Origin of the sequence: Streptosporangium sp. NPDC004379 (assembly GCF_042873875.1) — a bacterium.
Lineage (GTDB): Bacteria > Actinomycetota > Actinomycetes > Streptosporangiales > Streptosporangiaceae > Streptosporangium.
On record NZ_JBIAMC010000005.1, the window covers coordinates 287,586 to 345,256 of the forward strand.

Annotated in this window: 44 protein-coding genes and 2 pseudogenes (2 of these 46 cut by a window edge); 23 read left to right on the top strand and 23 right to left on the bottom strand. The window is 74.4% G+C overall.

Going from position 1 to position 57,671, the window contains the following annotated elements; genetic code table 11:
- Both ACFYSC_RS13535 and ACFYSC_RS13540 read left to right on the top strand, forming a co-directional pair.
- On the top strand, positions 1-372 hold the 3' portion of the coding sequence (locus tag ACFYSC_RS13535; protein WP_389960775.1) for a WbqC family protein. The gene continues 351 nt to the left of window position 1, outside the view; only the last 372 of its 723 coding nucleotides appear in the window; its start codon lies beyond the left edge, outside the window; its stop codon occupies positions 370-372.
- Positions 373-382: 10 nt separating this feature from the next.
- Complete coding sequence (locus ACFYSC_RS13540) at positions 383-895, top strand: GNAT family N-acetyltransferase (RefSeq protein WP_389960777.1); 513 nt, start codon at positions 383-385, stop codon at positions 893-895.
- 72 nt (positions 896-967) lie between these two features.
- On the opposite strand, the gene ACFYSC_RS13545 is transcribed toward ACFYSC_RS13540, so the two are convergent.
- The 6 genes from ACFYSC_RS13545 to ACFYSC_RS13570 form a co-directional block, all read right to left on the bottom strand.
- Entirely contained in the window at positions 968-1,690 is a 723-nt protein-coding gene (locus ACFYSC_RS13545; RefSeq protein WP_389960782.1) for a class I SAM-dependent methyltransferase, read from the bottom strand.
- A 134-nt stretch (positions 1,691-1,824) separates the two neighbouring features.
- Positions 1,825-2,799 carry a dTDP-glucose 4,6-dehydratase gene (gene rfbB / locus ACFYSC_RS13550; protein WP_389960784.1) on the bottom strand — a complete coding sequence of 325 codons (975 nt, stop codon included), beginning with the start codon at positions 2,797-2,799 and terminating at the stop codon, positions 1,825-1,827.
- Entirely contained in the window at positions 2,796-3,863 is a 1,068-nt protein-coding gene (locus ACFYSC_RS13555) for a glucose-1-phosphate thymidylyltransferase (RefSeq protein WP_389960786.1), read from the bottom strand. Before ACFYSC_RS13555 ends, rfbB begins: the two co-directional genes overlap by 4 nt.
- Positions 3,860-4,459 (bottom strand): GtrA family protein, encoded by a 600-nt coding sequence (locus ACFYSC_RS13560; RefSeq protein ID WP_389960788.1) that lies wholly within the window; start codon positions 4,457-4,459, stop codon positions 3,860-3,862. Before ACFYSC_RS13560 ends, ACFYSC_RS13555 begins: the two co-directional genes overlap by 4 nt.
- A gap of 42 nt (positions 4,460-4,501) precedes the next feature.
- On the bottom strand, positions 4,502-5,638 hold the full coding sequence (gene rffA, locus ACFYSC_RS13565) for a dTDP-4-amino-4,6-dideoxygalactose transaminase (protein WP_389960790.1): 1,137 nt from the start codon (positions 5,636-5,638) through the stop codon (positions 4,502-4,504).
- A 253-nt stretch (positions 5,639-5,891) separates the two neighbouring features.
- Positions 5,892-7,832 (bottom strand): DUF4082 domain-containing protein, encoded by a 1,941-nt coding sequence (locus ACFYSC_RS13570; RefSeq protein WP_389960792.1) that lies wholly within the window; start codon positions 7,830-7,832, stop codon positions 5,892-5,894.
- 698 nt (positions 7,833-8,530) lie between these two features.
- Between ACFYSC_RS13570 and ACFYSC_RS13575 the strand changes: the two genes are divergently transcribed.
- The gene (locus tag ACFYSC_RS13575) at positions 8,531-9,790 is read left to right on the top strand and encodes a nucleotide sugar dehydrogenase (protein WP_389960794.1); all 1,260 of its coding nucleotides are present in this window, start codon (positions 8,531-8,533) and stop codon (positions 9,788-9,790) included.
- 97 nt (positions 9,791-9,887) lie between these two features.
- Here ACFYSC_RS13575 and ACFYSC_RS13580 read toward each other — a convergent pair whose 3' ends face one another.
- The 3 genes from ACFYSC_RS13580 to ACFYSC_RS13590 form a co-directional block, all read right to left on the bottom strand.
- Entirely contained in the window at positions 9,888-10,316 is a 429-nt protein-coding gene (locus ACFYSC_RS13580; protein WP_389960796.1) for a carboxymuconolactone decarboxylase family protein, read from the bottom strand.
- A gap of 305 nt (positions 10,317-10,621) precedes the next feature.
- Positions 10,622-10,864, bottom strand: a complete 243-nt coding sequence (locus tag ACFYSC_RS13585; protein ID WP_389960798.1) for a DUF397 domain-containing protein — start codon at positions 10,862-10,864, stop codon at positions 10,622-10,624.
- 9 nt (positions 10,865-10,873) lie between these two features.
- Positions 10,874-11,701, bottom strand: coding sequence for a helix-turn-helix domain-containing protein (locus ACFYSC_RS13590; protein WP_389960800.1), 828 nt, complete (start codon positions 11,699-11,701; stop codon positions 10,874-10,876).
- A gap of 190 nt (positions 11,702-11,891) precedes the next feature.
- On the opposite strand from ACFYSC_RS13590, the gene ACFYSC_RS13595 reads away from it, so the two are divergent.
- Positions 11,892-12,299 carry an ATP-binding protein gene (locus ACFYSC_RS13595; RefSeq protein WP_389960802.1) on the top strand — a complete coding sequence of 136 codons (408 nt, stop codon included), beginning with the start codon at positions 11,892-11,894 and terminating at the stop codon, positions 12,297-12,299.
- 271 nt (positions 12,300-12,570) lie between these two features.
- Positions 12,571-13,575: pseudogene (locus tag ACFYSC_RS13600) on the top strand (M14 family metallopeptidase); the annotation flags it as partial.
- 161 nt (positions 13,576-13,736) lie between these two features.
- On the opposite strand, the gene ACFYSC_RS13605 reads toward ACFYSC_RS13600, so the two are convergent.
- From ACFYSC_RS13605 to ACFYSC_RS13615, 3 genes are all read right to left on the bottom strand, one after another.
- Positions 13,737-14,546: a class I SAM-dependent methyltransferase gene (locus ACFYSC_RS13605; protein WP_389960804.1), complete on the bottom strand. Its 810-nt coding sequence runs from the start codon at positions 14,544-14,546 to the stop codon at positions 13,737-13,739.
- A gap of 355 nt (positions 14,547-14,901) precedes the next feature.
- Positions 14,902-16,437, bottom strand: a complete 1,536-nt coding sequence (locus ACFYSC_RS13610; protein WP_389960806.1) for an aldehyde dehydrogenase family protein — start codon at positions 16,435-16,437, stop codon at positions 14,902-14,904.
- A 136-nt stretch (positions 16,438-16,573) separates the two neighbouring features.
- Complete coding sequence (locus ACFYSC_RS13615; RefSeq protein WP_389960808.1) at positions 16,574-17,005, bottom strand: cupin domain-containing protein; 432 nt, start codon at positions 17,003-17,005, stop codon at positions 16,574-16,576.
- A gap of 281 nt (positions 17,006-17,286) precedes the next feature.
- Between ACFYSC_RS13615 and ACFYSC_RS13620 the strand changes: the two genes are divergently transcribed.
- The 13 genes and pseudogenes from ACFYSC_RS13620 (at position 17,287) to ACFYSC_RS13680 (ending at position 32,380) form a co-directional block, all read left to right on the top strand.
- A complete protein-coding gene (locus ACFYSC_RS13620) occupies positions 17,287-18,777 on the top strand; it encodes an SWIM zinc finger family protein (protein ID WP_389960810.1) in 1,491 nt (496 codons plus the stop codon).
- Between the two features lie 139 nt (positions 18,778-18,916).
- A complete protein-coding gene (locus ACFYSC_RS13625) occupies positions 18,917-20,446 on the top strand; it encodes a DUF5691 domain-containing protein (protein ID WP_389960812.1) in 1,530 nt (509 codons plus the stop codon).
- Complete coding sequence (locus ACFYSC_RS13630) at positions 20,443-21,510, top strand: AAA family ATPase (RefSeq protein ID WP_389960814.1); 1,068 nt, start codon at positions 20,443-20,445, stop codon at positions 21,508-21,510. The genes ACFYSC_RS13625 and ACFYSC_RS13630 overlap by 4 nt, the downstream gene beginning before the upstream one ends.
- A 120-nt stretch (positions 21,511-21,630) precedes the next feature.
- Positions 21,631-24,225: a DUF5682 family protein gene (locus ACFYSC_RS13635; RefSeq protein WP_389960816.1), complete on the top strand. Its 2,595-nt coding sequence runs from the start codon at positions 21,631-21,633 to the stop codon at positions 24,223-24,225.
- A complete protein-coding gene (locus ACFYSC_RS13640) occupies positions 24,222-25,415 on the top strand; it encodes a VWA domain-containing protein (RefSeq protein WP_389960818.1) in 1,194 nt (397 codons plus the stop codon). Before ACFYSC_RS13635 ends, ACFYSC_RS13640 begins: the two co-directional genes overlap by 4 nt.
- A 252-nt stretch (positions 25,416-25,667) precedes the next feature.
- Positions 25,668-26,672: a polysaccharide deacetylase family protein gene (locus ACFYSC_RS13645; RefSeq protein WP_389960820.1), complete on the top strand. Its 1,005-nt coding sequence runs from the start codon at positions 25,668-25,670 to the stop codon at positions 26,670-26,672.
- Positions 26,669-27,544 (top strand): formyl transferase, encoded by an 876-nt coding sequence (locus ACFYSC_RS13650; RefSeq protein ID WP_389960822.1) that lies wholly within the window; start codon positions 26,669-26,671, stop codon positions 27,542-27,544. Before ACFYSC_RS13645 ends, ACFYSC_RS13650 begins: the two co-directional genes overlap by 4 nt.
- Before the next feature lie 60 nt (positions 27,545-27,604).
- Positions 27,605-28,957 carry an MFS transporter gene (locus tag ACFYSC_RS13655; RefSeq protein WP_389960824.1) on the top strand — a complete coding sequence of 451 codons (1,353 nt, stop codon included), beginning with the start codon at positions 27,605-27,607 and terminating at the stop codon, positions 28,955-28,957.
- A 108-nt stretch (positions 28,958-29,065) separates the two neighbouring features.
- The gene (locus ACFYSC_RS13660) at positions 29,066-30,079 is read left to right on the top strand and encodes an enolase C-terminal domain-like protein (protein WP_389960826.1); all 1,014 of its coding nucleotides are present in this window, start codon (positions 29,066-29,068) and stop codon (positions 30,077-30,079) included.
- Between the two features lie 155 nt (positions 30,080-30,234).
- Positions 30,235-30,492 (top strand): annotated as a pseudogene (locus ACFYSC_RS13665) (type II toxin-antitoxin system RelE/ParE family toxin); the annotation flags it as partial.
- A 115-nt stretch (positions 30,493-30,607) separates the two neighbouring features.
- Complete coding sequence (locus ACFYSC_RS13670) at positions 30,608-30,940, top strand: helix-turn-helix domain-containing protein (RefSeq protein ID WP_389960828.1); 333 nt, start codon at positions 30,608-30,610, stop codon at positions 30,938-30,940.
- Between the two features lie 54 nt (positions 30,941-30,994).
- Positions 30,995-31,243 carry a DUF6221 family protein gene (locus ACFYSC_RS13675; protein WP_389960830.1) on the top strand — a complete coding sequence of 83 codons (249 nt, stop codon included), beginning with the start codon at positions 30,995-30,997 and terminating at the stop codon, positions 31,241-31,243.
- 117 nt (positions 31,244-31,360) lie between these two features.
- Positions 31,361-32,380 (top strand): alpha/beta hydrolase, encoded by a 1,020-nt coding sequence (locus tag ACFYSC_RS13680; RefSeq protein WP_389960831.1) that lies wholly within the window; start codon positions 31,361-31,363, stop codon positions 32,378-32,380.
- 93 nt (positions 32,381-32,473) lie between these two features.
- Here the strand turns inward: ACFYSC_RS13680 and ACFYSC_RS13685 are convergent, their stop codons facing one another.
- A complete protein-coding gene (locus ACFYSC_RS13685; protein WP_389960833.1) occupies positions 32,474-33,919 on the bottom strand; it encodes an alpha/beta hydrolase family protein in 1,446 nt (481 codons plus the stop codon).
- A 222-nt stretch (positions 33,920-34,141) separates the two neighbouring features.
- Here ACFYSC_RS13685 and ACFYSC_RS13690 point away from each other — a divergent pair, with 222 nt between their 5' ends.
- Both ACFYSC_RS13690 and ACFYSC_RS13695 read left to right on the top strand, forming a co-directional pair.
- Positions 34,142-35,269 (top strand): exonuclease SbcCD subunit D, encoded by a 1,128-nt coding sequence (locus tag ACFYSC_RS13690; RefSeq protein WP_362929447.1) that lies wholly within the window; start codon positions 34,142-34,144, stop codon positions 35,267-35,269.
- Positions 35,270-39,556 (top strand): AAA family ATPase, encoded by a 4,287-nt coding sequence (locus ACFYSC_RS13695; RefSeq protein WP_389960835.1) that lies wholly within the window; start codon positions 35,270-35,272, stop codon positions 39,554-39,556.
- Positions 39,557-39,573: 17 nt separating this feature from the next.
- Here the strand turns inward: ACFYSC_RS13695 and ACFYSC_RS13700 are convergent, their stop codons facing one another.
- The 6 genes from ACFYSC_RS13700 to ACFYSC_RS13725 all read right to left on the bottom strand — a co-directional run bounded on the left by ACFYSC_RS13700 (position 39,574) and on the right by ACFYSC_RS13725 (position 48,458).
- Positions 39,574-40,923, bottom strand: a complete 1,350-nt coding sequence (locus ACFYSC_RS13700) for a threonine/serine exporter ThrE family protein (RefSeq protein ID WP_389960837.1) — start codon at positions 40,921-40,923, stop codon at positions 39,574-39,576.
- Between the two features lie 40 nt (positions 40,924-40,963).
- Entirely contained in the window at positions 40,964-43,981 is a 3,018-nt protein-coding gene (locus ACFYSC_RS13705) for a chromosome partitioning protein ParA (protein WP_389960839.1), read from the bottom strand.
- A 98-nt stretch (positions 43,982-44,079) separates the two neighbouring features.
- Positions 44,080-45,372, bottom strand: coding sequence for a hypothetical protein (locus tag ACFYSC_RS13710; RefSeq protein WP_389960841.1), 1,293 nt, complete (start codon positions 45,370-45,372; stop codon positions 44,080-44,082).
- Entirely contained in the window at positions 45,369-46,715 is a 1,347-nt protein-coding gene (locus tag ACFYSC_RS13715) for a hypothetical protein (protein ID WP_389960843.1), read from the bottom strand. Before ACFYSC_RS13715 ends, ACFYSC_RS13710 begins: the two co-directional genes overlap by 4 nt.
- A gap of 147 nt (positions 46,716-46,862) precedes the next feature.
- The gene (locus tag ACFYSC_RS13720; protein ID WP_389960845.1) at positions 46,863-47,699 is read right to left on the bottom strand and encodes an SDR family oxidoreductase; all 837 of its coding nucleotides are present in this window, start codon (positions 47,697-47,699) and stop codon (positions 46,863-46,865) included.
- A gap of 108 nt (positions 47,700-47,807) precedes the next feature.
- Positions 47,808-48,458 (bottom strand): TetR/AcrR family transcriptional regulator, encoded by a 651-nt coding sequence (locus tag ACFYSC_RS13725; protein WP_389960847.1) that lies wholly within the window; start codon positions 48,456-48,458, stop codon positions 47,808-47,810.
- Between the two features lie 57 nt (positions 48,459-48,515).
- Here ACFYSC_RS13725 and ACFYSC_RS13730 point away from each other — a divergent pair, with 57 nt between their 5' ends.
- Entirely contained in the window at positions 48,516-49,022 is a 507-nt protein-coding gene (locus tag ACFYSC_RS13730) for a cupin domain-containing protein (protein ID WP_389960849.1), read from the top strand.
- A 16-nt stretch (positions 49,023-49,038) separates the two neighbouring features.
- Here the strand turns inward: ACFYSC_RS13730 and ACFYSC_RS13735 are convergent, their stop codons facing one another.
- A complete protein-coding gene (locus tag ACFYSC_RS13735) occupies positions 49,039-50,247 on the bottom strand; it encodes a sensor histidine kinase (protein ID WP_389960851.1) in 1,209 nt (402 codons plus the stop codon).
- Between the two features lie 294 nt (positions 50,248-50,541).
- Between ACFYSC_RS13735 and ACFYSC_RS13740 the strand changes: the two genes are divergently transcribed.
- Positions 50,542-51,999, top strand: a complete 1,458-nt coding sequence (locus ACFYSC_RS13740) for an MFS transporter (protein WP_389960853.1) — start codon at positions 50,542-50,544, stop codon at positions 51,997-51,999.
- A gap of 237 nt (positions 52,000-52,236) precedes the next feature.
- Positions 52,237-52,920 carry a response regulator gene (locus ACFYSC_RS13745; RefSeq protein WP_389960855.1) on the top strand — a complete coding sequence of 228 codons (684 nt, stop codon included), beginning with the start codon at positions 52,237-52,239 and terminating at the stop codon, positions 52,918-52,920.
- Here ACFYSC_RS13745 and ACFYSC_RS13750 read toward each other — a convergent pair.
- The 3 genes in view from ACFYSC_RS13750 to ACFYSC_RS13760 are tightly spaced (each overlapping or abutting the next) and all read right to left on the bottom strand, a layout consistent with a single transcriptional unit that may run on beyond the window.
- A complete protein-coding gene (locus ACFYSC_RS13750) occupies positions 52,908-55,022 on the bottom strand; it encodes a prolyl oligopeptidase family protein (RefSeq protein ID WP_389960857.1) in 2,115 nt (704 codons plus the stop codon). The genes ACFYSC_RS13745 and ACFYSC_RS13750 overlap by 13 nt on opposite strands.
- Complete coding sequence (locus tag ACFYSC_RS13755; RefSeq protein WP_389960859.1) at positions 55,019-56,815, bottom strand: ATP-binding cassette domain-containing protein; 1,797 nt, start codon at positions 56,813-56,815, stop codon at positions 55,019-55,021. Before ACFYSC_RS13755 ends, ACFYSC_RS13750 begins: the two co-directional genes overlap by 4 nt.
- On the bottom strand, positions 56,812-57,671 hold the 3' portion of the coding sequence (locus ACFYSC_RS13760; RefSeq protein ID WP_389960861.1) for an ABC transporter ATP-binding protein. 853 nt of this gene lie beyond the right edge of the window; the window shows 860 of its 1,713 coding nt (coding positions 854-1,713); its start codon lies off the right edge, out of view — the gene reads right to left on this strand; it ends in the stop codon at positions 56,812-56,814. The genes ACFYSC_RS13755 and ACFYSC_RS13760 overlap by 4 nt, the downstream gene beginning before the upstream one ends.

The window sequence follows — 57,671 nt, forward strand, 5'->3', positions numbered from 1 at the left end:
GTGAACCGGCACTTCCTGGAGGGGATCTGCTCGATCCTCGGCATCGGCACCGAACTGCGCCGGTCCGCCGACTACCGCGCGGTGGGGACCAGGACCGAGCGCCTCGTCGACCTGTGCCGCAAGGCGGGCGCCACCCAGTACGTCACCGGCCCGGCCGCGCGGGCCTACCTCGACGAGGACCTCTTCCGGAGAGCGGGAATCGGCGTCCGGTGGTTCGACTACTCGGGCTACCCCGAGTACCCGCAACTCCATCCGCCGTTCGACCACCAGGTGAGCGTCCTCGACCTCATCCTCAACACCGGGCCGAAGGCCGCCGAGCACCTGAAGACCGCTCCGCCGGGCACGCCGCAGCGGGCACCGGCTCGTCCCTGAGAGGAAGGTCATGGAGATCATGTTGCGGCCGGTCCGCGAGGAGGACCTGGACGCCTTCGAGACGGAACGGGCCACCCCGGAGCTCAGGGGCGAGTTCCAGTGGTACGGGCACCGTTCCCCGCACGCGCTACGCCGGGAGTTCGCCGAGAACGGACTCCTCGGCTCCGGCTCCGGGCGCCTCACCATCGACGTCAACGGCGACCCGGCCGGCTGGGTGGTGTGGTGGATGACCAGCTGGGGGCCCGACTCCACCTGCTGGTGCTGGGCGCTGGGCATCTGCGTCTTCTCCGGCTTCCGCGGCAAGGGGGTCGGCACCCGGGCCCAGGGCGAGCTCGTGGACTACCTGTTCGCCCACACCCGGGCCGAGCGCGTCCAGGCGTTCACCGACGTCGCCAACCACGGCGAGCGGCGCGCCCTGGAGAAGGCGGGATTCGAGTGCGAGGGGATCCTGCGCCGTGCCCAGTGGCGGGACGGCCGCTGGCACGACCAGGCCCTCTACTCGGTGCTGCGCCCGGACCGGTGAGCCCGGGGGCTCCGCGTCACCGGGTGCCGCCACGCGGCGGCACCCGGTGACGCGGAGCCGGCCGGGGAGGCGTCAGCGGGGCGGGTGTCCCGCGGCCGTCCGGGGACGGTGCGCCCTCGCGATGAGGGAGACCCCGGGAAGCGACTTGACCGGCAGGTACCTCTCGGCCATGACGACGGCGCCGAGACTCATGTTGACCAGGTGCGACGTCTCAGTGACGTCGGATCCGGTGAGGCGCTTCCTGCGCCAGGCGACGACCGGTCTCAGCAGGACGTTCCAGCTCCACAGGCGGTCGATGACCAGGCCCTCCCCGGTCAGCAGGGTGTTCAGGCCCTCCCGGGTGTACCGGCGGACGTGGGAGGAGGCGACATCGTGCGCCGACCACAGGGCCATGTCACACGGAACCGTGATCAGCGCGGTCCCTCCCGGCCGGAGCACGCGCACGATCTCGCGGACGGCCTCACGGTCCTCCCTGATGTGCTCCAGCACGTCGAACGCCAGGACGAGATCGAACCGCGTGTCGGGCAGCGGCAGGTCCCGGGCGTCGGCGTGGACCGCCTGCAGACCGCGCGCGCGGGCGAGCTCCACCGCGGTCTCCGAGTAGTCCGCGGCCAGCGCGTCCCACCCGTGCCCGACGAGCACGCGGGTGTTGCCGCCCCCGGCCGCGCCGATGTCGAGCGCCCTGCCGGGCACGCCGATCCGGCGGAGCTCGCGCGCGAGGATGGCGCGTCGCTCGCGATACCACCAGTGCCGGTCCTCCACCTCGACCGTGCGGCGAATCTGAGTGGCCTCCATGACCCACACCTTTCCGGGAACCGTACAGACGACAGGTAGCCGCGGCCTTGCCAGGCGCGCCTGGGTACCCGGGGCGCGGCGGACCCGGGAGACGTGACCGGGGCATCGGGGCCGCCGGGGTGGCCCGGCGGCCGTCAGTCGGCCCTCTTCAGCGGGCGCCACCATTCCTGGTGGTCGCGGTACCACCGCACGGTCCGGGCGAGTCCCTCGTCGAAGCCGACGAGGGGCGCGTAGCCGATCTGCTCGATCTTGCCGCTGTCCAGGGCGTAGCGCCGGTCGTGCCCGAGCCTGTCCGGCACCGGCTCGACCATCTCCCAGCCCACGCCGAAGGCGGCCAGCAGGCGTTCCGTGAGCTCGCGGTTGGTCAGTTCGACGCCGCCGCCGATGTTGTAGATCTCGCCGCCCGAACCCTTGTCCAGCACGAGCTGGATGCCCCGGCAGTGGTCGTCGACGTGCAGCCATTCACGGATGTGCCGGCCGTCGCCGTACAGGGGCACCCGCCGCCCGTCGATCAGGTTGGTGACGAAGAGCGGGATGAGCTTCTCCGGGTACTGGTGGGGGCCGTAGTTGTTGCAACAGCGGGTCACCCGTACGTCGAGCCCGTAGGTCCGGTGGTAGGCGCGGCACAGCAGGTCGGCTCCCGCCTTCGAGGCCGCGTAGGGGGAGTTGGGCAGCAGGGGCTCGGACTCGGTCCAGGACCCCTCGGCGATGGACCCGTACACCTCGTCGGTGGAGACCTGGACGACCGTGCGCACGCCGGTGTCGAGCGCCGCCTGCAGGAGCCGCTGCGTGCCGTGGACGTTGGTGACCACGAAGTCCTCGGGGCCGGTTATCGAGCGGTCGACGTGCGTCTCGGCCGCGAAGTTGACGATCACGTGGTGGCCGGGCACCACGTCGGCGAGCAGCCCGACGTCGGTGATGTCCCCCCTGACGAACGTGAAGCGCGGATGCCCGGCGACCGGGTGCAGGTTCGCCGGGTTGCCCGCGTACGTGAGCTTGTCCAGCACCGTCACCTGGACGTTCTCGTAGCCGGGGTATTCGCCGGACAGCAGTGAGCGCACGTAGTGGGAGCCGATGAATCCGGCGCCGCCCGAAACGAGGATCTTCATGCCCGCACCTGGATTCTGCTGTGGTCGCCGACCATGAGCTGATGTGTGTTGGGAACCCCCCTGGCCCGGCTGACCTCGACGTTCCGGCCGATCAGGGAGTAGGTGAGCCCCGGGACGCCTCTGATGGCGGAGTCCTCCAGAACTATGCTGTACTGCACGTCGGCGTTCTCCAGCACGCACCTCGCGCCGATCGAGGTGTAGGGGCCGATGTACGAGCTGATGATCTTGCTGTCGGCCCCGACGACCGCGGGCCCCCGGATCACCGAGTTCTCCACCAGTGCCCCCGGCTCGATGAGGACGCGTCCCGATATCTCCGAGAACCCGTCCACGGTTCCCCGGACGTTCGGTTCGATCGCCTCAAGGACGATGCGGTTGCACTCCAGCATGTCCTGCAGGCGCCCGATGTCCTTCCAGTATCCGCTGACGAAGTGTGAGCGGACGCGGCCGCCGTTGTCCATGAGCCACTTGATCGCGTCCGTGATCTCCAGCTCGCCGCGGGCGGAAGGCGTGATCGCCCGGACCGCCTCGTGGACGGCGGGGGAGAAGGTGTAGACCCCCACGATCGCGAGGTCGCTGCGCGGGTGCTCCGGCTTCTCCTCCAGCCCGATGATCTCACCGTCCGGCCCGAGCTCCGCGACCCCGTAGAACTGCGGTTCGGCGACCTTGGTGAGCAGGATCTGGGCGTCGTTGCCCGACCCGCGGAAGGCATCCACCAGGCCGGCGATGCCGTCCACCAGGAAGTTGTCCCCCAGATACATCACGAACGGCTCGTCGCCGAGGAACTCCCGGGCGATCAGGACGCAGTGGGCGAGGCCCAGGGGGGCCTCCTGGGGAATGTAGGTCACGTCGAGGCCGAACCGCGAGCCGTCCCCGACCGATTCCCGGATCTCGTGAGCCGTGTCGCCGACGACGATGCCGACGCTGTGGATGCCCGCGTCCCGTATCGCTTCGAGCCCGTAGTAGAGCACCGGTTTGTTGGCGACGGGGACCAACTGCTTCGCCGAGGTATAGGTCAGCGGACGCAGCCTCGATCCCTTTCCGCCCGCCAGAACGAGCGCCTTCATGATCCTTGGGTCCTTCCGTGAGGGATTCCTGGGCGCAGGACGGTCCGCCCGTCCGGATGTCCGTGCGGTTCCGGCAGACGGCTCGACGACGCCCTGCGTTCCGTCGAAGAGCATGGGATGCGTTTCCAGGGCCGGGCCTCCCCGCCACCGGAGAAGGTCCAGGTCCGGTGGACGACGTAGCCCAGCGGCGGGCTCGCGATCAGGATCAGGCCCTGCGCCACCAGGACCGGGGCGCCGGCGAGCTCGACCAGGAGCGGGACGCCGACGACGGATGCCGCCAGGAAACCCAGCCCCACCGCGTAGAACCGCAGGTAACCGATGACCCACGAGCTTCCGGAGGCCCGGAAGACCACCAGCCTGTACCAGGGATAGACGATCAACGAGGTGGCCAGGTGGCCGGTCATGAGCAGGACCACGTAGGGAACCGCGCCGTCGGTGGCGAGCAACTCCAGGCCGAGGAGGACGTGATAGATCACGGCCGTCATCGCGCCGGCCGCCAGATATCCGGCGCGACGTCCCCCGAGCGCGGGGATCGGAGCCCGCCGTCCGGGACGCGCGGTCCCGTCGCGGGCTTGCTGACTTGCGGTTTCGACCATACGGCGGTCACTCCGAACGGTGGTCGGGAGACGGGAGCGGGATCAGCGCACCCGGTGGGCCCGGACGGCGTCGATCACGTGGGTCACGCCGGCCTCGTCCAGGCCGGCGAACAGCGGCAGCCGTACGAGACGGTCCGCGACGTCCTCGGTGACCGGGCAGCCGCCCGGCGCCACCCGCCCGTACCGCACGCCCGCGGGGGCGGTGTGCAGCGGCTGGTAGTGGAACGCCGCCTGCACGCCCCTGCCCGAAAGGTGGGCGATGAACGCCTGGCGGTCGTCCAGGTCCGGCAGCAGCAGGTAGTACAGGTGCGCGGGATGCGCACAGCCGTCCGGGACCATCGGCTGGGAGACCCCGTTCTCCGCCGCCCAGTCCGCCAGCTCCTCGTGGTACCTCCGCCACACGGCGTGCCGCCGGGACTGGATCTCCTCGAAGGACTCCAGCTGGGAGGTCAGCAGCGCGGCGAGGACGTCGGACGACAGATAGCTCGAACCGATGTCGACCCACCGGTACCTGTCCACCTGGCCGCGGAAGAACCGGCTGCGATCCGTCCCCTTCTCCCGGACGATCTCGGCCCGCGCGACGAGGCCGGCGTCGTTCAGGAGCAGCGCGCCGCCCTCCCCGCACTGGACGTTCTTCGTCTCGTGGAAGCTCTGCGCCGACATGCTCCCGAACGACCCGAGGGGTCGGCCCCGGTAGGACCCGCCCAGCCCGTGGGCGTTGTCCTCGACGAGAGCCAGGCCGTGGCGTTCCGCGAGCCCGCCGATGACCTCCATCGCGCAGCCGACACCCGCGTAGTGGACGGCCACCACGGCCCGCGTGCGGTCGGTGATCGCGGCCTCGACCAGGCGTTCGTCGAGGTTCAGGGTGTCGGGCCTGCAGTCGACGAACACCGGTACGGCCCCGCGCAGGGCGTAGGCGTTGGCCGTCGACACGAAGGTGAACGACGGCATGATCACCTCGTCGCCGGGCCGCAGGTCCAGCAGGATCGCCGACAGCTCCAGCGCGTGCGTGCAGGAGGTGGTCAGCAGCGCACGGCCTGACCCGGTCAGCTTCTCCAGGAGGCCGGCGGCCAGGCGGGTGAACGGCCCGTCTCCGGAGGTCGATCCCCCGCGCACGGCCTCCGCGAGATAGTCGAACTCGTTTTCTGAGATATACGTCCGGTTGAAGGGGACTGTCATCACTTGGGTTGGGCTCACTGCCGCAGTGAACAACAAATCGGGCCGTCGCCACACATCACACCCCATTTCCTGGGGAAGGATCACACAGGTTTTACTTTTGCCGCTCGATGCTTTCCAGGCCGCTTATACCGGTATCAGAGATATTCCATGGCTTTTGGGATTCCGCTTTCATGGGGAGCCGGGAGGCCCGGGGTCGCGTCGCGGGGCGCCGGAAGGCGCCTCCGCGACGCGACCGGCCGCACTGGGTGCGGCGTCAGGTGCTTTCGAACACCACGTCGACCCAGTAGTTGGAGGCCTGGACGGTGCTCGTCGGGAAGGCGTTCGCCGGGCTGTAGGTGTACACGCCGTTGCCGCCCTCGGCGCCGTCCGCCAGCGCGGTGAGCGGGCCGTTGACGTACGGCGCGGTGAAGTAGGGCCTGGTCAGCGAGTAGCGGCCGCCGGTGTGGTAGGAGGCGACGTAGGTGGTGCCCGCGGTGACCGGGACCGGTGTGGCGAAGTTCACCTGCTGCCAGCCGGAGGTGGTCTCGTTGGTGAAGGTCGCGTTCGCGAGCAGGGTGCCGCCGCTGGTCCACAGGCTTCCGATGTGGGTTCCGTTGTTCTGCGGCGCCTTGTAGAAGCGGATGCCGGTGATGACGCCGTCCGTGGCGGGCTTGAACTTCACCCCGATCGTGACGTCCTGGGAGTCGGGCTGGGCCGGGACCGCCGGTGTGGCCGAGGCGTCCCACAGGCTGTTCGACGGTCTGAACACCACGTCGACCCAGTAGTTGGAGGACTGGAAGGTGCTCGTCGGGAAGGCGTTCGCCGGGCTGTAGGTGTACACGCCGTTGCCGCCCTCGGCGCCGTCCGCCAGACCGGTGAGCAGGCCGTTGACGTACGGCGCGGTGAAGTAGGGCCTGGTCACCGAGTAGCGGCCGCCGGTGTGGTAGGAGGCGACGTAGGTGGTGCCCGCGGTGACCGGGACCGGTGTGGCGAAGTTCACCTGCTGCCAGCCGGAGGTGGTCTCGTTGGTGAAGGTCGCGTTCGCGAGCAGGGTGCCGCCGCTGGTCCACAGGCTTCCGAAGTGGGTTCCGTTGTTCTGCGGCGCCTTGTAGAAGCGGATGCCGGTGATGACGCCGTCCGTGGCGGGCTTGAACTTCACCCCGATCGTGACGTCCTGGGAGTCGGGCTGGGCCGGGACCGCCGGTGTGGCCTTCTTGTCCCACAGGCTGTCCGACACGGACTGGATCAGCTCGGGCGACGTGCTCGGGGCGAAGTGGATCACGGCCTCGTGGTCGAAGGTGTCCCCGCCCAGGTAGACGGCGGTGATGTGATGGTCTCCCGCCGACAGGCCCGAGGTCGTGAACGTGGCCGGCGCCAGACCGCTGTGGTAGGCCGAGCCGATGATGGTCGGGCCGTCCTTGAAGACCACCTCGCCGGCGGGGACGACCGTGCCGCTGGTCGCCGCCACCGTGGCGGTGAAGGTGACCGGCCGGTCCACCCAGACGGGGTTGGGGGACGAGGCCAGGGTCGTGGTGGTCGGCGGGTCGTTCGGCACGGTGATGCGGGTGGCCGGCGGGCTCGTGGTGCCCTGGGTGCTGATCGTGCCGTTGAGGGCGAACACGCGGCCGAAGACGGCCGCGCCGCCGTTCACCGTGACCGAGTTCCGGTCCAGGAGGTTCCCCCGGAAGGTGGAGTACGTGCCCAGGGTCGTGTTGCCGCTGACCTGCCAGAAGAGGTTGTTCGCCTGCGCGCCGCGAAGGAGGCTGACGTTGCTGACGTTCGCCGTGGTGAGACTGGACGCCTGGAAGATGAAGACGGCGTCCGGGTCACCCTGCGCGTCGAGGGCGAGCGTGCCGTTGATCGCGAAGGTCCCGTCGGTGGAGTTGTAGACGCCCGGGTTCACGGTCGTCCCGCCCAGTTGCGGGGCCAGGGTGGCGTCGGGCGTCCGCCCGGCCGCGTTGTTGTAGGCGGCGACCAGATCGGCCCTGGCCTGGGCCGCGACGGCGTCGGCGCCGTGGATGGTGCCCGACACGGTGCCGGGGGGAAAGCCGACCACCGACGAGCCCGGGCTCACCCCGAGGTCCCCGGTGATCGAGGTGAGGTTGGTGTTGACGACCGCGGTTCCGGCCAGCGTCGCGAAGGGCGTGGCGCTGCCGATGCTCAGGGGCGGTGTCGCCGCCGCGCCGGACTGCGTCCCGGCGACCACGCCCAGCACGAGAGCGGCGGTGACGGACGTCCTCAGCCAGGCGCGGGGACCGTTCCGCGGCAGGACCTTCGACCGGCCGGCTCTCCCCCCGGGCGCGGTGGCGACCCGCCGCGCGGCGCGGCCGGCCGTCCGGCCTGGGCGCGCCAGTGGCCATCGGCGGCTCCTTCCGCGCCGTGGCTCCTGTGGCGCGGCGGTCATCCCGGTCCGCGGGTCGACGGCATCGCGATAGGGATCGGACATACGACACAACTCCTCGCTGGCTCCGTGCCGGGTCAGGCGTCCGGTGTGCCCCGTGGCCTGAAGCCGGCTGTGAGATCTCGCGGCGCCCGCCGGCTCGTGTGTCGTTCGCCGTGTCCGCGGTCCGGCGCGCCCACGGCGGGCGGTGCGGGAGAACGCGCGGATACGCCGTGCCGGCGGAGGGCGCCGCGCCGTACGCTGACGACTGTGCCTCGGTGCAGGTGCGTCCAGGTCTCCGGAAAAGCACGAAAGACGTCTTTTGGTGCGTCGATGGAATATAATTTACCCACCCGCCATTCCGCCCATTATTTGGTTTATGCGTTATGAATGGTGGTCTTTCCGCCGCGCCTCCGGCATCGTCCCGGTCCCGCCGGGGTACGACACGCCCGGGCCGCGGCCGAAACGGCGTCGCAAGCGCACCGGACTCTTACAGTCAGGGGTATATCGCTCTAAGTGACGGGGGTGCGGATATGGGGGAGAAGCTGGTCGTTGTCGGCCAGGGATACGTAGGGCTGCCGCTGGCGATGCGGGCGGTCCAGGCGGGGTTCGACGTGGTGGGCGTCGACGTCGACGACTGGCGGGTCAAACGACTGAACGCCGCCGAGTCGTACGTCGAGGACGTCGAGGACGAGACGCTGTCCGCGGCCCACCGCTCCGGCCGCTACGTCGCCAGCACCGACTACGCCGACGCCGAGGGCTTCGACGTCTGTGTGATCACGGTTCCGACACCCCTGCGCGAAGGTGTCCCCGACCTCAGGCACATCGGCTCGGCCGGCGAGTCGATCGCCCCGCTCCTGCGGCCCGGCGCCACGGTGATCCTGGAGTCCACCACCTACCCCGGGACCACGGAGGAGTACCTGCGGCCGCTGCTGGAGGAGGGGTCGGGACTGTGCACGCCGGAGGACTTCTTCCTCGGCTACAGCCCCGAACGCATCGATCCCGGCAACCCGCGCTGGCACCTGGAGAACACCCCCAAGGTCGTGTCCGGGATCGACCAGGCGTCCCTGCGGAAGGTCTCCGAGTTCTACGGGTGCATCGTGCGGGACGTCGTCTGCGTCTCCTCGCTCCAGGTGGCCGAGCTGTGCAAGCTCCTGGAGAACACCTTCAGGCACGTCAACATCGCCTTGGTGAACGAGCTCTCCATCTTCGCGCAGCAACTCGGGATCGACGTCTGGGAGGCCATCGACGCCGCCTCCACCAAGCCGTTCGGCTACCTGCGGTTCACCCCCGGCCCCGGCGTCGGCGGGCACTGCCTGCCGATCGACCCCTCCTACCTGTCGTGGAAGGTCAAGCGCGCCCTGGGGCACAACTTCCGCTTCGTGGAGCTGGCCAACGACATCAACGACCACATGCCCGACCACGTCGTGCACCGGCTCATCCTCGCGCTGAACCGGCAGGGCCGGCCGCTGCGGGACAGCCGGGTGCTCCTGCTCGGCCTGGCCTACAAGGCCAACGCCGGGGACTGTCGCGAGTCACCCGCGATCGAGGTGGCCAGGGCCCTGGTCAAGCTGGGCGCGGACGTGCGGGCCGCCGACCCCCATGTGGACGCCTACCTCGCGCCGCCCGGGATCGAGCTGGTCGCGGCGACCGAACGGGAGCTGTCGGAGGCGGACGCGGTGGTCGTCCTCACCGACCACGACCGCTTCGACTACGAGCAGGTCCAGCGGGTGAGCCCGTTCGTCTTCGACACGCGCCGCCGCTGCCGGGGGCCCAACGTCGAGCACCTCTGAACCGTCCCGGCCGTTCCCGTACGGCCCGCGCGGGCACGGGCGGCCGGGCTTCGCCGTCTCGCGCGGTGGGCCGTACGGCATGCCGCCGCGCGGTCCGCTACGCGCGCATGACGCGGGCGATCAGCTCCTCGACCTGGGTGTTGAGCCGGGAGCCGCGGGGCCACCCGGCGTAGTGGGTGAGGAAGATGACGATCTCGCGGAGCTCGTCCGGGGTCAGCTCGCCGGTCCGCAGCGCCGCGTCGAGCTGGATCTCCACCAGGTCGTCCATGCCCTGGCCGACGAGGAGGCCGAGCAGGAGGAGCCTGCGGTCGCGCATGCTCAGCCCCTCCCGGGACCACACCTCGCCGAACAGGTGCTCCACGGTCATGCCGAAGAAGTCACCGGCGCCTTCACCGGAGCCCCCGTCCCGCCCCGCACCGGCCGCCGCGGAGCCGTCGCCGGCGTCGTCACCGCCGTGGACCCGTCTCATGATCTCCAACCCGCGCGCCTGGCGGTCACAGGTGCTGTCGTCCGGACACTGGTTCATGCCGCCCTCCGGTCCGTCGCCAGCCGGCCGGGGACGAGCACGATGGATGGCGTCTCACCCCGTCCATCGTTGGTCATTTTCCGCGCCGGGAAAAGCCGTTGCCGACTTTCCATCCCAACATTTATCACTATGTCGTTTAAACGGGCGGTGGACGTTACATAACGATTGTCCCTTCCGTTTGCCGACGGTGGGAACGGAAGGGCCGGGAGCCCCCGAGGGGACTCCCGGCCCTGTTCATGGTGCCGGAGGGAACCTCCGGCCGGGCCGGGGGGACCGGCGGACCGGTCCCCCCGGAGGGAGATCTGTCAGCCGAACTCGCCGTCCTTGACCCCGCCGAGGAAGGCGTCCCATTCACCCTGGGTGAACGCCAGGGCCGGGCCGTCCGGATCCTTGGAGTCACGGACGAGGTAGAGCTCGTCCTCCTGGGCCTTGTGGGCTGCCACGACCGGGTCGCCGGGCACGATCGCCACTTCGACGCAGTTCCCTCCGGTACTGCGGCTGCTCTTGCGCCACGCGACGCTGGACAGATCCATGGTGGACCTCTGCACTCTTTCTTCCTATCGCTGGTTGGAACATTTCTTCGCCAGCTCCGCGATGAAGGCGGCCGAGGCGTCCGCCCTGAGAGCCATCGCGGTGAGGCTCCCGAACATGAGCGTGTACCGGCGCACCTCGTCCGGATCCTCCAGGACGAGCCCGCTCGCCGCCTGCTCCAGATAGACCAGGTCGAGATCGCCGGGCTCGGGAAAGCCCAGCAGGCAGAACGGGCCGTCCATCGCGGCGTGCGCCCCCGCGGAGAACGGGATGACCCGGATCTCCACGTTGGGCAGCTTGCCGAGATCGACGAGGTGCTCCAGCTGCTCACGCATCACCTTCGGTCCGCCGACCTGGCGGCGGAGCACCGCTTCGTCGAGCACGGAGACGAGCTGGATCGGCTCGCCGGGGCCGTGCAGCAACTGCTGGCGTGAGATGCGTACGGTGACCTTCTCGTCGACTTCAGGAGGGGCATGGGTCACTGTGGTCACCTCGATGACGGCACGCGCGTAGGCCTCGGTCTGCATCAGGCCGGGGACGACCAGTGGCTCGTAGGAGCGCACCACCGACGCCTCCGCCTCCAGTCCGATGTAGGAGTCGAAGCCAGGCTTCAGAGCCTGCCGGTGGCGATGCCACCAGCCACGCTGCCGGGCCTCCCTGGCCATCTGCACCAGGGTCTCCCGTGCCGCGCCCGTCACGCCGTACACATCGGTGAGGGCTGCCACGTCGGAGGGTTTGGGACGGGTGAGACCCGTCTCGTATCTCCATACGGTGGTGTCGGTGGAGCCGATCCGCTCCGCCACCTCCGCCCGTGACAGCCCGCTGTCCTCCCTCAACCGAGCCAACTCGGCCATGAGACGGCGATGCCGAGCTGTCGGGCTGCGCCGGGTAGCCATGCACGTATCTCCGTCCTTGGACAAGGAAACTGTGGAATTTCAATATGAGCTATTGAAGTCCCTGGTAGAACAGTTCACCGTGAGTGAGTGTGCCATCTCAGAGCGCGACGCGCATGGGAATGCGCGGGTCCGGGGAGCGAGGCCGATCATGACAACGCGGCAGCAGACGGTTCAACCTCGATTAACGCTCACCCTGCGGGGCGTCCCGGAGTCGGTGTCGGTGGCCCGGCGCCGGGTCCGGGAGCTCCTGGGGGAGTGCCATCCCGCGTACGAGGACGTCGTCCTCCTCGTCAGCGAGGTGGTCACCAACTCGGTCGTGCACTCCGGGTCGGGCGGCGGCGGCGCGGTCACGATGACCATGCAGGTCGGGGCCGGGGTCGTCCTCGTCGAGGTCTCCGACGCGGGCTCGGGCGCCTCGGCGCCCCACGTCCGCAACGACCCCGACGCCGAGAGCGGCCGCGGGATGTTCCTGGTCGACCTGCTCGCCGGCCGGTGGGGCGTCGACGACGGCTGCCACGGCGACCCCCGGACCCTCTGGTTCGAGGTCGACTTCTGACCGGTGACCGGCGGCGGGCGACCGGCGGTCACGTTCCGTGACCGTCTCGCGCGCCGGACCCCCGGTCGCCACCCGTGCCTGCGATCCGGGACCGTTCCCGGCTCCCCCCGAGCCGGTACGCCGGGGTCCGATGGTCCGGAGCCGCCCTTCCCCGGGCCCCGGACCGGGTACGCCGGAGCCGAAATCGGGGTCATCACCCGTCAACGACCCCGCCCGTCTCCCGCCGTGGACGCGTGACGACCGCTTGGATCGGGTGTCCGGGGGGAGACCGATGAGACACCGGCCGATCGTGGCATGCGCGCTCGTGGCCCTGACATGCCTGGGCGGAAGCGTCCTCCCCGCGCGGACTCCCCAGGCCCCGGTCCTCCGCGCGTCGCACGGCTCCCGGGCGGCCCCCTCCGGTTACCACTCCTACGCCGAGACGGCGGCGGAGGTCGCCCGGATCGTCGCCGCGCACCCCGGCATCGCCCGCAGCTCCGTCTACGGCACCTCCTACGAGGGCCGCGACCTGGTCGTCGTCAAGATCAGCGACAACGTCGCCGTGGACGAGGACGAGCCGGAGGTCCTGTTCACCCACCACCAGCACGCCCGGGAGCATCTCACCGTCGAGATGGCGCTCTACCTCCTCCGCCTGCTCACCGAGGGTTACGGCCGGGACCGGCGGATCACCGGACTGGTCGACGGGCACGAGATCTGGATCATGCCGGACCTCAACCCCGACGGCGGCGAGTACGACCTCGCGGGCGGCTCCCGTCGCGGCTGGCGCAAGAACCGCCAGCCCACCCCGGGCTCCTCCGCCGTGGGCACCGACCTGAACCGCAACTGGCCCTACCTCTGGGGCTGCTGCGGGGGCTCCTCCGGCTCGCCCGCCGCCCAGACCTACCGGGGTCCGGCGAACGGATCGGCCCCCGAGGTCAGGGCGGTCGCCGACTGGGTGCGCGGCCGCGTGGCGGACGGCGTCCAGCAGATCAGGGCGCACATCGACTGGCACTCCTACGGCGAGCTGGTCATGTGGCCGTACGGGCACACCCGCGCCGACACCGCCCCGGGCCTGACCCGGGACGACCGGGAGGCGTACGCCGCGCTCGGCCGGAGCATGGCCGCCGTCAACGGCTACACCCCCCGCCAGGCCGGGGACCGCTACATCACGGACGGCTCGCTCGGCGACTGGATGTGGGGCGTCTTCAAGATCTTCAGCTACACCGTCGAGATGTACCCGGCTCGCGGCGCCCCCGGTTTCTACCCGCCCGCCGGGCGGATCGGCCCGCAGACGGCCCGCAACCGGGAGGCCGTGCTCCGCTTCCTGGAGTACTCCGGCTGCGTCTACCGGATCATCGGCGAGGCGGCGCGGTACTGCGGCGCGGGAACGGACCCGGCCGCCGCCCCGGCTCCGGCCCGCGTCCCGGGCGCGCGTCCCGGCACGGGACGCGCCGACGTTCAGGCGCGGCAGACCAGCTCGCCGTGGAGCAGCGACAGCCAGCCGTCCTCGTCGCCCGCCCACCTCAGCCAGCCCTCGGACAGGCGGCGCAGGTCCTCCTCGGTGGCGGCCCCCGAGGAGAGGGCGTGACGGGCCATGTCCGAGCGCAGGATCCGTTCGGCCCACATCCCGCCCCACCAGGCCCGGTCCTCGGGCGTGGCGAAGCACCAGGTCGAGGAGGAGGGGGTGATGTCGGTGAAACCGGCCGCGCGCGCCCACGACAGCAGCCGCCGTCCCGCGTCGGGCTCGCCGCCGCACGCCCTGGCCACCCTCTGGTAGAGGTCCATCCACTCGTCCAGCTCGGGGAGCCGGGGGAACCAGGCGAACGCGGCGTAGTCGCTGTCGCGCACCGCCACGATCCCGCCCGGACGGCACACCCTGCGCATCTCCCGCAGGGCCCGGACCGGGTCGCCGACGTGCTGCAGGACCTGGTGGGCGTGGACGACGTCGAAGGCGTCGTCGGGGAAGTCGAGCGCGTGCACGTCGGAGACGGCGAACTCGACGTTGGACACGCCCCGCCGTCCGGCCTCCGCGCGGCCCAGCGCCAGCGCCTCCGCGGTGACCTCCACCGCGGTGACCGTCCCCGGCGCGACCCGCTCGGCCAGGTCCGCAGTGATGGTCCCGGGGCCGCAGCCGACGTCCAGCACGGACATCCCGGGCCTCAGGTGCGGCAGGAGAGGGGCGGCGGAGTTCTCGGCGGTCCGCCACCTGTGGGACCGCAGCACGGACTCGTGATGGCCGTGGGTGTAGACCGTGTTCTCGGCTGTCATGGGAGATCACTCTTTCGGTCGTCCGGACGCCGGATGGACCGACCGTAACAGGTATCTCATATGCCAAGAAAGAATGTCTCAGATAGTGAAATCACGACCGGCTGGGACAGGCTCGCGGGCCGTGCCGTACGGGTCGGTGGGCTGTGCCGTACGGGTGGGCGGGGGTGCCGTACGGGCCGTGAGAGGCCGCGCCGCAGCTCACGGCCCCCCACGTCTCCCGGCGCGCCTGACGGCCGCCGGGTGCGCGATGGCCCGGCCGTTTTCCGGACGTTCCCGGAGTACGGCACGGGCCATCGTGTCCCTCGCAAAGGGGATGCCGCTCTTCCGATGGGGAGAACCCCCCGGAACGGCAAAGTCAAAGACGGAAGTTCACATCCGGCACGATGTCCGCCACGTCCATCTGGGCCTTCTGTAGCCTGCCGGAGTGGTCCCAGTTCATCGCCTGCCAGCGGGTGAACTGGTCCAGCACCCACATCCCCGACTGGCGGCTGCCGTTGCCGGACCTGCCGTTCCCGCCGAAGGGCAGGTGAGCCTCGGCCCCGGAGGTGGAGTTGTTCACGCTGACCATGCCCGCGCCGATGCCCTCGCGGAACCGGAACGCCGTCGCGGGATCGGTGGTGTAGACGGAGGAGGAGAGCCCGTACCCGGGGCGGTTGGCCAGCTCCAGCGCCTCCTCCAGGGTCGAGAAGGAGGTCACGCCGATGATCGGGCCGAAGGTCTCCTCCAGGAACAGCCGGTCGTCGGGGCGCACGCCGTCCACGATCACCGGGTGGTAGTACAGGCCGCCCTCGCCGGTGAAGTCCCCGCGCGGATTGCCGGCGGTGATCCGCCCGGTCGCGCCGGAGACGACCTTGTGGTGCGGCCGGATCCAGCCGAGGTACTCCTCGTAGCGGGAGGCGAACCTGTGGTCCAGGAGCGGTCCGCACAGCACGTCGCCCGCCGGGTCGCCGATCTCCGCCGCGGCCAGCGCGCGCGTGAGACGGCCGAGGAACTCGTCGTGGACGCTCTCGTGCACGATGGCCGTGCCGAGGGAGGTGCAGCGCTGCCCGGCCGTGCCGAACCCGGAGAACAGCGCCCCCTCCACCGCCAGGTCGAGGTCGGCGTCGGCCGCCACCACCATCGGGTTCTTGCCGCCGAGCTCCAGGCAGGGCGACTGCAGGTGGCGTCCGCACAGCTCGCCGATCCTCCGGCCCACCTCGGTGGAGCCGGTGAACCCGACCTTGTGCACCGTGCCCTCGCCCAGCGCCGCCTCGAGGCCCTCGAACGCCGCGGCCCCGTCGGCGAACACCAGGTTCAGCACGCCGTCGGGCAGTCCCGAGGCGGCGAACAGCCGGTACATCGCCTCGGCGGACGCCGCGGCGTACTCGGCCGGCTTCCACACGACCGCGTTCCCGGCCAGCAGCGCGGGCACGAGATACCACGACGGCACCGCGACCGGGAAGTTGCCCGCCGTGATCACCGCGGCCACCCCGACCGGGACCCGGAAGGTGAACAGGTTCTTGTCCGGCATCTCCGAGGGCACCGTCTGCCCGTACAGGCGCCGCCCCTCGCCCAGGAAGAAGTCACAGGTGTCGACGATCTCCCGGACCTCGCCCAGCGCCTCGGCGTACGGCTTGCCGATCTCGCGCGTCACCAGCCGGGCCAGGGACTCGGCGTTGGCCTCCACCAGCCGCCCGATCGACGCGATCACCCGCCCCCGGACGGGCGCGGGGACCCGCGCCCACTCCCGCTGCGCCGCCGCCGCCGTACGGCAGGCGGAGGAGAACGTCTCCGCGTCGGCCAGCCGGACCCGCGCGACCACCTCGTCGACGCGGGAGGGGTTGATCGAGTCGTATTCCGTGCCGCCCGCCGCCTGCTCGCCACCGATCACGGAGCTGATCTCGCCGGTCACCGTCGACCTCCTCGTCTGGGTTCCTCTGACGGCATTCTCCCCGCGGCCGGCCGCGCCGTCACACCCCGGCGGGCACGCCGTGCCGCGGTGACCGTCGGGCACGCCGTGCCGCGGAGACCGGCCGGGAGGTCGCCGGTCAGATCATCCGGAAGTCGGCGAAGTCGAAACCCGGAGAGACCACGCAGCTCACCAGGACCCCCTCGTCCCCGGCGGGCCGGGCCGCCTGCCAGGTCCCGCCGGGGACCACCGCCTGGGGGACCTGGCCCTCCTCCACCCGCGGCCCGAGGACGACGGTTTCGGACGGCTGCCCCTCGTGGCCGCCGAGGGAGAGGAGCAGCGGGCCGCCCCGGTGCCACAGCCACACCTCGTCGGAGCGGACCACGTGCGGACGCGACTCCTCGCCCGGCTCCAGCAGGAAGTAGATCCCGGTGGCCGTGGCCCGGGGCCCGCCGTACCCGGGAGGGGCGACGTCGAGGGAGGACCGCCAGGTCTCCCGGTACCACCCGCCCTCCGGGTGCGGCAGCAGCCCGAGCGTCTCGGCGAGCGGCGGACGGGCGGGAACGGTCATCGGGCACCTCCGGCGCGGGACGGGCCCCGGCCGCTTCGCGGCGCGGGCGACGGACAGTCTGCCATCCCGGCCGCCATCCCGGCCGCCACTCCGGCCGCCACTCCGGCCGTCATGCCGGCCGCCGTCACGGCGGTGCGGCGGCGCGGGACGGGCACGCCGGGCCGCAGGTCGGGGCGGGGGAGCGCGGAGAAGGGGCATGCCCCGGGAGGAAGGGGACGCACGGGTGAAGGGACGAGCTCCCGGGGCGGGATTTGTCGGTGGGGCTGGCTAGCGTTCGAGGCGTGACCGAACGGTGGAACCGGGACCAGGTGCTGGCGCTCGCGCCCGACGCGTCGTCCCAGAAGGCGGCCCAGGGGGTCTCCTCGCCCGGCAGGTGGTCGGGCGCCGGGGCCACGGCGGGCGCGCTGTGGGGAGAGTGCAGGGGCAGCGGCTCCAAGCCCTACCTGGCGTGCGTGGACCTGTCCGAGCCCGCCTACCGCTGCAGCTGCCCCAGCCGGAAGTTCCCCTGCAAGCACGCCCTCGGGCTGCTCCTGCTGTGGTCGGCCGGCGGCGTCCCGGACGCCGCCGGACCCGCCGACTGGGCCGCGGAGTGGTTGGACCGGCGGCGCGACCGCGCGGCCAGGGCGGCGGTCCGCGCGTCCGCCCCCGCGGACGGCGACGGGACGGAGGCGCACGGCGACGCGGCCGAGGGCGGTGACGAGGCGGCGGCCGGTGGCGGGGCCGCGGAGACCGGCGGTCAGGCGGCCGGTGGCCGGGCGGACGGCGGTGCCACGGCAGGCGGCGGCACGGGCAGGGCGGGCGGCGCGGCCGCGACGGCCGGGCAGGGCGGTCCCGCCGACGCCCGGCGGGCCGCGCAGCGCGAGCGGCGCGTGGCGGCGGGCCTGGCGGAGCTGGAGCGCTGGCTCGCCGACCAGGTCAGGCAGGGCCTCGCCGCGTCCCGGCGGCACGACCAGTGGGACGACCTCGCCAAGCGCCTCGTCGACGCCCAGGCCCCGGCCGTCGCCGGAGCCGTCTCCCGTCTGGGCGCGGTGCTGAGCGGTGACGACTGGCCCGCCCGCCTGCTGGGCGAATATGCCCTGCTCCACCTGCTGGCCGTGTCCCACCGGCGCCTCACCTCGGCCGCCGCCCCGGCCGCACTCGGGGGCGCGCTGCTGCGGACGGTCCGTGAGCGGGTCGGCTTCCCCGTCGCCAAGGAGGAGGTCCTGGCCGGCGAGACGGTCCGTGACCGGTGGGACGTCCTCGGGCGGCGCGACACCGAGCAGGACCGGATCATCGCCCGCCGGGTCTGGCTGCGTGGCCGGTCCACCGGCCGGGCCGCGCTCGTGCTGTCGTTCGCCCCGGTCGGCCAGGCACTCGACGCCTCCCTCGTGACCGGCACCATCGTGGACGCCGACCTGGCGTTCTACCCCGGCTCGTGCCCGTTGCGCGCCCTCGTCGCCGCCCGCCACGACCCCGCACCCCACCTCTCCGCCGGTCCTCCGCCGGGTTCCACGGTGGACGGCGCGCTGGACGAGGTGGCCCGCGCCATCGCCGCGGACCCCTGGACCGACTCCTGGCCCCTGGTGCTGGAGGCGGCGGTCCCCGCCGGGAGCACCCTGAGGGCGCTGGCCGGCCCCGGCGGCGCGCTGGCACTGCACCCCTCCTGCGGCACGCCCTGGCGGCTGATCGCGGCCTCCGGCGGCCACCCGCTGACCGTGGCCGCCGAATGGACGCCGGAGGGTCTGCGTCCCCTCACCGCCTGGGACGAGGAAGGACAGGTGATCGTCCTGTGACCGTCCTGCCCCCCGTCCGTCATGTTCGTTCCGCCCGTCCCGGCGTTCCGGCCGGCGGTCCTCGCGCCGCGTTCTCCGCCCGTCATGCCCGTCCCGCCCGTTCCGCTCCGAAGGCTGAGACGACCTCAGGGAGGTCCCGGTGAACGCCCCGCCCGAATGGGAGGAGCTGGTCTCCGCCGCGCTGGTCGGCACCGACCGCCGCCCCCTGCCCGGTACGGCGGCCCCCGAGGTCGAGCTGCTCGAACGCGCCGCGGTGCACACCGTGCGGACGCGGGCGGGCCGCCGCCCCCTGGCCGCCGAGCCGGTGGACGCCGCCCCGCCCGAGGAACGGCCGGCGGTCTCCCGCCCGGCGGCCGACCGGCTCGCCCGGATCCTCGGCGGCGAGCAGCCGAGACTGCTTCCCGAGTGGCTGCGCGTCGCGGCCGGGCACCGCCTCCGCGTCCCGCCGCACCTGCTGCCCGAGCTGCTCGACCAGGCCGCCCGCGACCGGTCCATCCGGCCCCACCTCGGCGTCCTCGCCGGAAACCGGGGCCGGTGGCTGGCCGGTCTCAACCCTGCCTGGAGCTTCCTGCTGCGCGAGCCCACCGCCCCTGCCGCCGCCCCCGTCCCCGCCCCCGCTTCGACCGGAGTCTCCGCCGGCCCGGCCGGAGCCGGCGTCGTCCCTGGTTCCCCCGGTGACCCGCAGGGCCCTGTCGCCTCCGGTGGCCCCGATGAACCGCGGCGCCCCGGCGGCGCGCCGGACGTCTGGGAGCTGGGCGCCCCCGGCGACCGCCGCGCCTTCCTGGCCGCGCTGCGGGCGGCCGACCCGGCGGCGGCCAGGAGCCTGCTCGCCCGGGGATGGGCGAAGGAGACCCCCGACGACCGCGCGGCGTTCCTGGAGATCCTCGCCGACCGGCTCTCACCGGACGACGAGCCGTTCCTGGAGGCCGCCCTCGACGACCGCCGCCGGGAGGTACGCCAGCTGGCCGCCGACCTGCTCACCCGGCTGCCCGGTTCGCAGCTGGCCACGCGGATGGCCGCGCGGGTCACGGGGTGGTTCGCCGCCGAGGACGGCCGGATCCGGGTCACCCCGCCCGTCGCCTGCGACGCCGCGATGGAGCGCGACGGCGTCCGCGCCAGGCCGCCGCACGGCACCGGCGAGCGGAGCTGGTGGCTCCAGCAGGCGGTGGCGCGCACCCCGCTCGGGGTGTGGCCGCGGCTGCTCGGGCATCCGCCCGGCGAGCTCGTCCGCATGAGGATCGCCGACTGGGGGCGCGAGGTCACGGCGGGATGGGTGCGGGCCGCCGTCCTTCAGGGCGACCCCGAGTGGGCGCGGGAGCTGTTCGACCACGACCCGCTCGCCGACCTGCTGGCCGTACTGCCCGACGCCGAGCGGGAGCGCGTCGCCGCCGGCTTCGTCAGGCGGCACGACCTCGACGGGCAGCTGATCATGGTGCTCGGAGGCGCCGCCGCGCCCTGGGGGCCCGAACTGGCCTCCGCCGTATTGGAGAAGATCATCGAGGTCTCCGGCACGCAGCCCTGGAACCTCGGCGAGCTGACCAGGCTCGCCGGCGAGCGCGTCGACCCCGCCCTGTACGGCGAGGCCGAGCGGCTCTCGCCCGAACCGCCCGTCCAGGAGGTCGCCGCCCTCCTGCGTTTCCGCCACGACATGGTGAAGGAGCTTTCTTGACAACGGTTCTGCGGGCCCACGCCGAAGACCAGTTCGCCGACGAGCTGGAGATCCTCGCCAAGGGCGACGACCGGCCCCGGCCGCCGGGCTGGAAGCTGTCGCCGTGGGCGGTGACGACGTACGTCATGGGCGACGGCGAGACGATCACGCCCAAGTACATCGGTCCCCGGCGCATCGTGGAGGTCGCCGTGGCCACCCTCGCCACCGACCGCGCGCTGCTGCTGCTCGGCGTGCCCGGCACCGCCAAGACCTGGCTGTCGGAGCACCTGGCCGCCGCGATCAGCGGTGACTCGACGCTCCTGGTGCAGGGCACGGCCGGCACCGCGGAGGAGGCCGTCCGCTACGGCTGGAACTACGCCCGGCTGCTCGCCGAGGGGCCGTCGCGCGAGGCGATCACCCCGAGCCCGGTGATGCGCGCGATGGCCGAGGGGCGGATCGCCCGGGTGGAGGAGCTGACCCGCATGCCCTCCGACGTCCAGGACGCGCTGATCACCGTGCTGTCGGAGAAGACGCTGCCGATCCCCGAGCTGAACGAGGAGGTCCAGGCGGCGCGCGGTTTCAACGTCATCGCCACGGCCAACGACCGCGACCGGGGCGTCAACGAGCTGTCCAGCGCGCTGCGCCGCAGGTTCAACACCGTCGTGCTGCCCGTCCCGGCCACCGCCGAGGAGGAGGTGGACATCGTCTCGCGCCGCGTCGGGCAGCTCGGCCGCTCCCTGGAGCTGCCCGAGACCCTGACCGGCCTCGCCGAGATCCGCCGCGTCGTCACGGTCTTCCGCGAGCTGCGCGCCGGCGTCACCGAGGACGGCCGCACCAAGGTCAAGTCGCCCAGCGGCACGCTCAGCACCGCCGAGGCGATCTCCGTCCTCACCGGTGGCATCGCCCTGGCCGCGCACTTCGGCGACGGGGTGCTGCGCCCCGCCGACGTCGCCGCCGGGATCGTCGGCGCCGTCGTCCAGGACCCGGTCTCCGACAGCGTCGTCTGGCGCGAATACCTCGAGACCGTCGTCCGAGAGCGCGAGGACTGGCGCGACTTCTACCGGGCCTGCCGCGATGCGGGCTGAGACGGTGCCCTCCGCCGGGGCCGCGACGCCGGGGCGGATCGCGCCGCGGGCCGGGGCGGCGCGCCCCGTGGGCGGTCCGGCTCGCGGCCGGGCGGCGGTCCCGGCGGCCGGGGGCGGCCGATGAGCGTCTCGGTGCTGGGGATCCGGCATCACGGGCCGGGGTCGGCGCGGTCCCTGAGAGACGAGCTCGAACGTCTCAAGCCGGACGTCGTCCTCATCGAAGGGCCGCCGGAGGCCGACGCGCTGATCGGGTCGGCCGCCGACCCGGGCCTCGAACCCCCGGTCGCGCTGCTGGCCCACGTGCCCGGAGAGCCGTCCAGGGCGGCGTTCTGGCCGTTCGCGGAGTTCTCCCCCGAGTGGCAGGCGATCCGGCACGCCGTGCGGACGGGCGTCCCGGTCCGCTTCTGCGACCTGCCCGCGGCCCACGGGCTCGCCCTCGACCGGGACGACTCGCCGGACGGCGGCCCCGCCGGTGACGGCCCCGGCGCGGGCACACCCGGCGCGGGCACACCCGGATCGGACGCGCCGGGTGACGGCCCCGGTGAGGCCCGGCCCGGGGACGTTCCCGATGACGGCTCCGGTGACGGCCCCGGCGCGGGCACGCCCGGCGACCGGCCGCGGGAACGCGACCGGGACGCGGCGGGGTCCGGGCCGCCGGCCGTACAGATCGACCCGATCGCGGTCCTCGCCCGCGCCGCCGGATACGACGACCCGGAACGCTGGTGGGAGGACGCGGTCGAGCACCGGGGCGACACGCCGTTCGAGGTGATCGCCGAGGCGATGACGGCTGTCCGCGACGGACACGTCCCCGACGCCCGCGAGGCCCGGCGCGAGGCGTACATGCGGCGCACGATCCGCAGGGCCGTCAAGGAGGGGTTCGAGCGGGTCGCGGTCGTCTGCGGCGCCTGGCACGTCCCCGCCCTGACCGGCGTCCCGGGCGGGGGCGGCTCCTGGGGCGCCGGGCTGCCCCCGGCCAGGGCCGACGACGCGCTGCTGCGGGGCCTGCCCAAGGTCAAGGCCGAGATCACCTGGGTGCCGTGGACGTACGGCAGGCTGGCCGCCTGGAGCGGCTACGGCGCCGGGGTGACGTCGCCGGGCTGGTACCACCACCTGTTCGCCTCCGCCGACCGGCCGGTGGAGCGGTGGCTGACCGCCGCCGCCGGCGTGCTGCGGGACGAGGGCCTGCCGGTCTCCTCGGCGCACGTCATCGAGGCGGTACGGCTGGCCGGAAGCCTGGCCGTGCTGCGCGGCCGGCCCCTGGCCGGGCTCGCGGAGGTCACCGAGGCCGTGCGGGCCGTACTGTGCGAGGGCGACGACCTGCCGGTGGAGCTGATCCAGCGGCGCATGGTCGTGGGGGAGCGGCTCGGCCACGTCCCCGACTCAACGCCGATGGTGCCGCTCCAGCGTCACCTGCGCGAGGAGCAGCGCCGGCTCCGGCTCAAGCCCGAGGCCCTCGACCGTGAGGTGGATCTCGACCTCCGCAGACCCCTCGACCTCGACCGCAGCAGGCTGCTGCACCGGCTGCGGCTGCTCGGCGTCGACTGGGGCGTCCCGGCGCGCAGCCGCGGCAAGGGCACCTTCCGCGAGTCGTGGACGCTCGCCTGGCGGCCGGAGTTCGACATCGACCTGATCGAGGCGGGCGCCTGGGGCACCACCGTCCCGGCCGCCGCCTCCGCCCGGGTCCGCGACCTGGCGGACGGCGGACCGCCCCCGGGCCCGCCCGCGGCCGGTGCCTCGGGTCCGGCGGGTTCAGCGGGTCCGGTCGTTCCCGGCGCGTTCCCCGGCGGTCCCGGTGCGTCCTCCGGCGGCCCCGGCGGCTCCGGTGGCCGGGGCTCCCCCCGGGTGTCGCTGGCCGACCTCACCGGGCTCGTCGAGCGTTGCCTGCTGGCCGATCTGCCGGACGCGCTGCCGTACGTCCTCGACACGCTGGCGGCGAGGGCGGCGCTCGACGGCGACGTCACGCACCTGATGGCCGCGCTCCCGGCGATGGTGCGCGCCCGGCGCTACGGCGACGTGCGCGGCACGCCCGCCGAGGGCCTGGCCGCGATCGTCGACGCCCTGCTCACCCGGATCTGTGTCGGGCTGGGCGCGGCGGTCACCGGCCTGGACGACGACGCCGCCCGCGACCTGCTGCGTCACCTCGACGAGGTGCACGCGGCCGTGGCCCTCCTCGACGACGGCCCCGCCGCCCCGGCGCCCCCTTCCGGCCCTTCCGGTGGCGTCTCCGGTGACGAGGCGCCGCGCGGGCGGTGGACGGCCGCGCTGCGCGGACTGTCCGGCCGTTCCGGCCTGCACGGGCTGATCGAGGGCCGGCTCACCAGGATCCTGCTGGACGCCGGCGACCTCGACGACGCGGAGGCCGGCCGGCGGATGGCGCTGTCCATGTCGGCGGGGCACCCCCCGGCCCGCGTGGCGGCCTGGATCGAGGGTTTCCTGTCCGGCGGTGGCCTGCTGCTCGTCCACGACGCCCGGCTGCTCGGGCTGGTCGACGGGTGGCTGACCGGTCTGGCCCCGGAGGTGTTCGTGGACGTGCTGCCGCTGCTGCGCAGGACGTTCGGCGCATTCGCCGCGCCGGAGCGGCGCTCGATCGGCTCCCGGGTCCGGGCGCTCGGCACGCGGGAGACCGCCGCCGCGGCCGACGAGATCGACGAGGCACGCGCGGCCGGCGCGGTGCGGACCGTGCTGGCGCTGCTGGGAAGGACGGAGGGGGCATGACCGCACAGGAGACGGGCGCGGATCCGGCGGACGACGAGAGGCTGCGCCGCTGGCGGCTCGTGCTCGGCGGGGACGCCGACGGCACCGGGTGCGCGCTGTCCGGCGCCGACGCCCGGATGGACGACGCCCTGGCCGCCCTCTACAACCGCGACGGCGGCGAGGGGCCGGGGGAGCAGCGGAGCGGCGGCCTGGGCGCCTCGGCGCCCCGGGTGGCGCGCTGGCTGGGCGACATCCGCTCCTACTTCCCCTCGACCGTCGTCCAGGTCATGCAGAAGGACGCCGTGGAGCGGCTGAACCTCACCCGGCTGCTGCTGGAGCCGGAGATGCTGGAGGCCGTCGAGCCGGACGTGCACCTGGTCGGCACCCTCCTCTCGCTGAACCGGGTGATGCCGGAACAGGCGCGCGAGTCGGCCCGGGCGGTGGTCCGCAAGGTCGTCTCGGAGCTGGAGCGGCGGCTCACCCAGAAGACCAGGGCGGCCGTCACCGGGGCGCTGGACCGTTCGGCGCGGACCCACCGGCCCAGACGCGCCGCCGACATCGACTGGGACCGTACGATCCGGGCGAATCTCAAGAACTACCTGCCCGACCGCGGCACCGTGGTGCCCTCCAGGCTCGTCGGGTACGGCAGGCGGCAGCGCGCCGTCCAGCGCGAGGTCGTGCTGTGCATCGACCAGAGCGGGTCGATGGCGGCCTCCGTCGTCTACTCCAGCGTCTTCGGCGCGGTCCTCGCCTCGATGCGCTCGCTGCGGACGTCGCTGGTGGTCTTCGACACCGCGGTCGTCGACCTCACCGACCGGCTCCACGACCCGGTGGAACTGCTGTTCGGCACCCAGCTCGGCGGCGGCACCGACATCAACCGCGCCATCGCCTACGGTCAGGGCCTCATCACCCGGCCCACCGACTCCATCTTCATCCTGATCAGCGACCTGTACGAGGGCGGCGTCCGGGAGGAGATGCTGCGCCGGGTCGCGCAGATGACGGCGGCCGGGGTCCAGGTGATCGTGCTGCTCGCGCTGTCGGACGAGGGCGCGCCCTTCTACGACCGGGACAACGCCGCCGCGCTGGCGGCGCTGGGCGTCCCCGCGTTCGCCTGCACCCCCGACGCCTTCCCCGGCCTGATGGCCGCCGCGATCGAGCGGCGCGACATCGGCGGGTGGGCCGAGCGGGAGCTGGGCCGCACGGCCACCTGACCACCGATCCGTGCGGCCACCGATCCGTGCGGCCACCGGGCCGTCGGCCATCCGGCCACCAGGTCGCCCGGCCACCAGGTCGTGCGGCCACCTGACACCGGCGGGGACGGGAACGGAGGCCCTGTCCCCGCCGGACGCCGGCCGGCGGCCCCGGTGGATTTTTGGCCCATTCCAACGATGCGTTTGACTTTCCGGGCGAACTATGTGAATCCACCGTCTGATAGCGTCGCCGTCATGCCGGGATCATGTGTCGTGTCCATTGACACGGAATTCGCGTGGGGCGTCGACCCCTCCGGCCTGTCGCGTTATTCGCGGTTTTTCGACGAGGAGCCCCGAACCGTCCGCCGCCTGATCGACCTGCTGGACGAATATCTGATTCCTGCGACGTGGGCGGTCGTCGGGCGCCTTCTGCTGGAACCGGACGGGGAAAGGCGGCGGACCCCAGAGAGCTGGTACCACGCGCCGTACATCCTGGACTGGATCCTCGGCGCACGCGCTCCGCACGAGATCGGCACCCACACCTTCAGCCACCTTCACACCGGGAATCCGTCGGTGACCCGTGAGGAATGGGTGAGCGACCTGGAAACGGCGGTCCGGACGGCCCGCGAACTCGGGGTGGACATACGTTCCATTGTTTATCCCCGCAACCAGGTGGCGTACACCGAAATTCTCCCTGATTTCGGAATCATCGCGTACCGGGGGGTCGAAAAGACCTGGTACGGCAGCGGCCGGGGCGGCCTGCATTTCCTGGACCGGGCCCTCGGAGTGGCCTCCCCGACCTATTCCCCGTCCGGGCTCAGAGAGGGCGACCGCCTGGTCAACATCCCGGCGTCACAGTTCCTCATGGGGGACAACGGCGTACGGAGGATGATCCCGCCCTCCTCCCGGATCAGGCAGGCCAGGCTGGCCCTCGACCGCGCGGCCCGGCGGGGGGAGATCTACCACCTGTGGTTCCACCCCTTCAACCTGGGCGGCGGCGGACGGATGTTCCAGACGCTGGAGCGGATCCTGCGGGACGTGGCCGCGCGCCGCGAGCGGGGAGAGCTGACCGTCGTGACGATGGGCGAGGCGGCCCGACTCGTCCTCCAGGAGACGGCCGGCCGAACCACGGGACGGCCCGATCACATCGTGGGAGGGACCGGCCACGCCACCGGACTGACCGGCAGCACCTCCGGGCGGACCGGCGACGCCTCCGGACGGGCCGGCCACGCCCCGGGACCGGCCGGCGACCCCACGGGGCGGCGGAGCCCGGCGTGAGGCCCGTGGTCGTCCTGGCCTCCCGCAGCAGGACGTCGTACCTGCTGATAAACCACCTGGCGGCCAGGTTCGACGTGGCCGCGGTGGTCTTCGAGAAGAAGCACCGCGGGAGGTTCCTCCGCCACCGGCTGCGCAGACTCGGCCCGCTCCGGGTGGCGGCGCAGCTGGCGTTCGTCCTCTACGACCGCCTGGTGATAGCGCCGAGGTCGCGCGCCACCGTCGAGCGGCTGCTCGCCGGTCACGACGTGCGCCCGCCCGACGGGCGGCTCAGGGTGCTGGACGTCGCCTCCGTCAACGGGCCGGAGGTGACGGACCTCCTCCTCGGGGAGCGGCCCTCGGCGGTCGTGGTGTCCGGCACGGGCATCATCGCCGGACGGGTGCTCGGCCTCGCTCCGGCCTTCATCAACATCCACACCGGCATCACGCCGAGATACCGGGGGGTGCACGGCGGCTTCTGGGCGGTGTGCGAGGGCCGGGCGGACCTGGCCGGGACGACGGTCCACCTGGTCGACCCCGGCGTCGACACCGGCGGGATCCTCTTCCAGGAGACCGTCTCCGTCGATCCCTTCGAGGACACGTACCGCACGCTCCCCGTGAAGCAGTACCTGGCCGCCCTCGACGCCATGGCGGAGGCCGTACGCCAGGTGACGAGCGGGCGGGCGCGGCCGTACCGGCGGTCCGACCTCGGCAGCGAGCAGTGGTACACGCCCACGCTCCGCGACCACCTCCGGTTCCGGCGCGCGATGAGGACGCTCCGCGGGCGGTCCGGCGACCGCTCCACGCCGGAGGCGGCGCCCGTCGCGCAGGGGGATCCGCGGGCCCCGGCCCGGAACCCGGGACCGAGGGGCCGCGCGCCGTACGCCCGGTCCTAGGACCAAGGACCCGTCGTACGGCCGACGCGGTGCGCGGGCGCCCGCCGTACGCTCCCATTCGTGACGACTACCACGACCACCGCGCCGGCGGAGGGGATCTTCGCCGTACGCCACCGAGCCCTCACCGTGGGCCTGGTGGCGATCATCACCCTTGTCGCGTTCGAGTACCTGGCGGTGGCGACCGCCATGCCGGTCGTGGCGGACGAGCTGCACGGGCAGGGACTGTACGCGCTGGCGTTCAGCGGGGCGCTGGCCGCCGGCGTGGTCGCCACGGTGCTGGGCGGGCGGTGGAGCGACGTCTCCGGGCCGGTCGCGCCGCTGTGGACCGGCGTGGCGACCTTCATCGCGGGCCTGGTGGTGGCGGGGGCCGCGCCGACGATGGACGTGTTCCTCGCCGGCCGGTTCGTCCAGGGGTTCGGCGGCGGCGTCTTCCAGGTCTCGATGTACGTGCTGGTCTCCCGGGCCTACCCGGCGACACTCCACCCCCGGGTGTTCTCCGTCTTCGCCACCGCCTGGGTGGTGCCGTCCATGGTCGGCCCTGCGGTCGCCGGATTCGTGGTGGAGAACACCGGCTGGCGCTGGATCTTCGGCGGCGTGGCCGTGCTCGTCCTCCCGGCCGCGCTGCTGCTCCTGCGTGGCCTGACCACCACGCCGATGTCGGAGCGGCCGCCGCGGGGGGAGCTGACCCCGATCGGGCGGCGACTGGGCTGGGCGATGCTGGCGGCGACCGGCGCGGCGCTCATGCAGTACGGCGGCGCGGCCCGCGGCGCGGGCCTGCTCCTGCTCCTCGCCGGCCTGGCGCTGCTGGCCGGGTCGCTGCCCCGGCTGCTGCCCGCCGGCGCGCTGCGCGCCGCCCGCGGCCTGCCCGCGGTGGTCGGGCTGCGCGGGATCGCGGCGGGCGCGATCATGGGCGGCGAGGCGTTCCTGCCGCTGATGCTCAACCAGCAGCGCGGCCTGACCCTCACCATGGCCGGCCTCACCCTGACCGGCGGCGCGCTGAGCTGGTCGTTCGGCTCGTGGGTGGTGGGGCGCAAGCGGATGGACCGGGTGCTCGTCCTGCGGTCGGGCATGGTGCTCATCACCGTGGGCCTCGCGCTGATGGCCGTCACCGTCTTCACGGCGGTCCCGGTCGCCGTCGCGTTCCTCGCGGAGATCATCGCGGGCCTCGGCATCGGCATCGTGTACCCGACGCTGTCGGTGCTGGTCCTGGAGCTGTCGAGGCCGGGGGAGGCGGGGGAGAACAGCGCGTCGATGGGCGTGGCGGAGTCGGTCTACACCGTCGTGTCGATCGCGGTCGCCGGCGCTGTGCAGGCCGTCCTCGGCGCCGCGACCCTGACCTATGTCCTCTCCTTCGTCCTCGTCGCCCTGCTGGCGGCGGCCGGGGCACTCGTCGCGGGCAGAGTCAGAACCTGATTACCGTTGGAGCATGGGAAGAACGCCGCTCTCCTCCGTGTTGAGACGCAAGTCCCGCCTCCGGGCGGGATTCGTGTTTCGGCGCTTCGGGGAGATCAAGGGGGTTTCATGCCGCGCGTACGTGAGCTAGAGGTGTTCCGGGTGGTCCTGCCGTACGGCAGGCGGCCCGAGAGCCTCATGGTCCGGCTCACCGACTACGGGGGCATGACCGGATGGGGCGAGGTCGTCGATCCCGACGCCAAGACGTGGGCGGCGATGGAGGAGGGGCTCGGCAGGGCGCTGATCGGCGTCGACTGGGAGCATCCCGACGAGCTGGGCGTGGTCCCCGGGGGCTCCGCCTCCGACATGGCCTGCTGGGACCTGTGGGCCCGGATGTGCGGCGTGCCGCTGTCCCACGCGCTGGGCGGCAACCGCACCTACCTGACCGCCACCGTCCGGATAGCCGCCGAGCGCGACCTGGACAGCCTGGTCGCCCGGGTGAACCGCCATGTCTGCGCGGGATACACCCACGTCACCCTGGACGTCCACCCCGGCTGGGACATCGAGCCGCTGCGCGCCGTCCGCCGTACGTACCCGGCGCTGGGCATCGGCGTGGACGCCCACGGCGCCTACACCGACGTCGGCGCGCTGGAGGCGCTGGACGGCTACGCGCTCTCCGCCATCGAGCGACCCTTCGCCGGGCCCGCCGGCTTCGCCGACCACGCCGACCTTCAGGAGCGGGTCGCCGCGCCGGTCCTGCTGGAGACGTCCTCGGTGGCCGGATTGTGCGAGGCGATCGCCGCGGGGGCCGGGCGGGCGCTGCTGCTGCGTCCCGCGGCCATGGGGTCGCTGCGCGAGGTGCGCCGGGCACACGACCATGCCGTCGCCGCGGGCTGGGAGATCTCCTGCGCCGGCGGGCAGGGCGGCGGGCTCGCGCGGGCGGCCACGGTCGCCGCGGCCAGCCTGCCGGGCTGCGGCCTGCCGTGCGACGTCGCCGAGCCGCCGCGCAGCGCCCAGATCGTGACGCCGCCGGTCGGAGCGTCCGGCGGGGTGGTGGCGGTGCCGCTCACCCAGCCGGGCCTCGGCCACAACGTCGACGAGACCCGCGTCCGCCGCCTGGCGAAGGAGTCGTACGCGGCCTGACGGCCGGCCGGGGCCCGCCCGGCCCGGTCCGGTTCCGGCGCTTCATCGGCCCGGCCATCAGTGTGAGTGGTTCCGCCATGCCAGAGATTCCGGCCACCCCGTCGACTTTTCCGTAACGACCCGGGCGCGGCATAAGGATAATTTATATTGGCTGCATGGCTTGGGAGATCACGCTGCACACCGAGGTGAACGCCTGGTTCCTCGACATCTGCAAGAACGACCCGGCCGCCGCGGAGAAGATCGAAGAGGCGCTGGACGAACTCGCCCTGCAAGGTCCGAAGCTCGGCCGCCCGCTGGCCGACCGGATCCACCGCTCCCGCGTCCTGCACAACCTCAAGGAGCTACGCCCCCGGGTACCGGGCGGAGCGGAGATCCGCCTGCTGTTCGTCTTCGACCCCACTCGGGAGGCCATCGTGCTGGTCGCCGGCGACAAAACAGGAGAATGGAACCGGTGGTACCGCACGGCGATCCCCTGGCGGAGGAACGCTACGCCGCATACCGTATCGAGAAGGAAAAGGAGGAGCACCGATGAGCGAGTTCGTGAAGTGGTCCGACACCAAGGCCAGGCTTCGCGAGATCGACCCCGAGTGGGACTCCCCCGAGCGCGTCGCGGCACGGGAGGCCGGTCGCGAGCAGTTGCGAGCGGAACTGCGCGGCACCCAGCTCGCCGAGATGCGCAAGCGACTGGGCGTCTCCCAGAAGCTTCTCGCCGAGCGCATGGGGGTCTCCCAGGCGCGCGTGTCCCAGATCGAGCACGGCCGGATCGGCGGTCTGGACACCCTGCGTTCCTATGTCGTCGCACTGGGCGGGACGCTGGACGTGGTGGCGGACTTCGGCGACCACGCCGTGAGGGTCGCCTGAACCGTCTCCGGACGCGGGCGATGGGCGAGCGGCCCCTGTGGAATGGCGGGTGACGTGGATGAACTGATCATGTTCCTGCGCCGGCGCATCGACGAAGACGAGCGAGAATGGCGCAGCCCGCCTCGGAAGCTGAGGTCGATGGCCGCGAAGATGCTCGGTGACGTCGAGACGAGGCGACAGATGATCGACCGCATCTCCAACGGTGAGCGGACCCATGATGATCTCCTGACCTTGATGGCGCTCGCCGGACGCTATTTCGACCATCCCGACTTTCAATCGAAGTGGTGGACATATCCGGATTGATCGCTCGGGCGAGGGTGCTCCGGCTTCAGGATGATCAGGCGCGCTCTGTAGAGGACCGTAGAAGGCTGAGGCGAGGTCCGGTCGGCCCGCCGGTCGCCCTGAAATAGGATGCCGCGCATGTCCTCCCCCGAGACCGGACACGGTGCGGTCGATCCTGAAACCCCCGCCGGGGACCATGGCCGCGAGGGCGACGCCCCGGCGCACGACGTCCTCGGCCCCGGCTACGAGCTCACCGTCCTGCCCATGGCCGACGACGACGAGGGGAAGGTCGTCGCCACGCTGGTGCGCCGGCGCGCCGCGGAGCCCGCGCGCGGTGCCGTGCTGTACGTCCACGGGTTCACCGACTACTTCTTCCAGAGCCACCTGGCCGAGCACTTCGCCGCCGGAGGGTTCGACTTCTACGCCCTCGACCTGCGCAAGTACGGCCGCTCGCTGCTGCCGCACCAGACCCGCGGGTTCGTGCGCAGCGTCACCGAGTACTTCCCGGAGATCGACGAGGCGGTCCGGATCGTCCGCGAGCGGGACGGCCACGGCACGGTCGTCCTCAACGCCCACTCCACCGGCGGCCTGGTGACCGCGCTGTGGGCCGACCGGGTCCGCGGCCGCGGCCTCGTCCAGGGACTGATGCTGAACAGCCCCTTCCTCGACCTCAACGTCCCCGCCCCGCTGCGGATCGCGGCCGACCTGCTGAGGGGGCCGATGGCGAGGATGCCGCGGCGCGCCGTACTGCCCCTCGGCACCGCCACCGCCTACGGCACCAGCCTGCACCGCGACCACCACGGCGAGTGGGACTTCGACCTGGAGTGGAAGCCGATCGGCGGCTTCCCGGTGCACGCGGCCTGGCTGGCCGCGATCCGCCGGGCCCAGCGGCGCCTGCACGCCGGTCTGCGGGTGGACGTCCCGGTCCTGGTGCTCTGTGCCGCCAAGGGGCTGCGGCTGCGTGACTTCGCACCGGAGGCCCAGGCCGCCGACGTCGTGCTCGACCCCGAGCAGATCGCCCACTGGGCGACCAGGATCGGGCACCACGTGACGTGCGTGCGGGTGGCGGGCGGCGTGCACGACCTCGCGCTGTCGGCCGAGCCGGTCCGCGGGCGCGTCTTCACGGAGATGGACCGCTGGCTCGCCTGCTACGTCTGACCGAGCCGTACGGCCGGCCGCTCCCGCGGGCCTGTCTCCTGCACAAGGCCCACCAGGCCGTACGGCGCGCCGCCCCGGGCGGCCCCACCGGATCTACCAGGGGAAGGCGAACAGGCTGTAGTAGGCGCCGGCCACCAGCAGCACGCCGGTGCCGCCCAGCACCCCCGCCGTCGCCACGCGCTGCGCGCGGTTCGGCCGCCAGCCCTGCCCGATCCCGGAGGCGACCGCCGCGACGGCGGTGATCTCCTGCACCAGCATGAGCACCGCGAGGATCCGGATGACGAGCCAGCCCGAGAGCACCGCCGGCCACGCCCCCGCCTGGTTGACCGAGAACAGCACCAGCAACGTGAGGAACGCCGCCACCGCGGCCAGCAACCCCGCGCCGGTCCACGCCATCCGGCGCAGGCGGCGGCGGATCGGCGGCCACACCAGGGCACAGGTCTCGGCGTGCGGCCGCCGCCCGCGCAGCCGCACCACCATCTCCGCCACCGGCCCGGCGACGTATCCGGCGAGGGTCAGGAAGAGCGCGAGCGTCAGGACCGCGCCCCCGGCGTACCAGGGGGCGCTGGGCGGATCGCTGGCCTCGAACCGCTGGACGGGGGTGGCCCCGGCGACGCGCACGGCGGGCCGCGCGGTGCCGGGCAGGCCGGTGACCCAGTTGGCCAGGGTCGGCAGGTAGTCGCGGACGAACGGGCCGCCGTGGACCCGCATCCCGTGGTCGGCGCCGTCCAGGTAGCGGATCGTGTAGTCGGGGTTGCCGCCCGCGGTGAGCGCCTCGGTGAGCGCCCGGCTGCTCTCCACGAACGGGATCGACGGGTCGCGCGTGCCGTACAGGGCGAGGACCGGCTGGCGGACCCGGCGCAGTACGGGCGTCCCGTCGTAGCGCAGGAAGTTCATGTGGACGGCGCTCATCGCCCTGATGATGAGGTCGCGCACCCCGCCGGGCGCGTGCAGCCGGTCGAGCTGCTCGCCCATCGCCCAGGTGACCTGCCGCAGCGGGGAGACGTTGGGCGCCGACACCAGCACGGCGAAGGCGACGTCGGCGCTCCTGGCCGCCGCGATCGGGACCACCCAGCTGCCCTCGCTCACCCCCCACAGGCCCGTCCTGGCCGGGTCGACGTCGGGGCGCTCGCGCAGCAGGGTCAGCATGCGCAGCGCGTCGTCAGCGAGCAGGCCGAAGTCGCGGTCGCGGAAGTCGTAGCCGACCGTGCGCTTGTCGTAGGCCAGGGTGACGACGCCGGCCCTGGCCAGCCATTCGGCCTGGGTGGCGAACTCCCCGCGCAGCCCGGCGCCGGCCCCCTGGACGAACACCATGGCCGGGTGCCGGCCGGGCGTCAGCGGAGCCCGTACGGTGGCCTCCAGGGTCACGTCCCCGGCCTGGACGGTGATGTCCCGCGTGGTGATCGGGGCGGTCGCGGCCACCGGCCGGAGCTCGGCCGGGGGCTGGGCGGGCAGCGCACGGAAGACCGGCCCGGCGCTCAGCGGCGCGGGGTCGAACTGCGGTGGCAGGACGTAACCCACCAGCGCGAGAATGATCATGGCTATGCCTGCGGCGGCGCTCACCGCGCCCCGGCCAACCCGCATGCCGACCCGCTTCCCGATCGTCACCCGCCTCGCGGGAGGACCCCGCCCCCGGTGCGCGACCGGTACGGCCCCCCTGATCATCCAGGGTACCCAGCCCCGTGCCCGCGGGGTATGGGGCGTTTCCCATGTGACGCAAGTAGCCACATTTGCCTCCGTGGCCTGTTAGCTTCAGGTGACATGCGCCTGCTGCACACCTCGGACTGGCACCTGGGCCGTTCGTTCCACCGCGAGAGCCTCCTGGCCGCCCAGGAGGTCTTCGTCGACCACCTGGTCGAGACGGTCCGCGCCGAGAAGGTCGACGTGGTCGTGGTCTCCGGTGACGTCTACGACCGCGCGCTGCCCTCGGTCGACGCGGTGCGGCTGTGCGACGTGGCGCTGCGGCGGCTGGCCGCCGAGGGCGTCCGCACGGTGCTGATCAGCGGCAACCACGACTCGGCGCGCCGCCTCGGGTTCGGCGCGGACCTGATGGACGCCGCCGGGGTCCATCTGCGCACCGACCCCGGCCGGGCCGGTGAGCCCGTGGTGATCGACGACGTGGCGTTCTACGGCATCCCGTACCTGGAGCCGGAGCTGGTCCGCGGGCCGTGGGAGCTGCCCGAGCGCACCCACACCGCGGCCCTCGGGCACGCCATGTCGCTGGTCCGCGCCGACCTGGCGCGCCGGGGCGGCCGGTCCGTCGTCCTGGCCCACGCCTTCGTGACCGGCGGGCGGGCCAGCGACAGCGAGCGCGACATCAGCGTCGGCGGCGTCGCCCACGTCCCGGTCTCGGCCTTCGACGGCGTCGACTACGTCGCGCTGGGCCACCTGCACGGCCGCCAGACGATGAGCGGGACCGTCCGCTACTCCGGCTCCCCGATCGCCTACTCCTTCTCCGAGGAGGGGCAGGTCAAGGGCTCCTGGCTGGTGGACCTGGCGCCCGGCGGCGGGGTGAGCGCCGAGTTCGTCGAGGCGCCGGTGCCCCGTCCGATCCGCACGCTCAAGGGGCGTCTCGACGACCTGCTCACCTCGGCCGAGCACGCCCGCCACGAGGACCACTGGCTCCACGTGACGCTCACCGACCCGGTTCGGCCGAAGGGCGCCATGGAGCGGCTCAGGGCCCGCTTCGAGCACACCCTGGCGCTGTCCTTCGAGCCGGAGGGCGGCGTCCGCGAGACCGTGACGCAGCCGCGGCTGGCCGGCCGCGCCGAGATCGAGGTGGCGCTCGACTTCGTCCGTGAGGTGCGCGGCGAGGCCGCCGACGATCACGAGACCCGGTTGCTCCAGGAGGCCGTCGAGGCCTGCCGCATCAAGGAGGCGATGGCGTAGATGCGTCCGCACCGTCTGTGGATCAGCGCCTTCGGCTCCTTCCCCGGTGAGGAGGAGATCGACTTCGAGGCCCTCACCGAGGCCGGGCTGTTCCTGATCCAGGGCCCCACCGGCGCGGGCAAGACCACGGTGCTGGACGCGCTCTGCTACGCCCTCTACGGCAGGGTGCCGGGCAAGCGCGACAGCGCCAAGAGCCTGCGCTGCGACCACGCCCCGCCCGGCCGGGGGCCCAGCGTCGCGCTGGAGGTCACCGTCCGGGGGCGGCGGCTGCGGATCACCCGCTCCCCCGCCTGGCAGCGCCCCAAGAAGAAGGGCGTCGGCACCACGCGCGAGAACGAGAAGGCCGTGCTGCAGGAGCTCCTCCCCTCGGGGGAGTGGACGGGGCTGACCACCCGGGTCGACGAGGCCGGGGAGCTGATCGGCAACCTGCTGGGCATGAACGCCGACCAGTTCTTCCAGGTGGCGATGCTGCCCCAGGGCGACTTCGCCCGGTTCCTGCGCGCCGACGGGGAGGACCGCCGCCGGGTCCTGGAACGCCTGTTCACGGTACGGCTCTACGCCGCCGCCGAGAACTGGCTGGCCGAACGGCGGACCGAGGCCCACCGCGAGCAGCAGACGCTGCGCAGGGAGGTCGACTTCGCCGTCAAGCGCCTGGAGGAGGCCGCGGGCCCGGCCCTCCTCGCCGCCCTGACCGCCGCCCCCGAGGCGCCGGGGACGCCCGGCGGCGGGGACGCGGTGAACGGGGACGCCGCGGGAAGCACACGGGGCACCGGGGACGCCGGGGACACGGCGGACGGGGACGCCGCCGGGAGCACCGGGGACGCCGAGGGCATCCGGGACACCGAGGACATCGGAGACGCCACCACGGGGACCGGGAAGCCCGGGGACGAAGGGAGGCCCGGGGGCGAGGGGGACCTCGGGGACACCGGGGACACGACCGCCGCCCCCGTCCCGGCGCCGGACCCCGAGGACGACCCTCGGGGCTGGGCCGCCGCCCTGGAGGCGCTCGCCGCCCGGGAGGCCGCCCGGGCGGGCCTGGCCCGCGCCGACAGCGAGGCGGCGGTACGGCGGGCCCGCGCGGAGCTGGAGCGGGGCATGGCCCTGGCCGACCGGCGCCGCCGCCACGCCGACGCGCTGGCACGCGGTCACGCCCTGGAGGAGACCGCCGAGGAACGGGCCGACCTGGAGATCATCCTCGCCGAGGCGGCCCGCGCCGACCGGGTGCTGCCCTTCCTGCAGGCCGTCGAGCAGCGTGCCGGGGTCGCCGAGAAGGCCCGCGGCCTGGCCGCCGACGCCCTCGCCCGGGCACTGCCCCTGCTCGGACTCTCCGGCGACGACGCGGGCACCCCGAACGCCGAGAGCGCCCCGGACATCACGGCCGCCGTGGACGTCGCGTCCGGCGCGATCACCGCCGGCGGCGCGGCGGTCGCGGACGCCGTGGACGTCGCGATCGCCGCGGACGTCACCCCCGACCGCCTGACCGGACTGGAAGGCGATCGCCGCGCCGAGATCAGCCGGCTGGCGGAGCTGCGCGCCGAGGAGGCGCGCCTGGCGCGGATCCGCGAGGAGCGCGAGCGCGCCGCCGTCGAGATCGCCGATCTGGGCGCGGCCCAGGACGAGACCGACGCCCGTCTCGCGGTCCTGCCCGGCCTGCGCGAGGACGCCGAGGCCCGCCTGGCCGCGGTCCGCCTCGACGCGGCGCGCATCCCGGCCGCCGAGGCCGCCCGGCAGGCCGCCGCCGCCCGCCTGGCGGCGGCGGAGCACCGCGACCGCCTCGCCGCCGAGCTGGCGGACGCCCGCCGTGACGTCGCCGCCCGGCTCGCCGCCCTCCCGGACGCCCTCCGCCCGGCCGGAGGCCCCGCCGCCGCGGCCGCCCCCGGTGTGCCGGACGCTCCCGGCGCATCGGGCAGTCCCGGCGTATCGTCCGCTTCCGGCACGTCGGGCGGCCCCGCCGCGCTGCGCGAGGCGCTCGCCGTCCGTGAGCGCGAACGCGGCGAGGAACTGGCCGCACTGGAGGGCCTGCGGGCCGACGAGGACCGCCTGGCCGAGCTGGAGCACCTGCTGGCCGGCCTGGACGCCGAGCTGGCCGCCGCCGAGGCCCGGGAGGCCGTGCTCCAGGAGGCCCAGCGGGACCTCCCCGCCGCGCTGGGCGAGGTGGCCTCCCGGCTGGCCGAGGCCAGGTCGCGGGCGGCCCGGGTGTCCGCCGCGCGGGCCGCCGTGGACGCCGCCGCCGCCCGGCTCGACGCCGCCCGCCGCCGCGACGGGCTCGGCGTGGAGCTGGCGGAGGCCCGTACGGCCCTGGCCGCGGCGACCGACCACGCGCAGCGGCTCCGCGACCGTCACCTCGACCTCCGTCAGGCCCGGATCGACGGCATGGCGGCCGAGCTGGCGGCGAAGCTCAGCCCCGGCGAGCCCTGCGCGGTCTGCGGCTCGCCCGACCACCCCGCCCCGGCCGCCCCCGCCGCCGAGGCCCCCACCGCCGAGGACGAACGCGCCGCCCAGAGCGCCTACGACGCCGCGGCCGAACGGCGCCGGGCCGCCGAGGTCACCGTCACCGCCCTGGACTCCCGGCTCGGCGAGGCACTCAACGTCGCCGGAGACCTCACCGTGGCCGGAGCCGAGGAGGCCGTCGGCGAGGCCCGCCGTGAGCTGGCGGACCTGTCCGCCGCCGCGGAGACCGAGGCCGCGCTCACCGAGGAGGCCGAGCGCCTCGCGGCCGAGCTGGACGACACGCGACGGCGGGCCGCCGAGGCCTCCCGCGCGCTGGCCGAGGGCGGCGCCCGCAGGTCGGGCTGGCGGGCCGAGCACGACCGGCTGACCACCAGGCTGGACGACGCCCGCGGCGCCGACCCCACGGTCCAGGCCCGCCGCGACCGGCTCGCCGGGGAGGCCGCGCTGCTGGCCGCCGCGCTCGCCGCCGCCGTCCGCGCCGCCGACGCCGAGACCGCCCACCGCGACGCGTGCGCCGCCGCCGTCGCCGCCATGCCGGTCGGCTCGGAGCCGGCCGCCGCCGGTCCGACCGTGGCGGACGCCGCGGCCGGGCTGGCGGAGGCCGAGCGGGCCCTGGCCCGGCTGCGGGAGTCCGTCGCCGCCGAACCGGCGCTCGCCGAGCAGGCGGACCGGATCGCGGCCGAGCTGGAGGCGGCGCGGGAACGCTCGCGTGAGCTGGCGGTCACCCTGGCCGCCCGCCGTACGCACGCCGACAAGCTCGCGGCGGAGGAGGAGCGGCTGGCCGCGCGCCTCGACGAGGCCCGCGGTGACGACCCGAGCCTGACCGACCGGCTGGATCGGCTGGCCGACGAGGCGGAGCTGCTCAGGGAGGCGGCCGAGGCCGCCAGGGAGGAGCGGGTCGCCGCCGCCGAGCTGGGGGCGGCCCGGACCCGCGCCCTGGCCTCCGTCGCCGAGGCGGGCTTCCGGAGCGCCGACGACGCCCGTTCGGCGGTCCGTCCGCTCGCAGAGCAGGAGGAGAAGGCCGCGCGGCTGCGCGGGCTCGACGAGGAACGCGCCGCCGTCACCGCCATGCTGGCCGACCCGGAGCTGGTCGCCGCCGCCGCGGAGCCCGAGCCCGACCTCGACGGGCTGCGCGGGGACCACGACGCCGCCGACGAGGCCCACGCCGGCCTGCGGTCCGCCCTGCACGGCGCCGAGGTGCGCCGGGAGCGGCTGGCCGCGCTCCGCGCCGAGCTGGAGGGGTGCCTGGACCGCTGGCTGCCCGCCGCCGAACGGCACCGCCTGACCGAGCGGATGGCCGCCCTCACCGGCGGCACCTCCACCGACAACCGGTGGAACATGCGGCTGTCGTCCTACGTCCTCGGCGAGCGGCTGCGCCAGGTGGTCGCGGCGGCCAACGAGCGGCTCGACCACATGTCCGGCGGACGTTACCTGCTGGAGCACAACCTCGGCCGCTCCGCCGGAGACCGCAGCAGGTCAGGCGGCGGCCTGGGCCTGCGGATCCTGGACGGCTGGACCGGCGTGGACCGTGACCCGGCGACGCTGTCCGGCGGGGAGAGCTTCATCACCTCGCTGGCGCTCGCGCTGGGCCTGGCCGACGTGGTGACCGCCGAGGCCGGCGGAGTGGAGATCGGCACGCTCTTCGTCGACGAGGGCTTCGGCACGCTCGACGAGGACACCCTCGACGGCGTCCTCGACATCCTCGACGGCCTGCGCGACGGCGGCCGGGCCGTGGGCATCGTCAGCCACGTCGCCGAGCTGCGCACCCGCGTCCCGGCGCAGCTGCGGGTCCGCAAGGAACGCCGCGGCTCCACCCTGTCCGTGACCGGCGTCTGACCTCCGGGACGACGCGGTCAGGAGCCGCGGGTGCGGCGGGCCGCCGGGCGCGGGATGAACGGCCTGCGCGCCCGCCGGGCGGCCGGCCGTACCCGCCGGGCCAGGTCGGACCCGGTGGCCGCCCGCACGACCTCCGCGCCGAGCATGACCCCGGCGCCCAGGGCCAGGGCGGTCGACAGGGCCTGCAGCAGGCTGGACATCCCCGCGTCGGCGTGGCCGAGGTTGGCCTCCAGCATGCCGCGGTACAGGGCGGTTCCCGGCAGCAGCGTGCCGATCGCCGGAACCGTGACCACCAGCGACGGCACCCGGGCCGCCCTGGCGTACGCCGCGCCGAACAGGCCCACGGCCGCCGCGGCGACGGCCGTCGCCAGCACGACCGGGACGTCCCCGCCGCACAGCAGCACGAAGACCACCCACGCCAGCGTGCCGCCGATCACCGCGGCCGCCAGGTGCCGGGGCGGTACGAGCAGCGCGACCGCGAACGACAGCGTCACCCCGGCCGACCCCAGCAGCTGCGCCGGCTCCAGCAGCAGCGGCGCGGCCGGCACGTCCTCCACGCTCAGCGGCACGCCCAGGCGGACCGCGGTGTACAGGGTGACGCCGATCCCGGAGACGACCGCGGTGAGGATGAAGAAGACCTCGAACAGCCGGCCGGTCGCCGTGACGTACTCGCCGGCGATGCCGTCCTGCACGCAGGCCACCATCAGCCGTCCGGGCAGCAGCGCGACGACCGCGCCGACCACCACCGCCTCGGCCCGCACCTGCACGCCGAGCGCGATCAGCAGCACCGCGGCCAGCGAGCCCAGCATGGCCGCCACCGCGATCTGGAAGAACTCGGCCACGCCCCGGCCCGCCAGCCACGCGCTGGCCCGGTCGCCCAGCACGGTGGCGGCGAACGCGGCGAGCGCGACCCGCGCGCCACCGCCGACCAGGATGCTCGCCGAGGCGGCCACCGCCGCGACCGCCGTCACCAGGAACCAGTCCGGGTACACCCGCACCCGCCGGGTGATCCGCCGCAGCCGTGCCTCCGCCTCCTCCAGCGGCAGCTCTCCCGCGGCGGCCTCGGCGACCAGGGCGTGCACCGCGATCAGCCGGTCGTAGTCGGGCAGCCGGCGGCGGACCCGCCGCTCGACGGTGACCGGCACGCCGCCGTCCGCCGGGACGTGCGACAGCGTGATGGCCGACAGGTTGACGTCGGCCTCGCTGTGCGGCACGCCGTACGCGTCGGTGATCCGGCGCATGGCGCCGGAGACCGTCTCGTTGGACTCGCCGCTGCCGAGCAGCAGCTCGCCCACGCGCAGCGCCAAAGCCATGGTCAGGTACAGGTCACGCCGCGGAGGTGCCTGCTCCAGCGGTGTCGACGACACCGTTTCCCCCGATACTTCCGAAATAGAATCTGCGCAGAGGCTATCTGCTCACCGCCGCCGACAGTGCACGCACCCGCTCGGCGTGACGGTCGTGACCGATGACCACCGGCGGCTCGTTGTACGGCATCGCGTCGGAGGACCGGCGCAGCTTGACGTACTGGCCGCAGGCGTCGACCGCGTAGGGCTCCATGTCGTCCTGCAGCGCGCCGATCACCGTGATCCCGTACGTCTCACCGATCCGGCGGAACAGCGCCACGGCCTCCCTGCGGTGCTCCTTGCCGAGGTTGCGGCCCAGCTCGTCCAGGACGAGGCACAGGTGGCCGCCGCCGGAGGAGGCGATCGCCGCCGCGCAGACCAGCTTCACCGCCTTCTCGTCCATCAGCGCGGTGTTGGCCCGGCGGTTGTACGGCACGTAGCCCTGCCCCTCGCCGCGCCGCCACCTGGGCGTCACCCGCCACGCCCAGCGCTGCTCGGGGTCGGCGGGCGCGGGCGGCACAGGGAAGTCCAGCGTCGCGCCGTAGCCGCCGTAGGCCAGGTCGAGCCGCTCGAACTCCTCGGCGACCCGCGCCAGCCGCGCCTTGACGGCCGCGGTCAGCGCGGCCCGGTGCACGGCGGTGGACTGCGCCGCCTCCTCCGCCCCCTTGGCGGCGGCGGACAGGTCGCGGCGGCGGGTCTCCAGCTGGGTCTCGATCTGGCGGCGCTGGTGGCGCTCGTACTCCTCCTGACCGCGGAGGTAGGACGCCAGGGCCGCGCAGACGCCGGGGAACGTGGCCTGCTCGCGCGCGGTGCGCCCGGCCCCGGGCTCGGTCCGCTCCCTGATCAGGAACCGCAGTTCCTCGGGCATCTCCTCGTCATCGCCGGGGAAGGTGCCGCGCAGCGCCTCGTCGAGGTGACGCTCGGCCGCCCGCCACCACTCCTCGGCCGTCAGCGGGCGCTCGTCCTCGCCCAGCGCCTCCAGCCACTCGCCGGCCCCGGCGACCGTGCCGCCCCAGTCGGCGGCCATCGCGTCCAGCGCGAGCGCGTCGCGGTCGGACCGCACCTTCGCCGCCTGCTCGGCGGCCTGGTCGCGCTCGGTCTCGTGCCGCGCCCGGCGGCCCTCCAGCCGCTCGATCTCCATGCTCCTGGTGCGGGCCCGGAAGTCGAGCGCGGCGACCTCCCGCTCGGCCTCGGCCACCTGCGGCGCGGTCTCGGCCAGGGCCTCGACGAGCCCGGTGAGCACCTCGCGCCGCTCGGCGAGCCGCCGCTCGACGTCGGCCAGCCGTACCGCGGCGCGAGCCCCCTCCAGCCGCCGGGCGGCCTCCGCCATGCCGTCCTCGGCGGTCCGTACGGCCTCGGCGGCGGCCTCCTGGACGTCCCGCGCCCGGTGCAGCCGCTGCTCGGCGGCCTTGATCCGGGCCTCACGGCCGGTGGCGACCGCCTCGAACGACCCGACGACCGTGATGCCGGCCGCGCTGACCAGCACCGACCCGGGCAGCGTGGCCAGCGTCCGCGCCGCCTCGGGGAGGTCGGCGGCGTCCACGATCACCGCGTGCTCCTGCGGCCAGCCCCGGGCGGCCAGCAGAGCCCCGACAGCGTGGTCCGCCACGGCCTCCTCGTCGCGGGCCTGCTCGGCGACGTCGATCGCGTCGAGCAGACCGGTCGCCCGGAGCCCGGCCGCGGCGAGCGCGTCGAGCTGCGCCGCCGCCGGGCCGCCCTCGGCGTCGTCCAGCGCGGCCTTCGCCTCGTCCACCTCGCGGTCGGCCACGCCCAGCGCCTTCAGCGCCTCGTTGAGGACGACCCTGGCCCGCTCCAGCTCGGTCTCCGCCGCCGCCACGTCGCGGCCGTCGGCCAGCCGCCGCCGCTCCTCCAGCCCGGGGACGCGGGCGCGCAGCTCGTCGGCGGCGTTCTCCGCCACCGCCCGGTCGGCGTCCAGCTTGGCCGCGCGGGCCTGCAACGCGGCCAGCTCCCTGCGGGCCCCGGCCAGGGAGCGCTCCAGCGAGTCGTCCCGGAGCGTGGCGATCTCCGCCTTCACCGTCTCGATCGCCTCGGCCGCGCGGCCGCCCGCCTCGCGCAGCCGCTCCAGCTCGGCGGCGAGCGCCTCGTCCCGGCGGGCCGCGTCGGCGAGCCTGCGCGCCAGCCGCCCCCGCCAGGAACGCATCGCCCCGGCCAGCCGGACCCGCGCCCGGTCACGCCGGTCGAAGGTCGAAAGCAGCGCCCGGGACTCCTCCTCGAAATCCGTCAGCAGCTCCGCGGCCCGCGTCGCCCGCACCCGCCTGGCGTGCTCGTCGCGCCGAGCCTCCCGCTCCTGGTCCAGCTCGGCGTCCAGGCCGGTCAGCGCGGCGATCGCCTCGAACACCCGCTCCGGGGAGATCTCGTTCAGCGGCTGCGACAGCAGGTTCGTGGCGACCTTGCTGCGCACCGAGGTGGACAGGAACGACACGCACCTGACGCGGTCGCCGTACAGGAACCGCGTCAGGTCGCGCGCCACCACGTCGCGGCGGCCCGCCGAGCGCGGCAGCGACGCCCACACCTCGTCGGCCAGCGCCACCCGCTCCGCCTCCGAGGGCGCCGCAGCGAGCCTGATGCCCGGGGTCACCCGGATCTCCAGGTGCGGGGCCTCCTGGTTGACCCGCAGCCACACCGTGACCGCGTCGTCCACCGAGCCGGGCGGGGCGAAGACGCCCACGATGTAGCCGTGGTCGGCGCTGGCCCACGTCCCGGCGCCGCCGCCCGCCGCCAGCTCGGCGTTGAACAGCAGCTCCGCCACCGCCTTGGCGCCGGAGGCGAAACGCCACTGCTCGTCACCGAGCAACGCGGTGATCATCGCGATGAACGACGACTTGCCCGCGCCGTTGGAGTCCTTCGGGCCCGCCCCGGCCACCACGATCAGCGTGCCGGGCACGATCGGCACCGGGTGGGTCGACAACCGCGAGATGTTGACCGCCTGCACGGCGACCAGCACGCGGTCGCCGACCACGTCGTGGTCGGGCGCGGCGGGCCTGACCTCCACCGGCACCAGTCCGATCTGGCTGCCACGCGCCCGCGCCGCCGCCGTCTCAGTCGCACTGGACGGTTTCACGGCCGTGCTTCCCGTGGTACTTCCCACGGTGTCCTCGACGGGGCGGTCGGCCGCGCGGCGGCCCCTCGCGCCCCGTCCCGCCCGCTCCGGCTGTCCGGTCACCCCTGGTATTCCCTTCCTCGACGGTTCGCCCGAATGGCGGCGGCCAGCGGGGTGTGCGGCCCCGCGGCCAGGATGAGCTCCTCCTGCAGGCGGCGCCTGGCCGCCGGGGTCAGCCGGTGGAACTGCGGGCCGGGGACATAGCCGCCCGCCTCCTCACCGGCCTTCACCTGCGTCACCAGGCCCGCGTGGCGCAGCGTCCGCAGCGCCGCGTCCAGCGCGCCGACCGGCAGCCGGGTGTGCCGCCGCAGCTCCTCCACCGGCGCGGGGAACGGCGACAGCCAGCTGTCGGCGGGCAGCACGCCCTCGGCCCGGGGGATCGCCACCGAGTGGACCAGCACCAGCGTCAGCACCGCCCGCTCGGCCTCGCCGACCGCCCCGCTCACCGCGGCGCCCACCTCGTCGGCGTATCCCGAGATCCACGTCTCGCGGCCCTGGACGAGCACCCGGCCGCGCCGCCGCAGCATCTCGGCGACCGTACGGCGCGGCGCCGGGTCGCGCAGCGCCGGGAAGCGGGCCTCGTGGACCGGCTCGGCGGCGTGCTCGACCGCCATGAACGCCGCGACGATCTCGGCCCTGCGCCGCTCGTCGAACGCCTCCAGCAGGTCGGCGTCGAGGTCCGCGGCGGCGGTGACCTCCGAGGCCGCCGCGACCTGCCCGCCCGCCGCGCCCGCAGAGACCTCTTCAGGCTTCCGGGGCTCCCCGGCGTCCCCGTCCGGGCCGTCCGTCGCCTCCCGGGCCTCCTCGCCGTCCCCGGCGAGGACCGGGAGCACGGCGGGCCGGACGGCGCCCTCCGTGCCGGAGGGCAGGCGGCGCAGCAGCTCCCGGAGCTGCGCGTGGGACTCGGCGGGCCAGGACGCGCAGCGCGGGCCGAGCCGTACCACGCCGGCCTCCACCGTCAGCCAGGCCGAGTCGTGCAGGCGGCGCAGCGCGCCGACGGCCCAGTTGCGCATCAGGTCGTCGCCGCGCCCGATGAGGGCGCGGTAGGCGGAAAGCACCTCGTCCACCGGCGCGGGCGAGCCCGGCCACGGGTCGGCGGCGAGGTCGGTCCAGCAGCACCTCAGCGCCGCCGCCAGCACCCGCCGGGTCTCCCCGGAGCGTTCCACCGTCGTCGGCGCGACCTGGTACTCCTCCAGCAGTGACGGCGTCGCGCCGTCGGGCCAGGCGGGCAGCGCCGTACCCGTGCCGTCGCCGAGACCGGCCCGGAGCATGCCGGCCGGGGCGGGCTCGCCGGGGCCCAGCGGCAGCGGCCCGGCGGACCGGGCACGCGCGTGCGTCAACTCGGGCGTCATCGTCCGTCCTCCCCGGGCTTTCCGAACCCTCCGGACGGCCGCGCACCGCTTCGGGCGTCCCGTCCGTGCTTCCCGGACGGCCGCGCCCCGGCTCGGGCGCCGTCTCCGTCCTCAGCCTTCTCCGTCCCCACGTCCGTCCTCTCCAGGCGGCCGTGTGACAGCCACGCGGGTTCCGCGCCGGGGGCCGCGGTCAGGCCGTCGGACCAGCGCAGCCGGTAGGGCGACTCCGGGCGCAGGTCCGCCGAGACGAGATCGGCCAGCAGGCGGCGCGCCGGGACCCACTCGCCGCCCGCGGCGAGCACCTCCTCCAACGGCGCGGACGGCCGCCCGGCGAGGACCGACTCGGCGACGGCGGCCAGGCGGCCGAGGACGGCGTCACCGGTTCCGGCGTCGTGGGAGCCCGCGGGCCCGGGGTCGGGCACGACCGAACGCGGGGGAGTGGGCTGCGCCGGAGCCGGGCGAGGGCTCTCGTCCACCGCCCGGACGATCGCCGCCGGGTCGTGCCAGGGCGCCGGGGCGTCGAAGGCGAAGCCGTCCAGCACGGCCGCGAGCCGCTCCCTGTCGGCGGTCTGCGCGAACGTCCGCCAGGTCTCGGCGGGCAGTAGCGTGAGGTTCCGCGTCGTGCCGGCCGAGTCGGCCAGGCGGCCCGCGGCGCGGCGGGAGGCGTCGCTGTAGGCGTAGATCGCGGCGCGCAGCTCGGTGCAGGTGCGGTCGAGCTCGGGCCAGCGGGTCAGGATGGTCGCGTGCAGGCTCTGCGCCCGGCGGGCGATCTCCTCGGTGCCCCACAGCTTGGGGGCCTGCTCGCGCAGCTCCTCGATGGTGCCGCCGACCAGTGTGATCAGCTCCAGTGCCCACAGCCGGAAGGCCCGCGACAGGTTCCGCGCGCTGAGACGCGCCTCCTCCATGGTCGTGCGGGGGTCGGCGACGTTGAGGTCCTCCAGCGCCAGCAGCCGGTGCATCTCCGACTGGCCGCCGTCGGCCATCATCCGCCGGACGAACATCAGTCCCACCACGCTGGTGAACGACGCCCGGTAGCGGAGCTGGTTGGGCTTGGGGAACACCTCACGGATCGCGCCGAGGCCCTTGAGCACCCGCAGGCGGTTCTCGAACATCTCCACCGGATAGGCGCGGCAGACGTGGCGCATCTGCTCGTGGGTGAGCCACTCCTCACCGGCCTCGGCGAACGCCGCGAACAGCGTCTCGGCGATGTCGACCAGCACCGGGTCGTCCACCACCGCGCCGCTGTCGCGGGCGAGCGCGGCGAACATCCGCCGGTAGGTCGACAGCACGGACTCCTCGGTGAGGGCCGCGTCGAGAGTGATCTCCTGGTCGGTCTCTGGCACGCCCAATACCGTAGGGCCTCGCCCCGACATCCCCGTCCCGGACGGCCTGCCGCCTGTTCACCGGCCGCCCGTTCACCGCTCGCCCGTTCACCGCTCGCCCGTTCACCGCTCGCCCGTTCACCGGGCGTCCGTTCATCGGGCGTCCGTTCACCGGCCGCCGGACGGCGGCGGCTGGACGGGGACGCGGGGCGGCACCCCGTTGCGGAGCGACCAGCCGCCGTCGCTGACGATCGTCTGGCCGGTGATCCAGGAGGCCTCCTCACCGGCCAGCCACCGCACCAGCCCGGCGGTCTCCTCGGCCGTGCCCCACCGGCCCCGCGGATGCCGGCCGGACAGCCACTCCCGGTCCTCGGGCGAGGCGTATCCCGTGTCGACGGGCCCGGGGTTCACGCAGTTGACGGTGATGTCGCGGACGCTCAGCGAGGCGGCGAGGCTCGCCGTCAACTGCTGCACGGCGCCCTTGGTGGCGATGTAGGGCAGCTCGGTGGGCATCGGCTCCAGGTGCTGGCCGGAGGTGAAGGTGACGATCCGCCCGCCGTCCAGGCCGGGCTGGGCGGCGAACTCCTGCACCAGCAGCAGGGTCGCCCGGACGTTGACCGCCCAGCACAGGTCGAGCTCATCGGCGGTCAGCTCGCCGAGCCCGGCCTCGGAGCTGCGGGCGTGGTTGACGACCAGGACGTCCACCCGGCCGAACCGCTCGCGGGCGGCGGCGACGATCCGGGCGGGCGCCGCGGGGTCGGCCAGGTCGGCCGCCAGGTGCGCCACCGCTCCGGCGCCCTCGGGCAGCTCCTCCCGCAGCGCCGCGACGACCCCCTCCGCGCCCAGCGGGTCGGCGCCCCAGGGCTGTTCGGCGTCGTGCGGGGACCACGAGCAGGCCAGGACGTTCATCGGCGCGGAGGCCAGCTCACGGGCGACGGCGTAGCCGATGCCGACGCGCCGGCTCACCCCCGTGACGATCGCGGTCCTCATCGGGGCAGGGGTCATCGTGTTCTCGTCTCTCGCTGCGGACGGCATGGCGGCCCATCATCACGCCGAAATCGCAGAAACGTCCATCCGTCAACGACGGGACGCCGGCCGGGCCGGCGGTCCGCGTCACCGGGGGAGCAGCGCGTCGCGCATCATGCCGGCCAGCCAGCCGCAGAAGGCGTCCGGCGTCCAGCCGCACCCGGTGACCATGGCGTGGTGGTGGGCCGGGTCGTTGAGGAACCACAGGACGTCGACGGCCCGCCCGGAGTCGAGCTCCGGGCGCAGCGGGCCGAGGCTCGCCGCCCGCTCAACCACCATGCGCGCCCCCGCCCGCCGGTTGGCCTGGAGGGAACGCCACAGTTCGGTCACCTCGGGTGCGGCGTCCGCCGCCCGGCGCACGGTCTCGAAGATCGGCGCCGCGCGGCCTCCGATCAGGACGCAGACCCGCGCGTACGCGTCGAGGACGGCGGCCGGGGTGGCGGCGTCCCAGACCGGGCGGAACCACGGGCGCTCGGCCACGGGGACGGGGGCGTCGTCCCCGGCGAGGGCCTGGTCGAGCACCTCCTTCAGCAGCGCGGGCTTGGAGCCGAAGGCCGAGAAGACGGTGGGCCGGGCGACGCCGGCGGCGGCGGCGACGTCGGCCAGCGAGGTGGCGACGTAGCCGTGCGCGACGAACAGCTCGCCGGCGGCGGTGACGATCGCCCGGCGGGTGCGCCGGGCGCCGTCGGCCCGGACGGAGGAGCGGTACGGCCTCCTCCCCGGCTCATCCTTGACCATGACGGGAATACTAGCGTTATATTCACTATACCGTTGTCTGTTGAAAAGTAGGCGGCCATGACCCCAACCTCCGCAGCCCGCCCCTACGTCCGCACCTCCGGGGACGGCCCGTCGATCCGGTTCCTCGGCGGCCTCGCCACCGTCAAGGCCGGGGGCGCCGAGACCCGCGGCCGCCTCACGGTCGTCGAGTTCGTCAACCCACCCGGTTTCGCGCCCCCTCTCCACCGGCACCTCCGGGAAGACGAGATGTTCTACGTGCTGTCGGGCACCGCGACCTTCCACTGCGAGGGCGAGATCCTGCCCGCCGGGCCCGGCGACTTCGTCCTCCTCCCCGTGGGGCTGCCCCACAGCTTCGTCGTCGATCCCGGGGAACCGCTGCGGACCCTGCAGATCACCACGCCCTCGGGCTTCGAGGACTTCGCCGCGGAGGTGGGCGAGCCCGCGGACGGGCGGCCGTCAGACCCTCCCGTGATCGACCCCGTCGCCCTCGGCCACGCCGCCGCCCGTCACGCGATCGAGATCCTCGGCCCGCCCCCGGGGCACGACGGGCCTCCGCGCTCCTGACAGGGCCACCCGTGGATCACGACGGCCCCCCGAGGCGAGGTTCGGCGCGTACGGGCTGTTCGAGGGGAAGTTCGGCGCGTACGGTGAAGCCGCCCTCGGCGCGCGGCTCCGCCCGCAGCCGGCCGCCGAGCGCCGCGACGCGCTCGCGCATGCCGAGCAGGCCCGTCCCGGGCACGGGCGGCGCGGCCGGGTCGGCCCCGCCGTCGTCGTCGACCTGCACGACCAGCTCGTCGTCGGCGTAGTCGACGCGCACCGCCGCGGCCGCCCCGCCGGCGTGCCGGGAGACGTTGGTGAGCGCCTCCTGGACGATCCGGTACGCGGCCCGGTCCGTCTCGGCCGGCAGCTCCCGCCGGGTCCCGGAGACCGTCACCGTGACCGGCAGCCCGGCCGAGCGGGCCCGCTCCACCAGATCGCCGAGCCGGTCGAGCCCGCTGGGCGCGACCCCGGCACCGGAGGCGTCGGAACCGCCGGGACGGCCCGGATCGCCGGGGCGGCCGGGGTCGCGCAGCACCTCCAGGGCGGCGCGCAGCTCACGCATGGCGTCACCGCCTGCCTCCTGGATGGCCAGCAGCGCGGGCGGCACGTCCTCGCCGCGCTTGCGCGCCAGGTGTACGGCCACCCCGGCCTGGACCTTGATGATCGAGATGCTGTGGGTGAGCGAGTCGTGCAACTCCCTGGCGATGCGCAGCCGCTCCTCGCCCGCACGGCGCCGGGCCACCTCCTCACGGGTGCGTTCGGCCTCGGCGGCCCGCCGCTCGGCCTCCGCCAGGTACGCCTGCCGGTGCCGGGTCACCGTCGCCGCCACGCCCGCCGCCACGAACCAGCCGACCAGCAGCGAGGTGTCCTCGAGGATCCGCACAAGCCCGCCGGCGCCGGGGAGCCGCACCGCCAGGTCCACACCGAGGAAGACCACGCCCGCCAGCGCCGGGGCCGTCCGATGGCCGGTCCGGACCGCGGCGAACACCGAGATCAGCACGGGGAAGGCGGCCAGCGGGCCCGGCTGGAGGCGCGCTGTGAGCACGAGCATGCAGGCCGTACCGGCGAACAGCGACACCAGGGGCGCCCGCCGCCAGGCGAGGAGCGCGAGCGAGCCGGCGAGGGCCGCCGCGAGATCCACCGCGCCCGCGCCCGGCGTGCCGAACACGACGGCCGACAGCAGGGCGGCCATCACCGCGGCGAGCACGCCGTCCTGGGCGAGCGGCCGCCACCGCTCCATAGGTCTCATCCGTGCAGATTACGATCTGCCGGGCCGGAGGTCGTCCCCGGTACGTCGCAGCGAATCCCTACTCCCCAGGATGTAGCCGGGCCGGTCCCGTCTCTCCCGGTGCCAGGTGAATGAGCCTTCCCGGGCACGACGACCACCGGCCGGTCCCGGCAGCACGATGTCCGGCATGCACACGATCCGAGCAGAGAGCGGGCTCCGCCACGTGAGCCCGGAGAGCCGCCGGCCGTCACCGTTCCCGCCCGGACCACGCACGGGCGGTTCCGCGGTCACGGGGAGCACGCGGAGGGCCAAGCAGTGCTGAGAGACGCGGGAACCGCGGGAGGACGGACCGTCCGGCCGGGGATCACCCTCGCCGCGGTGGCCGTCGTGCAGTTCATGGTGTCGCTGGACCTGTCGGTGGTGAACGTCGGGCTTCCACGGATCGCCGCCGGCCTGGGGTTCAGCGCGGTGGGCCTGACCTGGGTGATCCACGCCTACGCGCTCACCTTCGGCGGGCTGCTCCTCCTGGGCGGCAAGGCCGCCGACCGGTACGGCCGCAGGCGCGTCCTGCTGTCCGGACTGGGACTGTTCGGCCTCGCCTCGCTCGCCGGCGGCTTCGCCCAGGAACCGGGTCACCTGATCGCCGCCCGCGCCGCGCAGGGCGTCGGGGCCGCCGCGCTGGCCCCGGCGGCCCTGGCGCTGCTCACCGCGACGTTCCCGTCGGGCAGGGACCGCGTCCGGGCCTTCGGGGTGTGGAGCGCGACGAACGCCGCCGGCGGCGCCCTCGGCGTCCTGATCGGCGGCGTGCTCACCGAGTACGCCGGATGGCGCTGGGTGATGTTCGTGAACCTGCCGATGGCCGCGGGCGCGCTGGCCCTGGCCTGGCGCGGCGTCGCCGCCGGCCCGCCCCCGGCCCGCGGCGGCCGCCCGGACGTCCCCGGCGCCGTCCTCGCCACCGCGGGCATGACCCTGCTGGTGTTCGGCGTCGTCCGCACCGACCGGTACCCGTGGACGTCGCCCGTCACCCTGATGACCCTGGCGGTCGCCGTCGCGCTGCTGGCCGCGTTCGTCCACGTCGAGCGGACCACCGCCCGCGAACCGCTGCTCCGGCCCGGTCTGTTCGCCAACCGCTCGGTCTCCCGCGCGAACGCCTACAACCTCCTGGTCGGGGCCGCCATGACCTCGTCCTTCTACTTCATGTCCCTCTACCTGCAACGCGTCCTCGGGACCGGACCGGCCCTGGCCGGGATCGAGTTCCTGCCGTTCGCCCTCGGCGTGGTCGCCGGCTCCGTGCTCGCCGTCAAACTCGGCTACCGCCTCGCGCCGCGGACCCTCATGGTCGCCGGAGGGCTGCTGACCGCGACCGGCTTCGCCTGGTTCGGCCTGATCAGCCCGGACGGCGCCTTCGTCACCGACGTCCTGGGGCCCTCGATCGTCGCGAGCGTCGGCTTCGGGCTCTGCCTCGCGCCGCTCGTCTCCACCGCCACCGCCGGCGTCGCGCCCCACGAGACCGGCACCGCCTCGGGCCTGCTCAACAGCTCACGCCAGATCGGCGCCTCGCTCGGGCTGGCCGTCCTCGGCACCGTCGCGCACGACCGCACCGGCCGGATCGCGACGCCCGAGACCCTCACCGCCGGGTACGCGCTCGGCATGACGATCGGCGCCGTGCTTTTGGCCGCCGCCGCCCTCGTCGCCCTCACCCTCCCGCGCCGGACCGGCCCGCCGTCACCGGCCGGGCAGGCCGGCGGCCGAAGGAAGGAAACCCCCGTATGACGACCGTCGCCCCGATCGACCTCTTCGCGTCCGTCGCCCGCCTGTAACCTCCGGAGCCACCTGCGCCTCGCGGAATCCGCGCAGGCAGGGGAGCGATGAAGGCCGGGAACCTCCCGCGGATACCACCGGGGGAGTACGGCGGCGGCGCGACCCCGAGCGGATGAAAGGCGGCCGGCAGGGCTCTACCGTGTCCGGTATGAGGATCATGCCCCAGTGGTGCCCGGCCGGAGGCCTGTCGTGATCCGGGTGCTCCTGGTCGACGACCAGCCGCTCATCCGCGCGGGGTTCCGCGCCCTGCTGGAGGCCGAGGACGACCTCCAGGTGGTCGGCGAGGCGGGGGACGGCGTCCGCGGCCTCGCCCTGGCCCGCGAGCACCGGCCCGACGTCGCGCTCGTCGACGTGCAGATGCCGGTGATGAACGGCATCGAGACGACCCGGCGGATCGCCGCCGACCCCGCCCTGGCCGGGGTGCACGTCGTGATCCTCACCAACTACGGCCTCGACGAGTACGTCTTCGACGCGCTGCGCGCGGGCGCCACCGGGTTCCTGGTCAAGGACACCGAGCCGGCCGACCTGCTGCACGGCGTCCGCGTCGCGGCGCGGGGCGACGCGCTGCTCGCCCCGGCCGTCACCCGCCGCCTGATCGGCGAGTTCGTCGCCCGCCGCCCGCTGACCTCCGCCACCGGGCTGGACGTCCTGACCAACCGGGAACGCGAAGTGATGGCGCTGGTGGCGCACGGCCTGTCCAACGACGAGATCGCGGCGCACATGGTGATCAGCCCGGCCACCGCCAAGACCCACGTCAGCCGGGCGATGACCAAGCTGGCGGCCCGCGACCGCGCCCAGCTCGTCGTCCTCGCCTACCAGTGCGGCCTGGTCACGCCGGGACGGCCCGGCGCGCTCCCCGGTCAGGGCGCCTGACCGGGGCCGTCCACGACCGGCGGCGCGTACGGCGCCGGCCCGGGAACCCCCGCGAACGGCTCCGATGCGATGCCCGTCCCGAGCCCCGGGCCGGGCTCCGGGGCGAGCCGGAGGCCGGTGTGCTCGGCGAGGAAGGCCAGCAGGTCGCCCGCCAGCCCCACCGACCGGCTCGCCGAGCGCGCCGCGTGCCCGACGCCCTCCTCGTGGCGCAGCAGCACCGGCCGTGTCCCCGAGGTCGCCCACTGCAGCGCCGCGCACAGCTTGCGCGCGTGCATGGGGTCCACGCGGGAGTCACCGCCGAAGGCGGCCAGCAGCGTCGCCGGGTAGTCCACGCCCTCGCGCACCCGGTGGTAGGGGGAGTAGCCCAGCAGCCAGCCGAGCTGTTCCGGGTCGTCGGCGGAGCCGTACTCCGACCGCCAGGACGGGCCCAGACCGGACCGCTCGTAGCGGGCCATGTCCGTCAGCGGGGCCGAGCAGACCGCGGCGGCGAACAGGCCGGGCCGCTGCGTCAGCGCCGCCGCGGCCACCAGCCCGCCGTTGGACTCGCCGCACAGGCCCAGCCGGTCCGGGGCGGTCCAGCCCTCGGCGACGAGGTGCTCGGCCACCGCGACCAGGTCGTCGACGGCGTTCTGCTTGCGGTCGAGCGCCCCGTCGCGGTGCCAGGCCGCGCCCTCCTCACCGCCGCCGCGCAACTGGGCCAGGACGAACACGCCCCCGGCCTCGACCCACGGCAGGATGTACGCCGAGTACGAAGGCGTCATCGGCCGGCCGAACCCGCCGTAGCCGTACAGCACCGCGGGGCGCGGGCCGTCGCCGGGCCGGGCGAGCACCACCATCCGCACCGGCGTGCCGTCCCGCGAGGCGCAGACGAGCCGGCGGGAGACGATCCCGGGCACCTCGACGGCGCCGGGCGCGGCGGCCCACGGCGTGGTCCGCCCGGTGCGGGTGTCGTAGCGGTGCACGCTCGTCGGCCTGACGCCGTCGGTGTAGGTGAACCACACCTCGGGGCCGCCCTCGGGGCGGGTGAACATCCGCCCGGCCGCGCCGAGGCCGGGCAGCGGCACCTCGCCCAGCCTCCCGCCGGTGGCCGGATCGTGCACGGCGATCTCGCTGATCGCGTGCCGGGTGCGGCCGACGAGCAGCACCGGCGCGCCGGGCTCCCCGGCGAACGCGAAGTCCCCGGTCACCGCCTCCGGGTCGGGGCCGACCAGCTCCCGCCAGCCCGCCACGCCGGGCCGCGCCGGGTCGGCGACGCACAACCGGCCCCGCGGGGCGTCCAGCGTGGTCAGCAGGTAAAGACGCCCGTCCGGGCCCACCGCGGGCACCGTCACCGCGGCCGCCTCCTCCTGGACCACCCGCAGGCAGGGGCGCTCCGGCGGCCCGGCCGACAGATCGGCCAGCCACAGGTCGTTTCCGCCGCCGGAGGCCGCCGAGACCGTCAGCCAGCGGCCGTCGGCGCTCATCCCCAGACCGTAGGACCGCTCGTCGCCGCAGACCACCGCGTCGTCGTCGGCGGGGGTGCCCAGCAGGTGCAGGCACACCCGCCGCGAGCGCACGTAGAAGAACGCCTTCCCGCCGGGCAGCCAGACCACCGGCGAGTAGCGGCAGCGGTCGATCGGACCGTCCACCGGCCGTCCGGTGGCGACGTCGAGGACCCGCAGCTCCGAACGCTCGTCGCCGTTCCTGGAGAGCTGGTAGGCCAGCAGCCGCCCGTCCAGGTCGGGCTGCCAGGAGTCGAGGACGGTCAGCCCGGACGGATCGAGCTCCGCCGGGTCGAGCAGCGCCCGCTCGGCCCCGTCGGGACCGGCGGTGTACAGCACGGCGTGCTCCTGGCCCGCCTCGCGGCGCAGGAAGAACCGGCGCCCGCCCCGCCACAGCGGCGGTCCCGCCATCCCCGCGGACATGAGCCGCGCCACCCGCCCGTGCCACGCCGCGCGCCCGGCGAGCGCGTCCGCGTGGCCGCGCCACAGCCTCTCCTGCGCGGCCAGCCACTCCCGCGTCCGGGGATCGCCGGCGTCCTCCAGCCACCGGTAGGGGTCGGCCACCGCGCGCCCGTGCGGGTGGTCGACGATCGGCTGCCGCTCGGCGGGGGGATAGATCACGGCACCATCTCCTGTGGTTTCGCGGGGTCCCAGTGGCCGACCAGGTCGGCGTAGAGGGGAGAGGCGGCGAGCAGCTCCTCGTGCCCGCCGAGCCGCACGCTGGTGCCGTCCATGACGAGGATCCGCCGCGCCCGCGTCGCCGACGTCAGCCGGTGCGCGATGACGACGAGGGTGCCGCCGCGGCGGGCGAACGCCTCCTCCGCGCGGGCCTCCGCCGCCGGATCCAGGTGGCACGTCGCCTCGTCGAGGATCACCAGGCGGGCCGGGGACAGGTGGGCGCGGGTCAGGGCGACGAGCTGCCGCTCGGCCGGGGACAGCGCGCCGGAGGACACCTCGGCGTCGTAGCCGCCCAGCCGTTCCGCCAGCGCGGTCAGGCCCACCGCGCGGGCGGCGGCGTCCAGCTCCTCACGCGACGCCGGCGAAAGATAGGTGAGGTTGTCCCGCAGCGTGCCCCGGAAGACATAGGCCTCCTGGGGGATCAGCACCCGGCAGGCCGGGTCGAGCCGGTCGGCCGGGACGCCGCCGACCTCCACGCGGCCCGCGCCGGGCCGGAGCACCCCCGCCAGCAGCGCGCCCAGCGTCGACTTGCCGATGCCGCTGGGCCCCACCACGGCGAGGTGGTCGCCCTCGGGGATCGACAGGTCCAGCCCGGAGATGACCGGCTCGGCGTGCGGGCCGTACGCGAAGGTGACCCCGCGCAGCTCGGCGCGGACGTTCCGTACGGCGACCCGCCCGGCGGGACCGTACGGCGCCGCCGCGGGACCGGGGGAGGGGGACGGCGGGCCGGCGGGGAGGGCGGGACGCTCGAAGGCGACGGCCGCGGGAGCGGGGAGGGCGAGGGAGACGGGGCCGGGTGGGGCGTCCGGCCGCAGGATGCGGTCCAGCGACACCCGCAGCCGGACGCCGCTGATCCCCAGCCCCTGCACGAGGTTGCCCAGCGCCGGGGCCAGCGACTGCGTCACGTACGCCAGCGCGCCGAGGATCACCCCGGCCCCGGCGCCCCGCGACAGCAGCCAGGGGGCGCCGGCCAGGATCAGCAGGACCGGCAGCCGGCCCCCCACCGCCAGCGACAGCGTGCGCAGGGCGGTCACCCGGGCCAGCGACCGTCCCGCGGCGGCCTGCTCGGCCACCCGCGCGCCGACGGAGGCGGCGACCCTGTCCTCCGCCGCGCAGGCGGTGATGTCGCGCAGGGCGCCCACCGCGCCGGCCAGCGACCCGGCGGTGCGCTCGTCGGCCAGCAGGAATTCCCGCTGCCGCCGGGCCATGGCCGGAAGCGACAGCAGGAACAGCCCGACGCCGGCCGTGAACGGCGGCAGCACCAGGACCAGCACCTCGGGGACCAGCGCGCTCAGCCCCAGCACCACGCTCACCACGGTGAAGGCGAACGACCTGACCACCGTGATGACCGAGGCGAAGGCGTCACGGGCCAGCTCCACCTGGAGGTTGGACCGGGCCACGGCCGCGGTGCCCGGCCCGTGCCCGGCGGCGGACGCGCGGTCCAGCGCGCCCTCCACGACGTGGCCGAGCAGGTCCTCCCGGAACGGCTCCACGATCGCGGCGACGGCCAGCACGACCTGCCGCGCGCCCGCCGCGCCCACCAGCCAGGCGGCGGCGAGGACCGCCAGCCAGGCGAAACCGGTGCCGGGCCGGCCCGCGGCGAAGCCGTCGTCGATCGCCCGCGCCACGGCCAGGCCCACGACGAGGGCGGGCGCGGTCTCCGCCACCGACCACACGGCGAGCCTGACGAGCAGGCGCGGGTCGCGGCGAAGCGCCCGGCGGACCGGGCGGTTCACGGCGTCCCCCGCACGGGTGCGGAGCCGGGAGGCGTGTCGTCCACCTGGAAGACGGCGCGATAGGCCGGGTCCTCCCACAGCGTCGGGTGCGTGTCGTAGCCGCGCACCCGCCCGCCGTCCAGCCAGATCACCCGGTCCGCCGCCGCCGCGGTCGCGGCGCGGTGCGTCACGACCAGCCGGGTACGGCCGCCGAGCCGCCCGGCCAGCGCCGCGGCGACCTGCCGCTCGGTGACGGTGTCGAGGCTGGAGGTGGCGTCGTCCAGGACGAGCAGCCGCCTCCCGTGCGCGAACGCCCGCGCCAGCCCCAGGCGCTGCCGTTCCCCGCCCGACATCGGGGCGTCGTCCAGAGGCGTGCCGTATCCCAGGGGGAGCCGCCGGACGAACGCGTCGGCGCACGCCTCCCGCGCGGCCCGGCGCACCGCTCCCGGGTCCGGCTCGTCCAGGCCCAGCCCGACGGCGTCCTCGACGGTGTCGCCGACCAGCGCCGGGCGTTCGAAGGCGTAGCCGGCCGCCCGGCGCAGCGCCCCGGCCGACAGCCGGGGCAGCGGCACCCCGTCCAGCAGGACCGTCCCGGCGGCGGGGTCGGCCAGCCGCCCGGCGAGCGCGGCCAGGACCGACTTGCCGCTGCCGGAGCGCCCGACCACCGCCACCGAGCAGCCGCCCGGGACGATCAGGTCGATCTCGCCGAGCCCCTCGGCGCGCACGCCGCGCAGTTCCAGCGTTCCGGGACCGGCGGGCAACGGGCTCTCCCCGTGGGCCCGCGGCGTCCCGGCGGTCAGCTCCGTGATGCGGCCCGCCGCGGCGCGCGCCCGCGCCAGCCGGGCGACCTGGCCGAGCGCCGAGCCGATGCCGGCGC

Bases quoted from the DNA above. Each gene is read 5' to 3' on its own strand.
- ACFYSC_RS13590 (WP_389960800.1), bottom strand. From the start codon at position 11,701: ATGGCCGAGTTGGCTCGGTTGAGGGAGGACAGCGGGCTGTCACGGGCG.
- ACFYSC_RS13710 (WP_389960841.1), bottom strand. From the start codon at position 45,372: ATGACGCCCGAGTTGACGCACGCGCGTGCCCGGTCCGCCGGGCCGCTG.
- ACFYSC_RS13730 (WP_389960849.1), top strand. From the start codon at position 48,516: ATGACCCCAACCTCCGCAGCCCGCCCCTACGTCCGCACCTCCGGGGAC.
- ACFYSC_RS13575 (WP_389960794.1), top strand. From the start codon at position 8,531: ATGGGGGAGAAGCTGGTCGTTGTCGGCCAGGGATACGTAGGGCTGCCG.
- ACFYSC_RS13580 (WP_389960796.1), bottom strand. From the start codon at position 10,316: ATGAACCAGTGTCCGGACGACAGCACCTGTGACCGCCAGGCGCGCGGG.
- ACFYSC_RS13660 (WP_389960826.1), top strand. From the start codon at position 29,066: ATGCCGCGCGTACGTGAGCTAGAGGTGTTCCGGGTGGTCCTGCCGTAC.
- ACFYSC_RS13690 (WP_362929447.1), top strand. From the start codon at position 34,142: ATGCGCCTGCTGCACACCTCGGACTGGCACCTGGGCCGTTCGTTCCAC.
- ACFYSC_RS13685 (WP_389960833.1), bottom strand. From the start codon at position 33,919: ATGATCATTCTCGCGCTGGTGGGTTACGTCCTGCCACCGCAGTTCGAC.
- ACFYSC_RS13695 (WP_389960835.1), top strand. From the start codon at position 35,270: ATGCGTCCGCACCGTCTGTGGATCAGCGCCTTCGGCTCCTTCCCCGGT.
- ACFYSC_RS13540 (WP_389960777.1), top strand. From the start codon at position 383: ATGGAGATCATGTTGCGGCCGGTCCGCGAGGAGGACCTGGACGCCTTC.
- ACFYSC_RS13670 (WP_389960828.1), top strand. From the start codon at position 30,608: ATGAGCGAGTTCGTGAAGTGGTCCGACACCAAGGCCAGGCTTCGCGAG.
- rfbB (WP_389960784.1), bottom strand. From the start codon at position 2,799: ATGAAGATCCTCGTTTCGGGCGGCGCCGGATTCATCGGCTCCCACTAC.
- ACFYSC_RS13725 (WP_389960847.1), bottom strand. From the start codon at position 48,458: ATGGTCAAGGATGAGCCGGGGAGGAGGCCGTACCGCTCCTCCGTCCGG.
- ACFYSC_RS13720 (WP_389960845.1), bottom strand. From the start codon at position 47,699: ATGACCCCTGCCCCGATGAGGACCGCGATCGTCACGGGGGTGAGCCGG.
- ACFYSC_RS13735 (WP_389960851.1), bottom strand. From the start codon at position 50,247: ATGAGACCTATGGAGCGGTGGCGGCCGCTCGCCCAGGACGGCGTGCTC.
- ACFYSC_RS13615 (WP_389960808.1), bottom strand. From the start codon at position 17,005: ATGACCGTTCCCGCCCGTCCGCCGCTCGCCGAGACGCTCGGGCTGCTG.
- ACFYSC_RS13555 (WP_389960786.1), bottom strand. From the start codon at position 3,863: ATGAAGGCGCTCGTTCTGGCGGGCGGAAAGGGATCGAGGCTGCGTCCG.
- ACFYSC_RS13635 (WP_389960816.1), top strand. From the start codon at position 21,631: ATGAGCGTCTCGGTGCTGGGGATCCGGCATCACGGGCCGGGGTCGGCG.
- ACFYSC_RS13605 (WP_389960804.1), bottom strand. From the start codon at position 14,546: ATGACAGCCGAGAACACGGTCTACACCCACGGCCATCACGAGTCCGTG.
- ACFYSC_RS13545 (WP_389960782.1), bottom strand. From the start codon at position 1,690: ATGGAGGCCACTCAGATTCGCCGCACGGTCGAGGTGGAGGACCGGCAC.
- rffA (WP_389960790.1), bottom strand. From the start codon at position 5,638: ATGACAGTCCCCTTCAACCGGACGTATATCTCAGAAAACGAGTTCGAC.
- ACFYSC_RS13640 (WP_389960818.1), top strand. From the start codon at position 24,222: ATGACCGCACAGGAGACGGGCGCGGATCCGGCGGACGACGAGAGGCTG.
- ACFYSC_RS13560 (WP_389960788.1), bottom strand. From the start codon at position 4,459: ATGGTCGAAACCGCAAGTCAGCAAGCCCGCGACGGGACCGCGCGTCCC.
- ACFYSC_RS13595 (WP_389960802.1), top strand. From the start codon at position 11,892: ATGACAACGCGGCAGCAGACGGTTCAACCTCGATTAACGCTCACCCTG.
- ACFYSC_RS13680 (WP_389960831.1), top strand. From the start codon at position 31,361: ATGTCCTCCCCCGAGACCGGACACGGTGCGGTCGATCCTGAAACCCCC.